Annotated in this window: 50 protein-coding genes; 30 read left to right on the forward strand and 20 right to left on the reverse strand. The window is 55.8% G+C overall.

Translation table 11 applies throughout. From position 1 onward, the window contains the following. Window positions 1-4: 4 nt before the first annotated feature. Both nuoN and AC1RSM_RS01340 read left to right on the forward strand, forming a co-directional pair. Entirely contained in the window at window positions 5-1,483 is a 1,479-nt protein-coding gene (gene nuoN, locus AC1RSM_RS01335) for an NADH-quinone oxidoreductase subunit NuoN (protein WP_492928719.1), read from the forward strand. Window positions 1,484-1,735: 252 nt separating this feature from the next. After that, window positions 1,736-2,029: a DUF2818 family protein gene (locus tag AC1RSM_RS01340; protein ID WP_492931407.1), complete on the forward strand. Its 294-nt coding sequence runs from the start codon at window positions 1,736-1,738 to the stop codon at window positions 2,027-2,029. Window positions 2,030-2,154: 125 nt separating this feature from the next. Here AC1RSM_RS01340 and AC1RSM_RS01345 read toward each other — a convergent pair whose 3' ends face one another. Then, the gene (locus AC1RSM_RS01345; RefSeq protein WP_492928721.1) at window positions 2,155-3,270 is read right to left on the reverse strand and encodes an NAD(P)H-dependent flavin oxidoreductase; all 1,116 of its coding nucleotides are present in this window, start codon (window positions 3,268-3,270) and stop codon (window positions 2,155-2,157) included. Window positions 3,271-3,439: 169 nt separating this feature from the next. On the opposite strand from AC1RSM_RS01345, the gene serB reads away from it, so the two are divergent. Next, entirely contained in the window at window positions 3,440-4,291 is an 852-nt protein-coding gene (gene serB, locus AC1RSM_RS01350) for a phosphoserine phosphatase SerB (RefSeq protein ID WP_492928722.1), read from the forward strand. 198 nt (window positions 4,292-4,489) lie between these two features. Here serB and mfd read toward each other — a convergent pair whose 3' ends face one another. Next, entirely contained in the window at window positions 4,490-7,981 is a 3,492-nt protein-coding gene (mfd, locus tag AC1RSM_RS01355; protein ID WP_492928724.1) for a transcription-repair coupling factor, read from the reverse strand. A 17-nt stretch (window positions 7,982-7,998) separates the two neighbouring features. On the opposite strand from mfd, the gene ispD reads away from it, so the two are divergent. Both ispD and ispF read left to right on the forward strand, forming a co-directional pair. Further along, window positions 7,999-8,700, forward strand: coding sequence for a 2-C-methyl-D-erythritol 4-phosphate cytidylyltransferase (gene ispD, locus AC1RSM_RS01360; protein WP_492928726.1), 702 nt, complete (start codon window positions 7,999-8,001; stop codon window positions 8,698-8,700). Further along, window positions 8,697-9,182, forward strand: a complete 486-nt coding sequence (gene ispF, locus AC1RSM_RS01365; RefSeq protein WP_492928727.1) for a 2-C-methyl-D-erythritol 2,4-cyclodiphosphate synthase — start codon at window positions 8,697-8,699, stop codon at window positions 9,180-9,182. The genes ispD and ispF overlap by 4 nt, the downstream gene beginning before the upstream one ends. A gap of 25 nt (window positions 9,183-9,207) precedes the next feature. Here ispF and AC1RSM_RS01370 read toward each other — a convergent pair whose 3' ends face one another. After that, the gene (locus AC1RSM_RS01370; protein WP_492928730.1) at window positions 9,208-10,491 is read right to left on the reverse strand and encodes a sensor histidine kinase; all 1,284 of its coding nucleotides are present in this window, start codon (window positions 10,489-10,491) and stop codon (window positions 9,208-9,210) included. 161 nt (window positions 10,492-10,652) lie between these two features. Continuing rightward, the gene (gene ompR / locus AC1RSM_RS01375; protein WP_003801024.1) at window positions 10,653-11,387 is read right to left on the reverse strand and encodes an osmolarity response regulator transcription factor OmpR; all 735 of its coding nucleotides are present in this window, start codon (window positions 11,385-11,387) and stop codon (window positions 10,653-10,655) included. Window positions 11,388-11,664: 277 nt separating this feature from the next. On the opposite strand from ompR, the gene tsaB reads away from it, so the two are divergent. Both tsaB and AC1RSM_RS01385 read left to right on the forward strand, forming a co-directional pair. Further along, a complete protein-coding gene (gene tsaB / locus AC1RSM_RS01380) occupies window positions 11,665-12,897 on the forward strand; it encodes a tRNA (adenosine(37)-N6)-threonylcarbamoyltransferase complex dimerization subunit type 1 TsaB (RefSeq protein WP_492928732.1) in 1,233 nt (410 codons plus the stop codon). Beyond that, window positions 12,894-13,802 carry a uracil-DNA glycosylase gene (locus AC1RSM_RS01385; protein ID WP_492928735.1) on the forward strand — a complete coding sequence of 303 codons (909 nt, stop codon included), beginning with the start codon at window positions 12,894-12,896 and terminating at the stop codon, window positions 13,800-13,802. The genes tsaB and AC1RSM_RS01385 overlap by 4 nt, the downstream gene beginning before the upstream one ends. 23 nt (window positions 13,803-13,825) lie before the next feature. On the opposite strand, the gene lplT is transcribed toward AC1RSM_RS01385, so the two are convergent. Further along, window positions 13,826-15,136 (reverse strand): lysophospholipid transporter LplT, encoded by a 1,311-nt coding sequence (lplT, locus tag AC1RSM_RS01390; RefSeq protein ID WP_492928737.1) that lies wholly within the window; start codon window positions 15,134-15,136, stop codon window positions 13,826-13,828. Window positions 15,137-15,636: 500 nt separating this feature from the next. On the opposite strand from lplT, the gene smc reads away from it, so the two are divergent. The 3 genes from smc to ligA are packed head-to-tail and all read left to right on the forward strand — an operon-like array spanning window position 15,637 to window position 22,309. Continuing rightward, window positions 15,637-19,161, forward strand: coding sequence for a chromosome segregation protein SMC (gene smc, locus AC1RSM_RS01395; RefSeq protein ID WP_492928739.1), 3,525 nt, complete (start codon window positions 15,637-15,639; stop codon window positions 19,159-19,161). Window positions 19,162-19,205: 44 nt separating this feature from the next. Next, a complete protein-coding gene (locus tag AC1RSM_RS01400; protein ID WP_492928741.1) occupies window positions 19,206-20,225 on the forward strand; it encodes a cell division protein ZipA C-terminal FtsZ-binding domain-containing protein in 1,020 nt (339 codons plus the stop codon). Further along, window positions 20,222-22,309, forward strand: a complete 2,088-nt coding sequence (ligA, locus tag AC1RSM_RS01405) for an NAD-dependent DNA ligase LigA (RefSeq protein WP_492928743.1) — start codon at window positions 20,222-20,224, stop codon at window positions 22,307-22,309. Before AC1RSM_RS01400 ends, ligA begins: the two co-directional genes overlap by 4 nt. A 213-nt stretch (window positions 22,310-22,522) precedes the next feature. On the opposite strand, the gene AC1RSM_RS01410 is transcribed toward ligA, so the two are convergent. The 4 genes from AC1RSM_RS01410 to msrB are packed head-to-tail and all read right to left on the reverse strand — an operon-like array spanning window position 22,523 to window position 24,537. Continuing rightward, window positions 22,523-23,299 (reverse strand): peptidylprolyl isomerase, encoded by a 777-nt coding sequence (locus AC1RSM_RS01410; protein ID WP_492928745.1) that lies wholly within the window; start codon window positions 23,297-23,299, stop codon window positions 22,523-22,525. A gap of 8 nt (window positions 23,300-23,307) precedes the next feature. Then, window positions 23,308-23,571: a BolA family protein gene (locus AC1RSM_RS01415; RefSeq protein ID WP_492928747.1), complete on the reverse strand. Its 264-nt coding sequence runs from the start codon at window positions 23,569-23,571 to the stop codon at window positions 23,308-23,310. A gap of 7 nt (window positions 23,572-23,578) precedes the next feature. Beyond that, complete coding sequence (locus AC1RSM_RS01420) at window positions 23,579-24,145, reverse strand: septation protein A (RefSeq protein WP_492928749.1); 567 nt, start codon at window positions 24,143-24,145, stop codon at window positions 23,579-23,581. Continuing rightward, entirely contained in the window at window positions 24,142-24,537 is a 396-nt protein-coding gene (msrB, locus tag AC1RSM_RS01425; protein ID WP_492928751.1) for a peptide-methionine (R)-S-oxide reductase MsrB, read from the reverse strand. Before msrB ends, AC1RSM_RS01420 begins: the two co-directional genes overlap by 4 nt. 338 nt (window positions 24,538-24,875) lie before the next feature. Between msrB and AC1RSM_RS01430 the strand changes: the two genes are divergently transcribed. From AC1RSM_RS01430 to AC1RSM_RS01445, 4 genes are all read left to right on the forward strand, one after another. After that, entirely contained in the window at window positions 24,876-26,045 is a 1,170-nt protein-coding gene (locus tag AC1RSM_RS01430) for an ABC transporter substrate-binding protein (protein ID WP_492928752.1), read from the forward strand. A 138-nt stretch (window positions 26,046-26,183) separates the two neighbouring features. Then, a complete protein-coding gene (locus AC1RSM_RS01435) occupies window positions 26,184-27,221 on the forward strand; it encodes a branched-chain amino acid ABC transporter permease (RefSeq protein ID WP_492928754.1) in 1,038 nt (345 codons plus the stop codon). A 5-nt stretch (window positions 27,222-27,226) separates the two neighbouring features. Further along, the gene (locus AC1RSM_RS01440; RefSeq protein WP_492928756.1) at window positions 27,227-29,059 is read left to right on the forward strand and encodes a branched-chain amino acid ABC transporter ATP-binding protein/permease; all 1,833 of its coding nucleotides are present in this window, start codon (window positions 27,227-27,229) and stop codon (window positions 29,057-29,059) included. Then, on the forward strand, window positions 29,056-29,838 hold the full coding sequence (locus AC1RSM_RS01445; RefSeq protein WP_492928757.1) for an ABC transporter ATP-binding protein: 783 nt from the start codon (window positions 29,056-29,058) through the stop codon (window positions 29,836-29,838). Before AC1RSM_RS01440 ends, AC1RSM_RS01445 begins: the two co-directional genes overlap by 4 nt. Here the strand turns inward: AC1RSM_RS01445 and AC1RSM_RS01450 are convergent. From AC1RSM_RS01450 to fdxA, 6 genes are all read right to left on the reverse strand, one after another. Next, on the reverse strand, window positions 29,835-30,476 hold the full coding sequence (locus AC1RSM_RS01450; RefSeq protein WP_492928759.1) for an OmpW/AlkL family protein: 642 nt from the start codon (window positions 30,474-30,476) through the stop codon (window positions 29,835-29,837). The genes AC1RSM_RS01445 and AC1RSM_RS01450 overlap by 4 nt on opposite strands. Before the next feature lie 293 nt (window positions 30,477-30,769). Then, window positions 30,770-31,483 (reverse strand): ATP-binding cassette domain-containing protein, encoded by a 714-nt coding sequence (locus tag AC1RSM_RS01455; protein WP_492928761.1) that lies wholly within the window; start codon window positions 31,481-31,483, stop codon window positions 30,770-30,772. A 223-nt stretch (window positions 31,484-31,706) separates the two neighbouring features. Next, window positions 31,707-32,345 carry an endonuclease III gene (nth, locus tag AC1RSM_RS01460; protein ID WP_492928763.1) on the reverse strand — a complete coding sequence of 213 codons (639 nt, stop codon included), beginning with the start codon at window positions 32,343-32,345 and terminating at the stop codon, window positions 31,707-31,709. Then, window positions 32,342-32,983, reverse strand: coding sequence for an RnfABCDGE type electron transport complex subunit B (locus AC1RSM_RS01465; protein WP_492928765.1), 642 nt, complete (start codon window positions 32,981-32,983; stop codon window positions 32,342-32,344). Before AC1RSM_RS01465 ends, nth begins: the two co-directional genes overlap by 4 nt. A 51-nt stretch (window positions 32,984-33,034) precedes the next feature. Next, a complete protein-coding gene (locus AC1RSM_RS01470) occupies window positions 33,035-34,258 on the reverse strand; it encodes a polyhydroxyalkanoate depolymerase (RefSeq protein ID WP_492928767.1) in 1,224 nt (407 codons plus the stop codon). A 213-nt stretch (window positions 34,259-34,471) separates the two neighbouring features. Continuing rightward, window positions 34,472-34,795, reverse strand: a complete 324-nt coding sequence (gene fdxA / locus AC1RSM_RS01475; RefSeq protein WP_492928769.1) for a ferredoxin FdxA — start codon at window positions 34,793-34,795, stop codon at window positions 34,472-34,474. A 240-nt stretch (window positions 34,796-35,035) separates the two neighbouring features. Between fdxA and pncB the strand changes: the two genes are divergently transcribed. After that, entirely contained in the window at window positions 35,036-36,211 is a 1,176-nt protein-coding gene (gene pncB / locus AC1RSM_RS01480; RefSeq protein ID WP_492928771.1) for a nicotinate phosphoribosyltransferase, read from the forward strand. Between the two features lie 159 nt (window positions 36,212-36,370). Here pncB and AC1RSM_RS01485 read toward each other — a convergent pair whose 3' ends face one another. After that, window positions 36,371-36,889 (reverse strand): flavodoxin family protein, encoded by a 519-nt coding sequence (locus AC1RSM_RS01485; RefSeq protein ID WP_492928773.1) that lies wholly within the window; start codon window positions 36,887-36,889, stop codon window positions 36,371-36,373. Window positions 36,890-36,973: 84 nt separating this feature from the next. On the opposite strand from AC1RSM_RS01485, the gene AC1RSM_RS01490 reads away from it, so the two are divergent. The 4 genes from AC1RSM_RS01490 (at window position 36,974) to accD (ending at window position 42,383) form a co-directional block, all read left to right on the forward strand. Continuing rightward, window positions 36,974-39,262: a RelA/SpoT family protein gene (locus AC1RSM_RS01490; protein WP_492928775.1), complete on the forward strand. Its 2,289-nt coding sequence runs from the start codon at window positions 36,974-36,976 to the stop codon at window positions 39,260-39,262. Window positions 39,263-39,337: 75 nt separating this feature from the next. Then, entirely contained in the window at window positions 39,338-40,537 is a 1,200-nt protein-coding gene (gene trpB / locus AC1RSM_RS01495; RefSeq protein ID WP_492928779.1) for a tryptophan synthase subunit beta, read from the forward strand. 16 nt (window positions 40,538-40,553) lie between these two features. After that, window positions 40,554-41,387: a tryptophan synthase subunit alpha gene (trpA, locus tag AC1RSM_RS01500; protein WP_492928781.1), complete on the forward strand. Its 834-nt coding sequence runs from the start codon at window positions 40,554-40,556 to the stop codon at window positions 41,385-41,387. Between the two features lie 117 nt (window positions 41,388-41,504). After that, a complete protein-coding gene (accD, locus tag AC1RSM_RS01505) occupies window positions 41,505-42,383 on the forward strand; it encodes an acetyl-CoA carboxylase, carboxyltransferase subunit beta (protein WP_492928783.1) in 879 nt (292 codons plus the stop codon). A gap of 553 nt (window positions 42,384-42,936) precedes the next feature. On the opposite strand, the gene AC1RSM_RS01510 is transcribed toward accD, so the two are convergent. Continuing rightward, window positions 42,937-46,248, reverse strand: a complete 3,312-nt coding sequence (locus tag AC1RSM_RS01510) for an Rne/Rng family ribonuclease (protein ID WP_492928784.1) — start codon at window positions 46,246-46,248, stop codon at window positions 42,937-42,939. A gap of 487 nt (window positions 46,249-46,735) precedes the next feature. On the opposite strand from AC1RSM_RS01510, the gene AC1RSM_RS01515 reads away from it, so the two are divergent. Genes AC1RSM_RS01515 through msrQ form a run of 4 tightly spaced genes read left to right on the forward strand, consistent with a single transcriptional unit; the run spans window position 46,736 to window position 49,975 of the window. Next, window positions 46,736-47,698 carry an RluA family pseudouridine synthase gene (locus AC1RSM_RS01515; protein ID WP_492928786.1) on the forward strand — a complete coding sequence of 321 codons (963 nt, stop codon included), beginning with the start codon at window positions 46,736-46,738 and terminating at the stop codon, window positions 47,696-47,698. Between the two features lie 2 nt (window positions 47,699-47,700). After that, complete coding sequence (locus AC1RSM_RS01520) at window positions 47,701-48,354, forward strand: HAD family hydrolase (RefSeq protein WP_492928788.1); 654 nt, start codon at window positions 47,701-47,703, stop codon at window positions 48,352-48,354. A gap of 59 nt (window positions 48,355-48,413) precedes the next feature. Then, on the forward strand, window positions 48,414-49,367 hold the full coding sequence (msrP, locus tag AC1RSM_RS01525) for a protein-methionine-sulfoxide reductase catalytic subunit MsrP (RefSeq protein ID WP_492928790.1): 954 nt from the start codon (window positions 48,414-48,416) through the stop codon (window positions 49,365-49,367). Beyond that, a complete protein-coding gene (gene msrQ / locus AC1RSM_RS01530; RefSeq protein ID WP_492928792.1) occupies window positions 49,367-49,975 on the forward strand; it encodes a protein-methionine-sulfoxide reductase heme-binding subunit MsrQ in 609 nt (202 codons plus the stop codon). Before msrP ends, msrQ begins: the two co-directional genes overlap by 1 nt. A gap of 39 nt (window positions 49,976-50,014) precedes the next feature. On the opposite strand, the gene AC1RSM_RS01535 is transcribed toward msrQ, so the two are convergent. From AC1RSM_RS01535 to AC1RSM_RS01545, 3 genes are read right to left on the reverse strand one after another with little or no spacing between them, the layout of a single operon-like run. Then, window positions 50,015-50,824 (reverse strand): N-acetylmuramoyl-L-alanine amidase, encoded by an 810-nt coding sequence (locus AC1RSM_RS01535; protein WP_492928794.1) that lies wholly within the window; start codon window positions 50,822-50,824, stop codon window positions 50,015-50,017. A gap of 1 nt (window position 50,825) precedes the next feature. Further along, entirely contained in the window at window positions 50,826-51,548 is a 723-nt protein-coding gene (locus AC1RSM_RS01540) for an SAM-dependent methyltransferase (RefSeq protein ID WP_492928796.1), read from the reverse strand. 13 nt (window positions 51,549-51,561) lie between these two features. Further along, entirely contained in the window at window positions 51,562-52,158 is a 597-nt protein-coding gene (locus AC1RSM_RS01545; protein ID WP_492928798.1) for a Maf family nucleotide pyrophosphatase, read from the reverse strand. 320 nt (window positions 52,159-52,478) lie between these two features. On the opposite strand from AC1RSM_RS01545, the gene AC1RSM_RS01550 reads away from it, so the two are divergent. The 7 genes from AC1RSM_RS01550 (at window position 52,479) to acpP (ending at window position 57,542) form a co-directional block, all read left to right on the forward strand. Then, a complete protein-coding gene (locus AC1RSM_RS01550) occupies window positions 52,479-53,000 on the forward strand; it encodes a YceD family protein (protein ID WP_492928801.1) in 522 nt (173 codons plus the stop codon). A gap of 73 nt (window positions 53,001-53,073) precedes the next feature. Further along, window positions 53,074-53,256, forward strand: a complete 183-nt coding sequence (rpmF, locus tag AC1RSM_RS01555; RefSeq protein ID WP_003800968.1) for a 50S ribosomal protein L32 — start codon at window positions 53,074-53,076, stop codon at window positions 53,254-53,256. A 41-nt stretch (window positions 53,257-53,297) separates the two neighbouring features. After that, the gene (plsX, locus tag AC1RSM_RS01560) at window positions 53,298-54,386 is read left to right on the forward strand and encodes a phosphate acyltransferase PlsX (protein ID WP_492928804.1); all 1,089 of its coding nucleotides are present in this window, start codon (window positions 53,298-53,300) and stop codon (window positions 54,384-54,386) included. A 25-nt stretch (window positions 54,387-54,411) separates the two neighbouring features. Further along, a complete protein-coding gene (locus tag AC1RSM_RS01565; protein WP_492928806.1) occupies window positions 54,412-55,389 on the forward strand; it encodes a beta-ketoacyl-ACP synthase III in 978 nt (325 codons plus the stop codon). 46 nt (window positions 55,390-55,435) lie between these two features. After that, window positions 55,436-56,374, forward strand: a complete 939-nt coding sequence (fabD, locus tag AC1RSM_RS01570) for an ACP S-malonyltransferase (RefSeq protein ID WP_492928808.1) — start codon at window positions 55,436-55,438, stop codon at window positions 56,372-56,374. Further along, window positions 56,375-57,118 (forward strand): 3-oxoacyl-ACP reductase FabG, encoded by a 744-nt coding sequence (gene fabG / locus AC1RSM_RS01575; RefSeq protein WP_492928809.1) that lies wholly within the window; start codon window positions 56,375-56,377, stop codon window positions 57,116-57,118. A 184-nt stretch (window positions 57,119-57,302) separates the two neighbouring features. After that, window positions 57,303-57,542, forward strand: a complete 240-nt coding sequence (acpP, locus tag AC1RSM_RS01580; RefSeq protein WP_003800961.1) for an acyl carrier protein — start codon at window positions 57,303-57,305, stop codon at window positions 57,540-57,542. Window positions 57,543-57,671: the final 129 nt, after the last annotated feature.

Genomic DNA, 57,671 nt, shown 5'->3' on the forward strand with positions numbered 1-57,671 from the left:
CACTATGGATACTAACTTTAACTTTTCTCTGGCTCTGCCCGAGATCCTGCTCCTGGTTCTGGCTTCGTGTGTGCTGATTTCTGACGCTTTCAGCACGCACAAACAGCGCCACTCGACTTTTGTTTTTAGCTTGTTGACCCTGGCCGTTGTGGGGGCCAGCGTTGCCTGGCAGTGGTCCCAGGGCGTCAGCGGTGTGTCTTTCGGCGGCTTGTTCGTCGTGGACGAAATGGCGCACTTCTTGAAGTTGATCTCGTGTGTGGCCGTGGCTGCAACCTTGATCTATGGTCGCGAATACGCTGAACAGCGCGACATGATGGAACGTGGTGGCGAACTGTACACCCTGACTCTGATGGCTCTGCTGGGCCAGATGATCATGATTTCGGCCAACAGCATGTTGACCGCTTATCTGGGTGTGGAGCTGATGTCCTTTGCGCTGTATGCATTGGTGGCTTTGCGTCGCGAACACCGTCAGTCCATTGAAGCCGCTTTGAAGTACTTCGTGCTGGGTGCTTTGGCATCGGGTGTCCTGCTGTACGGTATGTCCATGATTTTTGGCGCAACCGGCCATCTGGAATTCCCACGTATTGCTGAAGTCATCGCCAATGGCCAAGCCGAGCGTCTGGCCCTGGTCTTTGGTGTGGTGTTTGTAGTGGCAGGTCTGGCCTTCAAACTGACGGCTGCTCCTTTCCATATGTGGACACCGGACGTTTACCAAGGTGCTCCAACTACCGTCACCCTGATCATCGGTGCAGCGCCCAAGCTGGCTGCTTTTGCCGTGACCATGCGTTTCCTGGTGGAAGGCCTGCACGGCATCGCCGTGGACTGGCAACCCATGCTGTTGATCATGGCTGTGTTGTCGCTGGCTCTGGGTAACCTGACAGCGATCATGCAAAAGAATCTCAAGCGTATGCTTGCGTATTCGACCATCTCGCACATGGGTTTCATCTTCCTGGGCTTGCTGGCTGGCGTGTTCAATGGCGAGACCCACTCTCAAGCCTACGGCGCTTCGCTGTTCTACGTAGTGATCTACGTTCTGACCACACTGAGCACCTTTGGCCTGATCCTGATCATGAGCCGTCGTGGTTTTGAATGTGAAAACATCAATGACCTAAAAGGCCTGAACCGTCGTAATCCCGGTTTGGCTCTGGTTTGGCTGCTGTCCATGTTCTCCCTGGCTGGTATTCCTCCGCTGTCCGGCTTTGCCGCCAAGCTGAGTGTTTTGCAGGCAGTGATCGGTGCAGGTCAAGTGTGGCTGGCCGTGTTTGCTGTGATCATGTCCTTGATCGGTGCGTTCTACTACCTGCGTGTTGTGAAAGTGGTTTACTTTGACGAGCCTGAAGGTGAAGAGCATCCGATCGCTACGGGCTTGCTGACCAAGCTGGTCATGCTGGTTAACGGCGTACTGATTATCGGCCTGGGTCTGTTGCCCGGTGGCTTGATGGATACCTGCATCCGCGTGATTCAGGCTTCCTTGCAGTTTTAAGTAGGTGGCACTATGGACCAAAGCCTTTCCATCTGGGTCTTGATTGTTCTGTCCGCTATTACGGCTAATTTGCCGTTTATCGTGGAAAAGCCCTTGTTGGTTTTGCCTTGGTCCTTGCCGGGTGAGCGTTCGGGTTTGTCGCCATGGTTGCAGCTGATTGTGGGTATTGTTTACCTGGCTGTGCTGGCCGGTCTGGGCCTGGGGGTGTATACGGTTATAGCCTCCAGCTCCGGTCTGAGCTCCTTGCCTGTGATGCTGGGCAAGCTGGTTCTGGGCCTGGCGGTATTAGGGGCAGTATTTTATTTCCCGGCCTGGCGTACTCGCCATCAGAAAGTCTCTAAAGGCTTTTTTGCCCGCTTGCTGGAAGTCTGTGCGTTCTACGGGATTATGGGTGCGTTTGGTTTCGCTTTTGAAGCCAGTATTGGTAACCCGTTCAAGCAGACTTGGGTGTTCTATACCATTACCTTTGCTTTATTTTTGGTGATGGCCTACCCCGGCTTTGTGTATCGGTACTTGATGCGCCACCCCAAAGGCAAGTTCGAATAGTTCCGCCGTATAAAAAAACCTCGCAAACTATCTTGCGAGGTTTTTTTTCGTTCAGATTTTACTGATCTGCTACGGCGTGAAAGCTGTTGTGCGCCTCTGTAGGCAGAGGCAGCGTTCAGAGCCCCTTAGGGCTTGTCTAAGGGGGCATGGGTGGCACCAGCCACCCCCAGGCGTTTACACACACCTTGAGCCTCTTGTGCCAGTACAAGAGTCAGTTGCTCGGCAGGCAGGGCACGACCCAGGGCTGCACTTTGACCACTCCAAAGCGAACTGAAGTCTGTCAGCCCTTTCTTTTCGGCTGCGATCCGTAGCGGGCTCAGAGCTGAGCCGGCATGAGGAAAGACGGGGGCACTGTTGCTTAACGGGCCAATTTCGTCCATCAAACGTGTGCTGATGCTGCGAGCGGGACGGCCGGAGAACAAGTTGGTCAGCGCAGTTCCGTCCGAGCGGCTATTCGCTAAGGCGTCACGGTGCAGGGGGGTAATCTTCGATTCGGGACAGAACAAGTAGGCGGTACCGATTTGTGCAGCGCTGGCTCCTAGCGCCAGGGCAGCAGCAATACCACGGCCATCCGCAATGCCACCCGCCGCAATCACAGGAATAGTGACCGCGTCTGCAATCTGGGGCACCAAAGACATCGTACCTACCTGATTGGGCACTTTAGGGTCTAGAAATACGCCTCGATGGCCACCGGCCTCTAAGCCTTGAGCGATGATGATGTCGGCACCATGTTCCTGCAGCCACACAGCCTCCGCCGTGGTGGTGGCGCTGGACATGATAAGTGCGCCTGTGTTTTTAACGCGCTGCACTAATTCAGGGGAGGGCAGGCCAAAGTGAAAGCTGACTACTTCAGGTTTTAGCTCTTCCATCAGCTCCGCGTGCTGGCTCGAGAAAGGGGCGCGGGAGGCTTTGGGCAGTTCCTGATTCGGGTCCAGGCCATATTCCTGGTAGTAGGGCATCAGTTGTAGACGCCATTCTTGAAGGGCTTCCGGTTCCAGACGCAGATCGTCGTGGCAGAAGAAGTTTAAATTGATGGGCGCCGATACAGCTTGCCTGAACAGCCCGACCTGTTCTCGTATTTGTTCCGGGCTGAGCATTGCGCAGGCCAGTGAGCCCAGACCCCCAGCGCGAGCCACGGCAATGGCCAGCTCGCTGTCTTGGGCACCGGCCATAGGTGATTGCACAATGGGATGTTCGATGTGGAGCAGATCCAGCAAAGTGTTGTTGGGCCAGATGTACATGACGGGTGTCCTTGTCGTTTCTCGATAGCTTTTATCGTATCAGGATGAGTTGAGACTGGAAACTGACGGTGCAGCGTGTTGACCGCAGTGTGTGCGGGCGGTGGCACGCTACAATAATCGTCTTTTGGCACCGTAGCGTGCTGTATTTTCTTGTTTTGTGGACGAACTGATGTCTCATCTCATTCTTCAAGGGCCGCGTCTGGATAGCGCCATCATCGAAAAAATTGCCGCAGTGGTGCAGGCCGATGGAGTGCAGGAGCTCGGTCCCACCGCGGTGCGTTTGCTAGGAGCGGATGCCCAGCAACAGGCTGAAGTTCAAGCCTTGTGTAAAACGGGAGCAATGGATTTTGCCTTTCTGGAACAGATAGACCGTTTGAAAGACATGCGGGTTCTGGCGATGGATATGGATTCCACGCTGATCAATATTGAATGTATTGATGAGATTGCCGATATGGCTGGTCGTAAAGAGCAGGTGGCTACTATTACCGAGGCTGCCATGCGCGGCGAGATCAAGGATTTCACCGAAAGCCTGAACCGCCGTGTGGCCTTTTTGGAAGGCGTGCCTGTCAGCGATCTGACCCGTGTTTATGAAGAGCGGCTGCAGCCTAACTTGGGGGCAGACCGCCTGATTGCCACTGCCCATGCACATGGTGTTAAAACCCTGTTGGTTTCGGGTGGCTTCACTTTCTTTACCGAACGTATGAAAGATCGTTTCAGCCTGAGCTACGCTCATTCCAATACTTTGGAAGTGGTGGATGGCAAGCTGACCGGTAAAGTGCTGGGCGCTATTGTGGACGGCCAAACCAAAGCCCGCTTTTTGCAAGAGCTGGCTGCAGAGTTGGGTGCAGGCCCAGAGCAGTGCATCGCCATTGGGGACGGTGCTAATGACCTGCCCATGATGGCTCAGGCAAAATATTCGGTGGCGTACCGAGCCAAGCCTGTGGTGCAGGAGCAGGCGCGCTTTGCTTTGAATCACTCCCCGCTGGATGCTGTGCTGAATTGGTTCCGACTGGACGTTTGAGGCCTGTGTGCTTTGTGTTCTCGTTTGCCTGCATGGCAATGGCGTAGCAGCTTGCAATTCTAGGGTGTGCCTGGGCCAGTTTATATTTCTTGCCTGACCGGTTTCTTAGGTAAGCACACCCGGTAGCACCTTGAAGTCTGTTCAAAAGAAAAGAGCGCTGTTTGATGACAGCGCTCTTTTTCATTCAGCAAGCCAGTTTTATTTTTCCTTGCGCAAGCTGTTCAAGACATTACGCACGGCCTGAATGCGGTTTTTGACTTCATCGCCTTTGGTAATTTCGACCTTGAGCTTGTCAGGGCCAGCCAGCCGCACCTGCTTGTTCTTTTGAACCAGTTCAATAATGCTCACGGCATCTACATTCGGCTTAGCAGAGAACTGGATGGTGGCCTGTGATTCACTGGCATCAATCTTCACAATACCCAATGGTTCCGCTTTGATACGTAAACGGTGTACGGCCAGCAGGTTCTCGCCAGGCTCGGGCAGCAGGCCGTAGCGGTCGATCAACTCTTCGTGGATATGGATGAGGTCATCTTCCGTACGTGCGTGTGACAGGGCCTTATAGTGCCCCAGCCGGGCATTGACGTCGGGGCAGTAGTAGGACGGCAGCAGGGCGGAGGTATGCAGGTTGACTTCACACTGCAGGGCAAAGGGTGAATCCAGATCCGGCTCTTCACCGGCCTTCAATGCTTTGACGGCCGTATTGAGCATGTCCGCATACATGGAGTAGCCCACTTCCTGAATATCGCCAGACTGAGATTCGCCCAGTACTTCACCAGCGCCCCGAATTTCCAGATCGTGCATGGCCAGGAAAAAGCCTGCACCCAGCTCTTCCATGGCCTGAATGGCTTCCAGCCGCTTTTTGGCATTGTTGGTGATGGCGTCTTCACCTGGGGTGAGCAAATAGGCGTAAGCCTGGTGATGGGAGCGGCCTACACGTCCACGCAATTGGTGCAACTGGGCCAGACCCAGGCGGTCAGCGCGGTGGATCACGATGGTATTGGCGGTTGGAACGTCAATGCCAGTCTCGATAATGGTGGTGCATAAGAGCACGTTGTAGCGTTTCTGGTAAAAGCCTTTCATGACGGCTTCCAGCTCACGCTCGGGCATTTGGCCGTGTGCTACGGCAATACTGGCTTCCGGGACCAACTCTTCCAGACGGGCACGGCGGTTGTGAATCGTCTCGACTTCGTTATGCAGGAAGTAGACCTGACCACCACGCTTGAGCTCGCGCAGCAGCGCCTCGCGTATGGTGCTGCCATCTTCACGGCGAACAAACGTCTTGATAGCCAAACGTTTTTGAGGCGCGGTGGCAATCACCGAGAAGTCCCGAATCCCTTCTAAAGACATGCCCAGTGTGCGTGGGATAGGGGTAGCGGTCAGGGTCAGAATATCCACTTCAGCACGCAACTGCTTCAGGGCTTCTTTCTGACGCACGCCAAAGCGGTGTTCCTCGTCGATAATGACCAGGCCCAGCTGCTTGAAATGCACGTCTGCGGACAGGATCTTGTGCGTTCCAATCACAATATCCACACTGCCATCGCGCAGGCCAGCAATGGCCGCCTGAGTTTCCTTGCTGGACCGAAAGCGGGACAGCTCGGCAACACGGATGGGCCAATCGGCAAAGCGATCAGAGAAAGTCTGGGAGTGTTGCTCAGCCAGCAGGGTAGTGGGGCATAGCAAGGCGACCTGCTTGCCATTGGCAACCGCCAAGAAGGCGGCACGCAGGGCGACTTCAGTCTTACCGAAGCCCACATCGCCACACACCAAACGGTCCATGGGTTGGCCCGAGGTCATATCGTTGACCACGGCTTCAATGGCAGCCGCTTGATCCGGTGTTTCTTCAAAGCCAAAGCCTTCAGAGAAAGCCTGGTAGTCATTCAACGGCAATTTGAATTGGAAGCCTTGACGGGCAGCGCGCTGGGCATACAAAGCTAGCAATTCGGCTGCGCTGTCACGAGCTTGCTTGGCGGCACGTCGGCGGGCCTTGTCCCATTGGCCAGAACCCAGCTGGTGCAAGGGAGCATGCTCGGGATCGGCACCGCTGTAACGAGCGATGACGTGCAATTGCGCCACCGGCACATACAGTGTGCTGCCCTTGGCATATTCCAGATGCAAGAACTCCACCGGACCTTCGCCCAGGTCCATTTCCTTCAACCCGCAGTAGCGACCAATGCCATGTTCGGCATGCACAACGGGGTCGCCCTCGCGTAGCTCTGACAGGTCCCGCACCATGGCTTCCACATCGCTGCTGCGCTCATTTCGGCGGCGGCTGCTCTGTGTACGTGTCTGGGTCGGGTAAAGATCGTTTTCAGTCAGCAGGCTCAGGCTGTCATGGACCAGCGCAAAACCACGAGACAAAGGGGCAACGACCAAGGCAAAGGCCGCATCCGACTCCAGAAAGTCGGCCATGCTATGGCAGTCTGGTGCGGGAGACAGGTCATGCTCACGCAGCATTTGCAGCAGAGTTTCCCGACGGCCTGCTGAGTCGGCACACAATACGGTGCGATTCTTGGGATCCAGCACTTCCTGACGCAGTTGGGCGAGCGGGTCTTTATCCCGTCGGTTGACGGCAACGACAGGCAGGGGCTCAAAGTCCGGGTGAGCGATAGGCTGATTGTCCGCCTGTTCGCTCAGGCTCAAACGGCTAAAGGGTTTGATGCCATTAAAGAACTGCTCATCTGAAAGAAACAGACTTTCCGGAGGCAGGATAGGGCGCTCGCGATCATTTTTCAGGAATGAAAAGCGGCTATGGGTATCACTTTGGAAGCGGCTGATGGCGTTTTGTGCATCGCCGTGGGTAATGACCAGGCTGCCTTCAGGCACGTAATCCATCAAGGTGGCTGTTTCATCAAAAAACAGCGGCAGATAGTATTCGATACCGGCAAAGGCAATGCCATTACCTACATCTTTATAAGGCAGAGCGCGCGAGGGGTCGCCTTCAAAGTATTCCCGGAAGCGGGTGCGAAACTGCGTGCGCGCTTCCTCGTCCATGGGGAACTCACGGCCGGGCAGTAGCTGAATTTCTTTGACGGGATACAGACTGCGTTGGGTATCGATATCAAAGCTGCGTATGCTCTCGATTTCTTTATCGAACAGATCCAGACGGTAAGGCAGCACCGAGCCCATAGGAAACAAGTCAATCAAGCCACCTCGGATACTGAATTCTCCGGGGGCACTGACCTGTGTCATATGGGTATAGTTGGCCAGTGTCAGTTGGGCACGAAGCTGGGCTTCATCCAGCGCATCGCCCTGACGGAAGGAAAAGGTGTAGGCCGCCAAAAAGGACGGTGGTGCCAGGCGATACAGGGCAGTGGTGACCGGTACCGTCAGAACATCGACCTCGTGCATGGTCAAAGCGTGCAGGGTTCGCAGGCGCTCGGAAATTAAATCCTGGTGAGGCGAGAAGCTGTCGTATGGCAGTGTTTCCCAGTCCGGCAGTTGGCGCACTCGCAAGGCGGGGCTGAACAACAGAATTTCCTCGCCCAGTCTTTGGGCGGTCAAGGGATCAGCGCACAGCACCAAAATAGGGGCTTTATGAAGGCGGGCCAAGTCGGCAATCAGGCAGGCATCACCCGAACCCGGAGGCATGGGTTGCGTGTAGCGTTGACCGGGACGCAAGGCAGCCAGCACCTCGGGAGTGCTGGGCAGGGACAGGAAGTGCTGTTTTTCGGTTTCCATCAGGATTGTCATTATAAAATCACCCACCTATGAAGACTACCTTGATTGCAATTGTTCCAGCCGCCGGTATCGGCTCGCGCGCCCTGGATTCTGCCACGAAGGCGCAAGGCTTGCCCAAGCAATACCGTTTGCTGGGCGGGCAGCCCATGTTGCGCCGTTCGGTACAAGCCTTGCTGGCCGATGAGCGCATCAGCCAGGTTCGGGTTGCAGTGGCACCGGGTGATGCCTGGGCTGCAGCGGCGCTGGAGGGCTTGCCGCGTACCATCTGCCTGCCTTGCGGTGGGGAAACGCGGGCAGAAACGGTGCTCAATACGCTGCGCACCTTGGATGAGGATGCGCAGCAGTGGGTGTTGGTTCATGATGCGGCTCGTCCTGGCTTGCCCCCGCAAGCCCTGGGGCGTTTGATAGACGCCTGTCTGCAGGCCCGAAACGGTGGCTTGCTGGCCTTGCCCGTGCCCGATACGGTCAAGCGCGCCACGGCAAGTGAACCTGCCGCTGTGCAGCAGACTATTGATCGGGAAGGTTTGTGGTTGGCACAGACTCCCCAGCTTTTTCCGGCACTGGCTTTATGCCAGGCTTTGCAAGCCGCTAAAGAGCAAGGTTTGGCGATTACTGACGAGGCCAGCGCGATGGAGCTGGCGGGCAGCCAACCCTTATTAATATTGGGTTCGGCACGGAATTTTAAAGTCACCTGGCCCGAAGATTTTGAATTGATGGAGAAATGGTTATGAATATGCCGATTCGCGTAGGACAAGGTTTTGATGTGCATGTGCTGTGCGAAGGCCGGCCCCTGATTTTGGGGGGCGTCACCATTCCCCATACGCATGGTCTGATGGGGCATTCCGATGCGGATGCCTTGCTGCATGCGATTACTGATGCCATTTTGGGCGCGGCGGGTTTGGGGGATATTGGTCGTCATTTTCCAGATACCGATCCGCAGTACAAAGGTGCCGATAGCCGTGTGCTTTTGCGCCATGCTTACGAGCAGGTCCGGGCAGCAGGCTGGCGAGTGGGTAATGTGGATGCCACGATTCATGCCCAGAAGCCTAAAATCGCGCCCCATGCGCCCGCTATGGTAGCCAACATCGAAGCCGATCTGCAGTTGGAACCGGGCAGTGTGAATGTCAAAGGCAAAACCAATGAAGCCATAGGCTTTGTGGGACGCCAGGAAGGGATTGCCGTCACGACGGTTGCCTTGTTGTATCGCGCCTAGCACAGCGCTTGCAAAGCCTCCTGAATCAGGAGGCTTTGCTGTCCTTTTCCCCAGGGGATGCGGCGGCGTTGCGGCCAACCCGGATGCGAGGTAACTGGATACGGGCAGTCAGGCCTTCCGAGGGAGCACTCACCAGCTCGAAGTGGCCGCCTACCTGACCTAATAGACGCTCTACAATCGCCAAACCTAAGCCAGCGCCACTGACGCCGGTACGAGCTGATACGCCACGGGAGAAGGGGCGCAGCAGACGCTGTATATCCCCTTTGGCAATACCTGCACCCTGGTCTTTTACGGCAATGACCAGAATATTGCCGTGCTGATGAGCGGAAAGTTCGATACGTGCACGGTCATCTTCAGGGCTGCGGCCATAGCGGCGCGCATTTTCAATCAGGTTGGAGATGATGCGTTTCAGATCGTGGGCGCTGATGCGAGCATATAGATTGGGCTCGACCGACGCGGTCAAGATGCCGCCCAGCGATTCTGTGTGGGTACGTTCGCGCTCGTAGACGTCATTCAGGACGGCGGAGACGTCAATACCATGCTCAGGCACAGCTGCTGCGGGGCGGGCGTATTCCATGAGCTGACCAATACTGTGGTCAATCTGGGCCAGATCTTCGTCAATGGCAGCACGGGTTTCGTCCGACACCTGACTTAATTCAATTTCCAGACGCATACGCGCCAAAGGTGTGCGCAAGTCATGGGAAATACCGGCCAGCATGATTTCCCGATCTGCTTCAGTCTGACGAATATCGCGCGCCATACGGTTAAAGGCGATATTCATGTCACGGATTTCGGCCGGGCCTTTTTCAGGCAGGGTGCTGGGTGTCTCGCCACGGGCCAGTTGCTGGGCTACTTTAGCCAGCTGTGCCAGGGGGCGGTTCACAAAACGGACACTGACAGCAGCACCGATCAAGGCCAGCAGCAAGGCGGTCGCGCCCCAGCCTAGCCATTCCACACCGGCGGTCAGACTGAGCTGCTCGCGGTCAAAAACCAGCCAATACTGGTCTTCGTTGATATCAAAAGAAACCCAGATGCCCGGTACGCTATTGACCGACCACATGATCAAGGTCTGACTACCGAGGGCGCCGCGTACTTCTGTCGAGACGTGTTGCCAGTAGTTGGAGCGCGGCAGGGGTTCCAGCTCGTCTGTGTTTTCGCGTGGCTGCACGCGCAGACTTTCTTTAGTGGCCAGGTCCAACAAGAGGGCAGGACGCACGGCCGGCGGGGCATAGACCAGCGCTGAACGGGTGATGCTGACGATGGACGCCACTCGCTGAGCCATTTGGGCTGCACGGGGGCCTTCTTCCATACTGAAGAAAACCTGTAGCCAGGCACCCAGGCTGACGAGCATCAAAGCGGCGAGCAATAAAAAAGACCGGCTGAATAAGCCCAGCCGGATACTCGAGTTTTTTGGTGCTCGGCGCTGGGCGGCCACGGCGGGCCGCCCCTCTTGCTGACCGGAAGACAAGGTCAGTTACCGCCGTCGGGCACAAAGACGTAACCCAGACCCCACACCGTTTGAATGAACACGGGTTTGGAGGCATTGGGTTCGATCAGCTTGCGCAAACGCGAAATCTGTACGTCCAGGCTACGGTCAAAGGCTTCGTACTCACGGCCACGCGCCAGCTCCATCAATTTGTCGCGCGACAAAGGAATCTTGGGATGACGGGCAAACACTTTCAGCACAGAGAACTCGCCCGTAGTAATAGGGACGACTTCGTTGTTGCGTGTCAGTGTCCGAGTGGACAGGTTCAGCACATAAGGGCCGAACTCGATGGATTCATTTTCCTGACTAGGTGCGCCGGGGTGTTCCTCGGTACCACGGCGTCGCAAGATTGCGTTGACACGGGCCAGCAGTTCACGTGGGTTAAAGGGTTTGATGAGGTAGTCATCAGCACCCATCTCCAGGCCCACGATACGGTCGATTTCTTCGGCCTTGGCGGTGAGCATGATGATTGGGGTGTTGTCGTGTCCGCCGCGCAACCGGCGACAGATGGACAGACCATCCTCGCCAGGCAGCATCAGATCCAATACCAGCAGATCGAAATGCTCGCGTTGCCAGAGTTTGGCCATTTCTTTACCGTCTTCGGCAACGAAGACGTTGAACCCTTGTTCAGACAAGTAGCGGCGCAATAAATCGCGCAGCCGGGGATCGTCGTCAACGACAAGGATTTTGCGGGTGAGGGGGGGTGTCGGCGTATTCATAGCGAAAATGTAACAGGCATCAGAAAGCGCGTACAGGGGGATGTAGAAAAATATTACACATTAAGTGTTTTGTACGATTTATGCGCCTTGCAGCGGGTTTGGATAGTCTTCGACGAAAATCATATGGTGGCAAACAATCTAGTCGGTGGGTTTGAGCGGGGTCAAAAAAATGTGATGCTCACTATAAAAAACCTCTGGATTCTCCTATGAAGTGGCTTGTGTGATCCCGATCCCAGACAGACGCCTATTTTGCGTCCGCTTAAACTAAAATAGCCCGATGGATGCACATATTCTTGCCCTGGAGACTTCCTCCAACCTCTGTGAACTGACCTTGTTGTCTCGCACCCAAGCGGGTATTGCGCTTGTGGAGCTGAGCCACGAGGGTAGTGGCGATCATGCCGAGCGCCTCTTGCCTATGGCTGACGAACTGCTGCAGCAGGCTGGCCTGGACCGGCATGCCCTGACGGCCATTGCGTTTGGTCAGGGGCCTGGCGGCTTTACCGGCCTGCGGGTGGCCTGTGGCGTGGCACAAGGCATGGCTTTTGCGCTGGACTTGCCCGTCTTGCCGGTTTCGTCCTTGTTGGCAGCGGCTGCCTGCACTACACCTGTTGAAAACACGGCTTATGTGGTCGTTCAGGATGCGCGTATGCAGGAAGTCTATGCTGCCGTCTATGCGTGGGACTCTGAGCAGTCCTGGTCGGTGCTGCAAAGCCCGGTATTGCTTGATGCGGCACAGGTCAGCACCTGGATTGCCCGCTTGCAGGCCGAAGGTTTGATTGGTGCCCAGCAGCAGATTCAGGTTTTGGGAGACGCTTTGGTGCAGTTTCCTGATCTGATTCCTGCCATTCAAGCCCAGGGCTGGGAAGCCGGCCAAGCCTGGCGAGCCACAGGTGCCAGTGTGGCGCGTTTGGCTTTGCACGATCTGGATTGCGGTCGCGGTGTGTCCCCGGATCTGGCGATGCCGCTGTATGTGCGCGAGAAAGTGGCGTACACCATCGAAGAAAGGGAGCAAGGTTTGGGTGGCAATCCTGCTGCCTTGGATCAACCGCTGCAAATCGAAGCCATGCAGGCGGGGCACGTGTCAGCTGTGCTGGACATTGAGCGCCGGGTGGAAAGCCATCCCTGGACGGCAGGCAATTTCACGGATGCCTTGGGCAATCCGGCCTATTACTCCCGCATTATTCACAAGCAAGGCCAGGTGCAAGGCTATGCAGTGTGGTTGCAGACCCCCGATATGATTGAACTTTTGCTGATTGGGGTAGCCCCCGAGCAGCAGCGCCGTGGTCTGGCTCGCCAACTGCTGGATGAAGGGCTGGTCTGGGCGCGTCAGCAAGGTGTGGAGCGGCTGGTTCTTGAGGTGCGCGCCTCCAATGTGGCGGCCATCACCTTGTATAAGAACTACGGTTTCCAGGCTGATGGTCTGCGAAAAAATTACTATCCGCTGAGCGCAGGCCAGCGTGAGGATGCGGTGTTGATGAGTCTGGCTATCGCCGCCAAGGCAGGGGCATGATCGATTTTCAGCCAATCTCCCCTCTGCAACGTGGCTGGCTTTTAGAGCTGGGCTTGGAGCGTGCCTTTCTGGCACGTTTGCCTCAGCCTCAAGTAGCCCCTCAGCCGGTAGCGGCAGCCGAACCTGCTGCTGCGCCAGCGCCCGTTGTAGATCCGCAGCAGGGCGTCACGACCAGCCCCGTGTCCAGGCTGATTTCCGCGTCCGAAGCCGCTAGCGATGCGACATCTGCGCGGGACAAGGCCTTGGCCTTGTTGCGCAAGCCGGGTTCCAGGCCTGTGGTGGCAGCGGTGGAAGAGCCGCTTGTTCAAAAACCTGCGGTGCTGATTCAGCCAGAAAAAACACAGGATATGGCGAGCTTGCTGGAGCAGGTTCAGGCATGCCAGGAATGCGGTTTGCACACAGGCCGATCCCAAGTGGTGTTTGGAACGGATCAGGTACTGGAGCCGGACTGGATGATTATTGGCGAGGCCCCCGGAACTAGCGATGATCGCAGTGGTTTGCCCTTTGATGGCAAAGCGGGATTATTGCTGCAAGCCATGCTTGAAAGCGCTATTCCTGAAGCCTCGGTGTACAAAACCCATCTGGTTAAATGCCGTCCTGTGGGGAGTCGTTCCCCGACACCGGACGAGCTGGCCGCCTGTCGTGCTTTTTTGGATGCGCAGATACGTCTGGTGCAGCCTCGCCGTTTGTTGGCCGTAGGTCATTTGGCAGCTGTGGCGCTGAGTGGCCGAGAGGACGATCTGGAGACCTTGCGCGGTCAAACGCTGGCGTATACCGATAGCCTGGGCCGTAGCTTGCCCTTGGTGGTGACGTATCATCCCGCCTCGCTCTTGCTGCGTCCGCAGCATAAAGCCAATGCCTGGCGGGATTTATCTTTGTTGCGCCAGTTGCAGGGGCAGTCCTAAGACTTCGCCCCTTTCTAAGGCTTTTACTTGGCTGTCAGTGCTTGCCCGTGACCTTCTTGGCCGATGCAGGCTTCCAGCTCCGGATGTGCGCGCAGATTGGCATTTTTCCAGATGATGAACACCGTCATCAGGGACGCCACCATCAAGCCAAAGAACACAATGATGTAGTTGATGGGTAAACGCAGCCAGAGCAATAGGCTGTACAGCGCCAGCATGAACAGGATATTCAGCTGTTCATTGAAGTTTTGCACCGCAATCGAGTGGCCAGCCGAAAGCATGACGTGACCACGGTGCTGAAGCAGGGCATTCATGGGGACCACAAAGAAGCCGGACAAGCCGCCGATACCCATGAGCAGGGTGTAAACCGCCCATTTTTCGTGGACCAAAGGCATTAGCAGGACCACCAATCCCATTCCCACCCCGACCGGCAAGACACTTAAGGATTTCTTCAAGGGAACGCGGGCGGCAAAGACGGCGCCGAACACAGTGCCCAAGGCTGCTACCCCCATCAATACCGAAGCCTGATCCAGCCGGTAGCCCAGGTGTTGAGCCCCCCATTCGATCACAATAAATTGCAGCGTGGCACCTGCACCCCAGAACAAGGTGGTGACGGCCAGCGAAATCTGCCCCAGCTTGTCACGCCACAGAATGTGCACGTAAGAGCGGAATTCTTTCAACAGCAGGATGGGGTTTTTTTGCTGTTCGGGGTAGTTGATGTTGGTGCGCGGAATCAGCAGATTGCACAGGGCAGCCAAGAGATAAATAAAGGAAATCAGCAAGATAGCCACTTCAGCCCGGGTTTGGGCCAAGGGGGCGATCAAGGGGTGCTCTGCCAGGGTGGCGGCGATGGAAGGGCTGATCAAAATACCGCCCAGTACTGTGCCGCCAATAATGGATAGCACGGTCAGGCCTTCAATCCAGCTATTGCCCTTGACCAATTGTTCAGGCTTGAGCATTTCGGTCACGATGCCGTATTTGGCCGGCGAGTAGGCTGCCGCACCGACACCCACCAGGGTGTAGGACACAAAAACCAGAACTAATTGCTGGGAGTCGCTCATGCCAAAGTACTGGTGGCAGAACATCAACATACAGCCAATTAGCTTGATGGCGTTGGTGGCAAACATGACCCGGCCCTTGGGGTACGAGTCGGCAAAAGCCCCAACAAAAGCGGCCAATAGCACGTAGGACAGCGCAAACCACCATTTCATCATGGGGACCATCCAGACAGGTCCATGCAGGTCAGCGATCAGGGCGATGGCGGCAATCAGCAAGGCATTGTCGGCAACTGACGACAATGCCTGGGCGGCCATGACCAGATAAAATCCTTTATTCAAAATACATCCCGAATGCGTGTGTCCCATAAAAGCAGTACGGTCACTGCCGGACACGAATCAAAGCCAAATTTCAGGCAGAACGAGCAGCTTGAGTAGCGCCCGCTACGGTTTTCCTGACAGAGCCTGGGCAGGCGCGAAATTTACGAACAGAGATGGGGAGCAAGAATAACAGGGTCTGCGCGAGCAGTGGTATCAGAAATTCATTGCTACGCTTTGTTGGTCCTGATTTTCTGGCCTGTCTGGCGCCGGGCAAAGCGTTATTGTAATTGCGCTGTTCGATCTGTTTGTCCGGCTTGCCAAGCAGGGTAAACAGGGCTTGACGGCAGCGGGCAGTTTACTGCCTTATCATTCAGGTGCACGGATAGGTTTTCATTTGTTTTTTGGCTGTCTTGGCTGTGCGCGGCAGGTGCTGCGGTATCATACGACTCGCGGTGCCAGGCATATATAGATGCGCCTGCGCGCCTGTTCAAATTAGTCCTTTTTGAGCTGACCTCTACCCTGTGCGTCTAACCCAGATCAAACTCGCTGGTTTCAAATCCTTTGTAGACCCGACAACCATCCCTACCCCAAGTCAATTGGTGGGGGTTGTCGGGCCCAACGGCTGTGGAAAATCCAACATCATCGATGCGGTGCGTTGGGTGCTGGGCGAGAGCAAAGCGTCGGAATTGCGTGGCGAGTCCATGCAAGACGTGATCTTTAACGGTTCTTCACAACGCAAACCGGCAGGCCGGGCCTCAGTAGAGCTGGTTTTTGATAATTCCGAAGGGCGTGCTTCTGGTCAGTGGAGCACCTATGCCGAGATCTCGGTGCGCCGTGTATTAAGCCGGGATGGAACCAGCAGCTATTTTTTGAACAATCAGGCCGTCCGGCGGCGTGACATTCACGATATTTTCCTGGGTACAGGCTTGGGGGCGCGCGGTTACGCCATCATCGGGCAGGGCATGATCAATCGCCTGATTGAAGCCAAACCGGAAGAGCTGCGCGTTTTTCTGGAAGAAGCGGCTGGCGTGTCCCGCTACAAAGAGCGTCGTCGCGAAACGGAAAGCCGTTTGCGCGATACCCGTGAAAATCTGCTGCGCGTAGAAGATATTCAAAGAGAGCTGGATGCGCAGCTGGAGAAACTGCAGGCGCAGGCCGAAGTAGCGCGTCAGTATCGTGATTTGCAGCAGGACGGCGAGCTCAAGCAAAATTTATTGTGGCTGCTGAAAGAGTCCAATGCCCAGGGCGATCAAAAAGCGCGCTTTCTGGCCATTGAACAAGCTCAGACCAAACTGGAAGAATCCATTGCCGGCTTGCGGCATACGGAGTCTGCGCTGGAGTCTCAGCGGCAGGCGCATTTAGAGGCGGGTGACGCCTTGCACGCCGCCCAGGCTCAGTTGTATGAAGCGGGCTCCCAAGTGTCCAGCCTGGAGGCTGAAATCCGCCATGTGCTGGATTCGCGCGGCCGTATGGCCCAGCGTCGTGAGCAGTTGGAACAACAACAGCAGGATTGGGCGGAACAACAGGAACATTGCCAGCAAGAGCTGGAAAATAGCGAGCAACAGCGTGAAGAAGCTGCTGTAAAGCTGGAAGAATTACAGATTCTGCTGGAAGAGGCCCAAGGCAGCTTGCCCGATCTGGAACTCCAGGTGCGCGAGCAGGCCCAGCGTCGTGACGAAATGCGCATGGGTTTGGCCCGTCTGGAGCAAAACCTGGCTTTGGCCGCGCAGTCGCAACGTGATGCGGACCGGCAGATTCAAGGACTGGAGCAGCGCCAGGAACGCTTGAAGCAGGAACTGCGCGAGCTGAACGCGCCCGACCCAGATAATCTGGAGCGTTTGCGGGGTGACTTGAACATGCTGCAAACGCAGCTGGAGCAAGCCCAGGAGCATATGCAGCATCTGGAAGTGCAACTGCCACGCTTGGAAGAAGAGCGTAAAAAGGCGCAAGAGCAGGCCTTGCAGGGTGGGCAGGATATGGCCCGACTGGAAGCGCGCCTCTTGGCCTTGAGTCGCTTGCAGGAAGATGTGGCGCGCAAAGGCACGCTTGAGCCATGGCTGGCCAAGCATGGGCTAGAGAGTATGAAACGCCTCTGGCAAAGTCTGGATGTGGAAAAAGGCTGGGAAACGGCCTTGGAGGCGGTGTTGCGGGAACGCATGACGGCTCTGGAATTGCGCCGTCTGGATATGGCTGCAGCCTTTGCCAGCGATGCGCCGCCGGCCCGTCTCAGCTTTTATCAGCTGCCGGAGCCCGCTTTAGCCGCCAAACCCACTTTAGATTTGCCCTTGCTAAGTTCTGTGCTGCGTCAGCAAGAGGGTGGCCTGCGTAGCCTGTTGGATGACTGGCTGCGCGAGGTTTATGTCTGTGCCGATTTGAAGCAGGCCTTGAGCCTGCGCGAGCAGCTCACCGATCAGATGACGATTGTGGTGCGCGATGGCCATCTGGTGGATCGTCATAGCATCCGTTTTTACGCCCCGGATTCCGAGCAGGCAGGCATGTTGGCGCGCCAGCAGGAAATTGCTCATCTGGAGCGGGAACTGCGGGGTGCTCAGCTTATTGTTGATGAGCTGGGGCACGCCAGTACGCAGTCTGAAATGGCCTTGCAGCAAGTGCGTTCCGGCCTGGTTCCGGCGCGTGCACGCGTGGGCGAATTGACGGCCCGTATGCACGATGTGCAGTTGGAGCACTCCAAGCTGGCGCAACAAGCCCAGCAATCGCAAGAGCGCGGCGGACGGATCAACGAGGAGCTGGAAGAATTGGCGGTGCAGCGCGAAGAGCTGCAAGCCAATCGTGAAGAATTCGAAGCGCGCTTTGAAACGCTGGATGAAGAGCTGGCCGAGCACCAAGGCATTTTTGCTGAAGCGCAGATGGAAGGCGAAAAAGGCGCGGAACTGGCCGAGCAGGCCCGGCGCACCGTGCATGAACGCGAACGTGCCGTGCATGATGCCCAGTTCGCAGAACGTGCTTTGGTGCAGCGTATGGCAGAACTTGAGCGCAATCTGGCCTTGGCTCAGGAGCAAGCTCAGCGCACGGCCGGTCAACTGGAAGGTTTGCAAGGTGAGTTGCTGGAACTGGACGCTTCTGCGGCCCAGGCAGGTTTGCAAGATGCCCTGGAGTTACGGGCCGAGCGAGAGGAGGCTGTGCGGCTGGCCAAAATCCAGCTGGATACTTTGGCTGCCCAATTGCGCGAGCACGAGCAGGCTCGATCTGAAAATCAGAAAAACTTGGGGCCTTTGCGTGAGCAGGTCACCGAATTACAGTTGCAGGAACAAGCCTCGCGTCTGGCGGTCGAACAGTTTGCCGAACAGTTGGACAGTCGCAAGGTGAACCGTTCCGAACTCTGGAGCTTGTTACAGGAAAAGACACCGGAATGGCAACGAGTGGGTTGGTTGCAGTCTGAAGTCCAGCGTATCTCGCGTCAGATTGAAGGGCTGGGGCCGGTTAACCTGGCTGCACTGGAGGAGCTCACGACCGCGCAGGAACGCAAGACTTATCTGGATGCCCAGCATCTGGATTTGACCGAAGCGATCGAGACGCTGGAAGATGCGATTCGCAAGATCGACCGCGAGACGCGTCAGTTGCTGATGGAAACATTCAACATTGTTAATGAGCACTTTGGAGAGCTTTTCCCAAGGTTATTTGGTGGTGGAGAGGCTAAACTGACGATGGTGGGCGATGAAGTGCTGGAAGCGGGTGTACAGGTGATGGCGCAACCGCCGGGCAAGCGAAACAGCACCATTCATTTGCTCTCGGGCGGTGAAAAAGCGTTGACAGCCACCGCCCTGGTTTTTGCTTTCTTTAAATTGAATCCCGCTCCTTTTTGCTTGCTGGACGAAGTGGATGCTCCACTGGATGATGCGAATACCGAACGCTATGCCAATCTGGTGGCCAGCATGAGTGAACAAACCCAGTTTTTATTTATTTCCCACAATAAAATTGCAATGCAAATGGCAAAACAACTGATTGGTGTCACCATGCAAGAGCAGGGGGTGTCCCGAATTGTTGCGGTAGACGTAGACGCTGCCATGCAAATGAGCAGTGTGTAAGCCTGTTTTTTTAATCCGGTAGTGTTGATTCGACGGAACTGACAATGAGTGATTTGCAAATCGCACTGATTTTATTGGGCATTTTGCTCATCTTGCTCGTGGTGGTGTTTAACTGGTGGCAAGACCGCCGTGTACGCCAGCAGATGCAAAGCCAATTCCCGGATGGGGATACTGACCCTTTGATGAGCCAGCTCACCGAGCTGGAACGTCGCGAACCCAGCATGGCGCGGGGCGATGCTACCGCTGCGGATGGTGACCATGATGCCGCAGAGGCTGATTGCACCACCGAAGCCGTGATTGACATCAGCTTTAGCCAACCCGTGGATGCGCAGGATCTGGCCCAAGCCTTGCAAAGTGTGTCGCGCTCCGGCTCCAAACCGGTGCGTTATTTTGCCGAATGTGAAGGGGGTGGACACCGTGCTCGCTTGCGGGCAGGCGAGTCCTACGCCAGCATGCAGATAGCCGTTTTGCTGGCTAATCGTAGTGGCCCCTTGTCGGCCATTGAATGGTCGCAGGTCTGGATGGCGGCTCAATCCTTGGCCCAGCAATTTGACGGCTCGGTAGAAGGCCCTGAACAAGATGATGTGCTGCGTCGCGCAGCCTCCCTGGACAATACGTGTGCTGATCTGGATGCCTTGGTGGGCGTCTCTGTGCGCCTGCCTGGTCCTATGCCAGCTTCCTCAGTCATTCAGATGGTGAAAGACGCGGGTTTCTTGCCCTTTGGGCAGCAATTGGCCTGGTTGGCCGATTCGGGCCAGCCTCGCTTTACCGCCATGTTTGACAGCGCTCACCCCAACGATATTCAATCGGCCAGCATTGAGCGTATTGATCTCTTGCTGGATCTGCCCAATAGCCCGGCCGACGACCATGCCTTTAGCCGCATGGCAACGGTTGCTCGTGACTTGGCCAGCCGCCTGGATGCCGTGGTGCTGGATGATCAAGGCCGACCTTTGCCAGAGAGCACTGATCAAAATATTGATGAACAACTTAGCAATCTGTACGAGCGCCTGGAGCAGGCCGGCTTTACGGCAGGCCAGGAACGTACGGGCAGGATTTTTTCGTGAGTTTGAAGCGAGTACAGCAGTTACATGAAGAACTGGCCCAGCATAACTGGGCCTATTACGTTCAAGATGCGCCCAGCATTTCGGACGCGCAGTATGACGCATTGATGAATGAACTGCTGGCACTGGAAGCCGAGCACCCGGAATGGATTACGCCAGACTCTCCCACGCAACGCGTGGGGGCGGCCCCTTTGGGCGGATTCGATACCGTTCAGCACGCTGTGCCTATGTTGTCCTTGGGCAATGCCTTTGACGACGAAGAGGTCAGTGCCTTTGACAAGCGGGTGGCTGACACCCTGCTGGATGCCGGTGTGATTGGCCTGGATCGCCGGGTAGATTACCTGGCTGAATACAAGTTTGACGGTCTGGCGATCAGTCTGCGCTACGAGCAAGGTTTGCTGGTGCAAGCCTCAACCCGCGGCGATGGCACGACGGGCGAAGATGTCACTAGCAATATCCGCACGATCAAATCTATTCCCCTGCGTTTGCGAGGCGATGCCGCGCAGCTGCCTGCGGTTTTGGAGGTGCGTGGCGAAGTCCTGATGAACCGGGCTGACTTTGAAAGCCTGAATGAAAAGCAGACCAAGCGGGGCGAGAAAGTTTTTGTAAATCCCCGCAACGCAGCTGCCGGCAGCTTGCGTCAGCTGGACCCCAAAATTACGGCTCAGCGACCCTTGCGCTTTTTTGCCTATGGCTGGGGTGAGATCAGCCCGATGCCCGCGGCTAATCAGCCGCAAAATGCCTTGTTTGCGGACTCGGCAAGCGACGCGCTGCCCCGTGATACCCAATCGGGCATGATGGATTGGCTGGAAAGCCTGGGCATGCCCATGAGCCGAGATCGGAAAGTAGTGCAGGGCGTTCAAGGCTTGCTGGATTTCTATGCAGAAACCCAAGAGCGTCGTCCTAATCTGCCCTTCGAGATCGATGGGGTGGTTTACAAGGTCAATGCCTTGGCCGCTCAGCGTGTCCTGGGCTATGTGGCACGTGCCCCGCGTTTTGCCGTGGCACATAAGTTTCCGGCTCAGGAAGAGATGACTCGCGTGGAGAGCATCGAGTTTCAAGTAGGCCGTACAGGGGTGGTCACGCCCGTAGCGCGTTTGAAGCCGGTGTTTGTGGGTGGAGTAACGGTTACGAATGCCACCTTGCACAACGAGGATGAGGTGCGCCGTAAGGATGTGCGCGCAGGCGATACCGTTGTAGTGCGCCGTGCAGGCGACGTCATCCCTGAAGTGGTGGCGGTGGTGCTGGAGCAGCGTCCTGAGGGCAGCAAACCCTTTGAGATGACCAAGGAATGCCCGGCCTGCCATTCAGCGCTGGAGCGTCTGGATGGGGAGTCCGCCTGGCGTTGCACCGGCGGCTTGATTTGCCCGGCGCAGCGCAAGCAGACCCTGATTCATGCGGCCAGCCGCAAAGCCCTGGATATTGAAGGTTTGGGCGAAAAGCTGGTGGATCAGTTAGTGGAAAACGGTTTGGTTCATACCTTGGCTGACATCTTCAAGCTCAAGGTGGAAAAACTGGTGCTCTTGGATCGCATGGGCCGCAAATCTGCTGAAAATTTGATTGAAGCTATCGACAAAGTACGTGAGCCAGCCTTGAATCGCCTGATCTATGCCTTGGGCATCCGTCATGTGGGTGAAACCACGGCACGGGATCTGGCTCAGCACTTTGGCACTTTGCAGGCTTTGGAGCAGGCTGAAGAAGAGGCCTTGCTGCAGGTGAATGAGGTGGGCCCGGTGGTTGCCGCTTCCGTGCGGCACTTCTTTCAAGAGCCACACAATCGTGAAGCCCTGGAGGCTTTGCTGGCAGCCGGGGTCAGACCGCAGCAAGCTCAAGTACGTGCCAATAGCGCAAACCTGCCCTTGGCAGGCAAAACAGTGGTGATCACCGGTACTTTGCCCAGCATGAGCCGTGACGAAGCGACACGCCGCGTGCTGGAAGCAGGCGGCAAGGCCAGTGGGTCGGTATCCAAGAAGACTGCTTTCGTGCTGGCAGGGGCCGAGGCTGGCTCCAAACTGACTAAAGCTCAAGAGCTAGGCGTGACAGTTCTGGATGAGGCTCAGTTTCTGGCACTGTTGGCGGGTGAATAGAAGGCTGGTACACACAGAGTGCTAGCCACGCGTTAATTCTGATATTGGGGCAAATAGCCCGTAGTGATCTGCTGCTGATTTGAGATTTAACTACCGTGTGAATGACACCCTGTGAACTGTCTTCACTAAAAACAAACATGGCGCCCTTGAGGCGCCATGTTTGTTTTTCCTGTCAGCCGCTTCACCTGTAAGGCAAGGCGACCGTCAAAGCCATTACTTGATATTGGCTTCTTTCAGGATCTTTTGCTGGTACTCGGCCAGCTTGCGCTGACGCATCATTTCTTCCAGCTGAGGCTTCACTTCAGCCATCGACGGGAAGGTCACTGGACGGGCATCGTCCACCTGGATGATGTGCCAGCCAAACTGCGACTGTACGGGAGCAGCACCCAGTTCGCCTTTCTTCATCTTCTCTACGGCCTGAGCAAATTCAGGGACGTAGGTGGAGCTTGGAGCCCAACCCAGATCGCCACCTTGTTGGCCACTGCCGGTGTCGATGGAGTCTTTCTTGGCGGCATCCGCAAAGCTGATCTTCTTGGACTTGATCTGAGCCAGCAGGTCTTGGGCAGCTTTCTCGTCTTTCACCAGGATGTGGCGAACCTTGTATTCTTGCTGACCTTCTTCCATCGCCTTGATGGTGTTGTATTCCTTGGTCAGATCAGCTTCGGTAACCGGGTTCTTTTTCAGGTAGTCAGCCATCAAAGCGCGTACCAGAATGCTTTGGCGGGCCAGTTCGGTTTCTTGCTGGACCTGAACGGTCTTGTCGATACCAGCTTTCTCAGCAGCTTGTACAACGGCCAGGCGGTTGACCATTTCCTGTTTGACTTGCTCACGCAGCTCAGGCGAATCTTTAGCGCCTTGCTCGACCAGAACGGCAACGAACTGATCCAGGTCTTTTTGTGTGAGGTTTTTGCCGTTGACGGTAGCAATCGTCTGGGCATAGACGGGAACAGCCATAGCGCAGGTCAGGGCAAATGCAGCGATACGTTTCATGAGCATCCTTAAGCAGTGGTTTTGGCTTGTATAGCCAATGCGTGAATCGGGAAAGGCATTAGATCGTGGACGCGATCATACACAAGTCTGTGTCGTGCCAGTGTTGAAATTCCATCAAATTGTTTCGAGGCAATAATGACTCGAAAGTGGCTGGCACCCCCTTGAGCACCGGCATGGCCTTCGTGCAAATGGGATTCATTGATGATGTCCAGTTCCGTAGGCTCCAGCGCCTGGAGTCGTTCATGGATCAGGGAAGCGAGCGCATCTGTCATAGCGAAATCAAGATTTGGGAGGATTGGAGTTGTCGGAGGAGTCTTGCAGGTAGCGGCCCAGCCACAGAGATTGGGCAACGACAAACACCAGCATCAAGCCCAGCAAACCGAAGGCTTTGAAATTGACCCATTGGGATTCAGTGAAGTGGCCCGAGAAAGCCACGTACAGATTGACCAGGCCCGTGATGATGAAAAACGAGGCCCAGACCAGGTTTAATTTGTCCCAGACATGACCGGGCAGCACCAGATGAGTGCCCATGAATTTCTGCATCAAATTGCGGTGCATCAGGTAGCGTCCGCCCAGCAAGACCAGGGCAAAGATCCAGTACAGCACGGTGGGTTTCCAGCGGATGAAGACATCGTTATGGAAAAACAGCGTGGCACCACCAAAAATGACGATCACCGCCAGATTGATCCAGTGCGAGGTCTCGATGGCTTTGCTGGTGAGCTTTAGCCAGAGTATCTGCAGGACCGAGGCCGCCATGGCCACACCGGTCGCGGTATAGATATCGGAAAAGCGAAACGCCAGAAAGAATAGAACGAGCGGGAATAGATCAAATAAGAGCTTCTTCATGCTTCAGGTTCAAAGGTCAGCGACAAGGAGTTAATGCAGTATCGTAGCCCAGTGGGCGGAGGACCGTCTTCGAACACGTGGCCCAAATGCGCATCGCAGACATTGCACAGCACTTCAGTGCGGCGCATGCCGTGGCTGACATCCAGCTCTTCGCGCACATTATCCGGGTTCAGGGGTTCAAAGTAGCTGGGCCAGCCGCAGCCCGCATCAAACTTGGTGTCCGAGGCAAACAAAGCGGTGCCGCAGCCAACGCAGCGATAAATGCCGGGGGTCGCGGTATCCCAGTAGCGGCCCGTAAAAGCACGTTCCGTGCCTTTCTGACGGGTGACATAGAATTCTTCGGGGCTGAGTTGGGCACGCCATTCAGCCTCGGTTTTGCGTACTTTATCCACGTGTGCTGCCTTTTGAAAAACAGGTAAATGCCTACAGGAGGCGCAATCCTACATAGTAATCGACAATTAGAGTGCGTTTGGTGCAGAGGGTTCCATACCGCCCGGTCCTGGCATGAAATAGCCGGAGAAATAGCGGTTTTTCATAGGGGGAGTGCAGTTAATTAGTGAGCTATCACTTTAGTTAGTGCACTATTTAAACTTTTAATATTTAAGGTAAACACCAATATCTGAAAACCGCGTGACTTGATACGTTTCTGGTATGTGCTGGTGATTATCTGTATTACGATTTTTGGCCGCTAATCCGGCCCACAACAATGAACAAATATTGGGAGAAAAGGATGAACTGCATTTCTACTGGGCGCCTGACGACATTGGCTGCTGCCCTGGCTTTGAGCTTGCCCGTGGCGGTTTCCGCGCAGATCAAAGTTGGCGTGACGGTGGCGGCAACAGGACCGGCGGCTTCGCTGGGCATTCCTGAGCGCAATACAGTCAGCCTGCTGCCTAACGAAGTGGCTGGCCAGAAAATTGAGTACATCGTTCTGGATGATGCAACAGACACCACCGTTGCCGTGCGCAATATGCGCAAGCTCATCACCGATGACAAAGTAGACGTGGTGATCGGTACCTCCGTGACCCCAGGCTCTTTGGCCATGGTGGATGTGGCTGGCGAAACCAAGACTCCCATGATCAGCGTGGCCGCTAACGCCAAAATCGTTGATCCGGTTGAAGGCGCCCGTACCTGGGTGTTCAAAACCCCTCAGAATGACCAGTTGATGGCTGGCGCTCTGGCTGACGCCATGGTCAAGCAAAACGTCAAAACCCTGGGCTTTATTGGCTATAACGACGCCTACGGTGATGGCTGGTTGAACGTGATTACTGAAGCGGCTCAAGCCAAAGGCATTAAAGTGCTGGGCGCCGAGCGCTATGGTCGTAACGACACCAGCGTGACCGGTCAGGTACTGAAGCTGCTGGGCACCAAGCCTGATGCTATTTTGATCGCTGGCTCCGGTACGCCTGTTGCCTTGCCACAGCGTGAACTGAAGGGCCGCGGCTTTGCCGGCATCATTTACCAGACTCACGGTGCGGCCAACAGCGACGTGCTGCGTGTATGTGGCAAAGACTGTAATGACATGATCTTGCCAGCCGGTCCTTTGCTGGTAGCCGAACAACTGCCTGACAGCAGCTCGGTGAAAAAGACCGCTATGGAATACAAAGAAAAGTATGAAGCCAAGTACGGCGAGGGCTCCATCAATACCTTTGGTGGCCATATGTGGGATGCCGGTCTGCTCGTGACCGAAGCGATTCCTGTCGCTCTGAAGTCCGGTGCCAAACCTGGCACGCCGGAATTCCGTGCCGCCTTGCGTGATGCTCTGGAGCAAACCAAGGAACTGGCTGCTTCGCAAGGTGTATTCAATATGTCCGCAAGCGATCACGCAGGCCTGGATAAACGTGCCCACGTGATTGTGAAAGTGGTCGACGGTAAATGGACGTATCAGCCTGATCTGTAATATCTGACAGGCGAAAACCGGCTCAAGAGCCGGTTTTTTCCGAGGCGGGTGCTGGCTGATCCTGGCACCCGTTCCCGCTACAGGCCTGCGGTTCCGTAAGCCCTTTGCTTCTTTTTGTTGTACAGGATGTTGTCCGACATGGATACCACCATTGCTTTAATTTTGTTGCAGGATGGCATATTGAATGGCGCCATCTATGCCTTGCTCGGGCTCGCCCTGGTTCTGGTCTTCTTAGTTACGCGCGTCATTTTTATCCCGCAAGGTGAGTTCGTCACCTTTGGCGCCTTGACCTTGGCGTTTGTGGTCAATGGCCGCATGCCGGGAACCGTTATTTTGTTATTGATTGCAGGCGCACTGGTGTTCCTGCTGGAGTTGCTGTCTGCCTTGCGCAGCCGCAGTCTGGCTGGCATGCCCCGCAAGTTCCTGGTCAATATCCTGATTCCCGTGGCCGTTTACTTTGCCGCCCCGGCAATTGTGAGTTCGCAATTGCCTCTGTGGGTCGCGGTGCTGTTCTCCCTGGCCGTGGTCATCCCTTTAGGTCCCATGGTTTATCGCCTGGTGTATCAGCCCATTGCAGAAGCCAGCGTGCTGGTGCTGCTGATTACGTCGGTGGCCGTGCACTTTGCCCTGACCGGTCTGGGTCTGGTGTTTTTCGGTCCTGAAGGCTGGCGTACCCCTCCGTTCATGGAAGGCGAGATTTCCCTGGGTCCAGTTAGCTGGTCGGCACAGACCTTCTTTGTGATGGGCGCTTGTGTGCTGCTGATCCTGGCTTTGTGGGGCTTTTTCGGCAAAACGTTGTACGGCCGTGCTTTGCGTGCCACAGCGGTGAACCGTCGCGGTGCCCGCCTGGTGGGGATCAGCACCAATATGTCCGGCTCCTTGACCTTCACCTTGGCTGCGGCCATTGGTGCTTTGTCCGGCATGCTGATCGCGCCTGTGACAACCATTTATTACGACACGGGCTTTTTGATTGGCCTTAAAGGCTTTGTGGCTGCCATTTTCGGTGGCTTGATCAGTTATCCCGTCACCTTGCTTGGGGCTTTGTTCCTGGGGGTGCTGGAAGCGTTTTCGTCTTTCTGGGCCAGTGCCTATAAAGAAGTCATTGTATTTACCATGGTGATACCGGTGTTGTTGTGGCGCTCCTTCGGTAGCAAGCACGTGGATGATGAGGAGTAAATCACATGAGACACTTGCTGACGCTACTGTTTATTGCGGTTCTGTTGGTCTTGCCCCAGTTGGGAGCAACGCCCGAGTTCTGGATTACCCAGCTTAACTATATTGGTTTGACCAGCCTGGTCGTTTTGGGCCTGGTCTTGTTGACGGGGGTGGGTGGTTTGACTTCCTTTGGTCAGGCCGCTTTTGTGGGTCTGGGTGCCTATACCACGGCCTACCTGACGGCTCGTCTGGGCTGGTCCCCCTGGTTCAATCTGTTGATTGGCATGGCTGTGACCATGATGGTGGCCTACATCCTGGGCGCGATCACACTGCGCCTGTCCGGTCACTTCCTGCCCCTGTGTACCTTGGCCTGGGGGCTGGCTTTGTATTACCTGTTCGGCAACCTGGAGTTCCTGGGTCAGTACGACGGTATTTCCGGTATCGCACCGCTGGAGTTCTTTGGTATTTCCTTGTCCTCGGGCCGGGATATTTATTACCTGATCTGGGCCTTCGCTTTACTGGCTATGTGGGGAACGCGCAACCTGCTCAACTCCCGTCCCGGTCGTGCTATTCGTGCCTTGAAACACGGTAGCGGCATGGCGGAATCCTTTGGCGTGAACATGGCCAACTACAAGGTCATTGTGTTCGTTTACGCTGCTTTGCTGGCTTGTGTATCCGGTTGGCTCTACGCGCACTACCAGCGCGCCGTCTCGCCCAGCCCCTTCGGTTTGAACTACGGTATTGAATACCTGTTCATGGCCGTGTTGGGTGGTGCAGGCAGTGTGTGGGGGGCCGTGTTGGGTTCGGCCCTGGTGCTGAGCCTGAAAGACCAGCTGCAAAACTGGTTGCCCAAGCTGCTCAATACCGACATCAACTTCGAGTTGATTGTGTTCGGCATCTTGATGGTCTTGATCCTGCAGTACGCGCGTGATGGCTTGTGGCCTATTTTGCAAAAAGCCTGGGAAATGGTGTTTGGCGCTAAGAAGCGCAATCAGGCGCCGCCTCCTCAAGCGCAGGCCTTGCCTCAGCGTGAGCGTCCCCAGGCTGGCTCGCTGGTGCTGGAAGTGAACAAGATCCGCAAGGAGTTCGGCGGTCTGGTGGCGGTCAATGACATCAGCTTTACTTTGAATGCCGGTCAGATCATGGGCTTGATTGGCCCTAACGGCGCGGGCAAGAGCACGACGTTCAACTTGATTACTGGCGTACTGGGAGCCACCAGCGGACAGGTCAGTTTCCTGGGTCAGCGTATTGATGGCAAACCCGCACGCGAGATTTCTCGCTTGGGCGTTGGCCGCACCTTCCAGCACGTTCAATTGCTGCCCACCATGACGGTTCTGGAAAACGTGGCATTGGGCGCTCACCTGCGTCGCAATGTAGGTGTCTTGTCTGCCGTCCTGCATACCGAGCGCCGTAGCGAAGCCGAACTGCTGCATGAAGCCGCTGTTCAGCTGGAGCGCGTGGGCTTGGGTGAATACCTGTACGAAGAGGCCGGCAACCTGGCTTTGGGCCAACAGCGTATTTTGGAAATTGCCCGTGCCCTGGCTTCTGATCCGCTGCTCTTGTTGCTGGACGAGCCCGCTGCGGGCCTGCGCTACAAAGAAAAGCAGGAGCTGGCCAAGGTGCTGGATCAACTGCGTCGTGAAGGCATGAGTATCTTGCTGGTTGAACACGACATGGACTTTGTCATGAATTTGACGGACAAGCTGGTTGTCATGGATTTTGGCACCAAGCTGGCCGAAGGTTTGCCCAAGGAAATTCAGGAAAATCCAGCTGTGCTGGAAGCCTACCTGGGTGGTATTGATGACGACCTGGATCTGGATCAGGTCAATGAGCCCGCCTCGGCAGGAGCAGCGCTATGAGTTCAGCACAATCGCAAGACATCATTTTGAAAGTGGACAATCTGGCAGCTCAGTACGGCAAAGTCAGTGCCGTAATGGGCGCCAGCCTGGACGTTCGTGCCGGAAGCATCGTGACCGTGATCGGTGCCAACGGCGCGGGCAAGTCCACCTTGCTTAACGCCATGATGGGCTCTTTGCCCAGCGTGGGCCGCAGCACAGGTTCGGTGAAGTACGAAGGTCAGGAAATCAGCCATTGGGAAGTAGAGCGTCGTGTAGCCGCTGGTATTTCCCTGGTGCCAGAGCGTCGCGAGCTATTTGGCAGCATGACGGTGGAAGACAATCTGCTTTTGGGCGGCTTTCGTTTGTACCGCGCCCGTCATCCTGGCTGGCGTGACACCATGGATAAGGTCTACACCTTGTTTCCGCGCTTGAAAGAGCGTCGTACGCAGCTGGCGGGAACTTTGTCAGGTGGTGAGCGGCAGATGCTGGCCGTGGGCCGTGCCTTGATGGCGCAACCCAAGGTGCTGATGCTGGATGAGCCCAGCTTGGGTCTGGCACCGCGCGTGGTGCGCGAGATCTTCATGATCATCGCCCGACTGCGCAGCACCGGTGTGGCCATCTTGCTGGTCGAGCAAAATGCTCGTGCCGCTTTGCAAGTGGCTGACTACGGTTATGTTCTGGAGACGGGCGATGTAGTGCTGCAAGGCCCCGCGTCAGACCTAGCTCATAACCCCCGAGTGATAGAAAGCTATCTGGGCTTGGGGCAGGGCAAACGCGAGCAGGAAGAAGCGACTGCTTAGAAGCGGTAGCCGATCCCGATGGTGGCAACCACGGGGTCGAGCTTGGCTTTACCAATCGACTGGCCGTTCAGCTTCACGTCTGGACGGATGCTGATGTAGCGTACGTCAGCGTTCAGGAACCAGTTGTTGTCCAGTTTGTAATCCACGCCGACCTGAGCTGCAAAACCCCAGCTGTTTTTCAGTTTCAGGTCCGAACCTGCCAGAGCACCGCGCGATTCGGTATCAAAGAACATAGTGTAGTTCACACCCACGCCCACATAGGGTTGGAAATCGCTGTCAGGCAGGAAGTGGTATTGCAGGCTCAGGGTAGGGGGCAAGTGCTTAGTCTTGCCGATACGGCCCAGATTGCTGTCAATATTGTGCTGGAAGGGGAAGGCACCCAACAGCTCCACACCAATGTTGCGAGTCGCCATATAGGTCAGGGAAAAGCTGGGGCGGGCATTATTGCCCACGTCCAGATCAACGGTGCCGTCAGCGACCGAGCCGTTATTGGATTTGGGGGCCACCCAGGTCACACCACCTTTGAGCAAGAAATCACCCGTTTCGTGTGTTTGGCCTTGGGGGGCGTACAGAACAGTGGCCAGTCCGACGGCCAGCAAGGACAAGTGCAGACCAGGAAACAATTGGCGGGTTTTCATAGTAGCTCCGTAGGGATGTGTAAAGCCTACAGAGTGCATGAGCGTGCTGGCGCTGGATTTGATCCAAAACAAGCTTCAGAAGTAGTTGGCCGCCTGACCTTGTTGCAGATCAAGTAAGCCGAACTCATCGCCTGTTGTTTTCGCCCAAGTGTCTTTTTTCTGCATCACCCGCTACGCGCTCAAAAATAGAAAGCCCTAGGTTTTGGCGGGGTATTTAGCAAAGCTGTTTCTGGTGACGCTGGGTTTGATCGGTTGAAGGGCTGGACAAGTGTCAAACAAACTTGCCACCGTCCTTAGACGCCCAGCAAGGCGTGCAGCGCCCCATATTTGTGATCAAGCTCACTGCCAGGAAAACGCTGAATAATTTGCCCTTGCTCCAGAACATGAAAGTGATCGCTGAATTCAGCAGAGAACTGTGGGCATTGCTCGGCCAGAATAATGGCGTAGCCTTCGCTGCGCAGGGTGCAAATCAGCTTGGCCAGTGTTTGTGCCTGGACCGGAGCCAAGCCTTCCGACACTTTATCCAAAAGCAGCAAATGAACTCCTGTGCGTAGCAAGCGCGCTATTGCCAGCATCTTTTGCTCGCCAGTGGATAGATGAGCGGCCATATGGTGGCGGCGTTGTTCCAGGCCTGGCAGTAATTCGTAGATTTGAACCAGGGACATGCCCCCGCCCAGGGTGGTACCGATGGCAGGCGGCAGCAAGAGGTTTTCCTCGCAGCTCAAACCAGTGAAGATGCTTTGCTCGTAGGGGCTGTAGCCCACGCCCAGGTCCGCCAGCTGATGCTGGTTGAGATGAATCGCTTCAGTCCCTTGGATGCGGATGGAGCCGCGGCGGCTATCGGTCAGTCCCACAATGGCACGTAGCATCGCGCTACGCCCCGCCCGATGACGACTTAATACGGTGCAGATTTCGCCTTGAGCGACCTGTAAATTCAAACCACGCAAGAGCGGAAACTCTCGGTGCCAGGCGTAAAGATTCTCAATGTCCAGGGCAGCCCGTGTCATGAGAACGCTCCTTGTCGTGAGTCGTCAATATGGGCCTGGAGCTGGGCTGGTGGCGTGTGTTCCGCACCGCAAGCGTGTTGCCACCCGCTAACTCTAGGCAGAGTCCTTCATGCGTTTCAGTATGGAAGGGCGGACGACGCAAAACTATGCGGGTTTGTCATAGGATGGACCGGTTTAATGCGGTGTTTAGTAAACAAATGTTGTTAAACCAGCCTAGTGTTACTTAAGTGTTAACAGTTTTAGGTTTGAAGTCACACAAGTCTGAAATACCGCACTGAGGGCACTTGGGTTTTCGGGCTACGCAGATATAGCGGCCATGCAAAATCAGCCAGTGATGCGCATCCAGCAAAAAGGGTTTCGGGATGAGCCGTTCCAGCTTCTTTTCCACTTCAACCACGTTCTTGCCCGGTGCAATGCCAGTGCGATTGGAGACGCGGAAAATATGTGTATCAACAGCAATCGTGGGCAAGCCAAAAGCGGTATTGAGCACAACGTTGGCCGTTTTACGACCTACGCCAGGTAGTGCCTCTAGGGCGTCGCGATCACAGGGGACTTTGCCTTGATGCAGGTCCAGCAGCATTTGGCAGGTCTTGATGACATTGGCTGCCTTGGTTTTGTAGAGGCCAATGGTTTTAATGGCTTCGCGCAAACCTTCCTCACCCATAGCCAAAATGCCTTCAGGTGTGCCGTGTTCAGGGAAAAAGCGGGCGGTGGCCAGATTCACAGATCGGTCCGTCGCTTGGGCTGACAAAATCACCGCAATGAGCAGTTGGAACGTGTCTGCGTATTCCAGCTCGGTTGTAGGTTTTGGGTTGGCCGCCTGAAAACGGCTGAAAATCTCGTAGCGTTTGGCGGCATTCATGGCGTAGTTTCGTTTGCAGTCTTGCTGGCGCGTCGGGCGCGGGCGCGCGCCAAGGCAGAGGCGATGGAGGCCTCTCGTTTATCGGCTTGGTCAGCGGTGTTGGCCAAAACGGGTTTATTCGCCAAAGTCCGAGCGGCCAGATCCGAGCTTTCTTGGTGGCGAGCCAGCAGACGGTCGCGACGTTGTTCGGTATCCAGACGGGCCTGAAAGGCCTGCTCGCTGTTCCATTCGTCTGTGGGCACCATGCTGATGCAGTCAACCGGACAGGGCGGCACACAGAGCTCACAGCCGGTACAGCGGTCAGCCAGCACGGTATGCATCAGCTTGTTGGCGCCAATAATGGCATCGACCGGACAGGCCTGAATGCACAGCGTGCAGCCAATACAGTGTTCTTCAATAATCACGGCCCGGCTGGGGCCGGTGAATTCGCCACAGGAGGGGTCCAGGGGCAGGACGTCACGGCCCAGTAGCTCGGCTAAAGCCTGCACGCCTTCCGGGCCGCCTGGCGGGCAGCGATTAATAGCCTCGCCTTCCAAGGCAATTGCTTGGGCGTAGGGAAGACAGGCGTCGTAACCACAGCGGGTGCACTGGGTTTGGGGGAGCAGGGCGTCAATGCGCCGTATTAAGGTGTCTGGCATGAATACAAAAACGGGGCCATCTGGCCCCGTCAGAAGCGGCGATAGCCAAAATCAGTTGTGCTGACGGATGAAGTCCTTGATTTTAGGACAGATCAGCGTGCGCCAGCGGCTTCCCGAGAAAATCCCGTAATGACCACAGTTGGGCGCCGTAAATTCCTGTTTGAGTTCAGGGGCGATTTTCGAACAAAGGCTTTGGGCTGAGTGTGTCTGACCTTGGCCAGAAATATCATCCAGCTCGCCCTCGATGGTGAACAGGGCGACCCCATCAATATCCTGGGGGCGGACCTGCTCGCCGTGTACGTGCCATTGGCCTTTAGGCAGTCGGTGCTCTTGGAACACAATGCGGATCGTGTCCAGGTAGAACTCGGCGGGCATGTCCAGCACGGCATTGTATTCATCGTAGAAACGGCGATGTGCCTGGGCATCGTCATCATCGCCTTTGATCAGATGCTGATAAAAGTCGTAGTGCGAGCTGACGTGCCGGTCCGGATTCATGGCAACAAACCCTGCATGCTGCAAAAAACCGGGATAGACGCGACGATGCGCACCTGGGTATTTGGTGGGTACACGATGGATCAGATTGTTTTCAAACCAGGAGTACGACTTGGTGGTTGCCAGCAGGTTGACTTCGGTGGGCGACTGGCGCGTGTCAATGGGGCCGCCCATCATGATCATGCTGCGTGGCATCACTGGCGAACGGCGGGTCGCCATCAGGGAAACGGCCGCCAGGACGGGCACGGTAGGCTGGCAAACAGACATGACGTGCACGTTCGAGCCCAAGGTCTGGATGAATTCCTGTACGTACAACACGTAATCATCCAGATGGAAGGGGCCGGCTGAACGCGGCACCATGCGGGCGTCTACCCAGTCTGTGACGTATACCGAGTGGTCCGGTAGCAAGGCACGTACCGTTTCGCGCAGCAAGGTGGCGTGGTGGCCCGATAAAGGGGCGACCAGCAAAATAATCGGGTCTTGCGCCGCTTGGGGGTGGTCGCGTTCGAAGTGGATCAATCGGCAAAAGGGCTTGTCCAGATGGACGGTTTCGCGCACCTGCACCGTTTGCCCGTCTATCTGGGTCTCGTTCAGCCCCCAGGCCGGTTTTTCATAATCTTTGCCGATACGGTGTACCAGTTCAGAGGCTGCCGCCAGTTGGCGCGACAGGGGCGTATAGGCCAGTGGACTGTAGGGGTTGGAGAACCATTGAGAGCTGGTGCCTGTAAAGGCCGCCAAAGGGGCCAGAAAGGACCGCTGAAGTTCGTGCAGATCGTAAAGCATAGTGTGCGCCTTGGTGTTGCCTAGTTTGATACAGAGGAATGTATATGCTTATTTCCTGTGGGAAACAATACGACGTTTGCTGTTCCTCTGGTCTTGGGATTTTCCCTTGCTGCGCTGCGGCAAGTTTTTTTATCAAAAGGCGAGATTGGGCGCAAGGGTGGCTGTTAAGAAAAAACAGCCACCGGCGGTGGCGTGTCTAGGGCAGGGCAGTGTTTAACGCTCCAGGTACTGTAGTTTGTTCTCCACACCGTTCCAGTCGTCGGCATCTTCCAGCGGTTTCTTAGAGCGGTTGATGCTGCCAAAAATGGGGCTGAGCTCAGCATTCAGTTCAATGAAGGGGACCTGGTCCTGCGGGACGTCTTCTTCGGCAAAAATGGCATTGGCCGGGCATTCGGGAATACAGACGGCGCAATCGATGCATTCGTCCGGGTCAATCACCAGAAAGTTCGGGCCTTCACGAAAACAGTCGACGGGGCACACATCCACACAATCGGTGAATTTGCACTTGATACAGTTTTCGGTGACGACGTGGGTCATTTCAGTAACACTCCTGCGGTATCGGTAAGGCGTTTGGCCCCGGCAAACCGGCCTGGGGCTGGTGCGCGATAACGCACAGGGCCTGAACGATAAAAATGGGATTTAAATCTAATCTTGGGATTTTAACGAATATTCAGCTTCTTGCTTATTGAGATGGCGCAATAGCTGTCCGGCTAGATAGCTGTTCGCAAGAACTGGCGCGCATGCTATGGTTGCGCAATCAAAATCGGTAGGTTTGCGATGATCATCACCTCTTTGCTTGATACGGATCTGTACAAGTTTTCCATGATGCAGGTCGTTTTGCATCATTTCCCCGCTGCGCACGTGGAGTATCGCTACAAATGCCGTACCCCCCACATTAATTTGGCCCAGTACCTGGACGAGATCCGGGCGGAAATTCATGCTTTGTGCCAGTTGCGTTTTTCGGACGCCGAACTGGATTATTTGCGTAGCCTGCGATTCATCAAAAGCGATTTTGTAGATTTTCTGGGATTGTTCCATCTGCCCGAGCGCTGCATCCAGGTGCAGCCCAGCGATGTTCCCGGCGAAATTGAAATTCTGGTCCAAGGCCCATGGCTGCACACCATTTTGTTCGAGATCCCGGTGCTGGCCATCGTGAACGAGGTGTACTTTCGCAACGAGCGTCCGCAGCCGCCGTGGGAAGAAGGGCGTGAACGCCTGCAGTCCAAAATGCGCCTGGTGGTGGATGATCCCGCCTTAAGTGACTTCCGTGTAGCGGATTACGGCACGCGCCGCCGTTTTTCCAAGCAGTGGCACGAAGAAGTTGTCACAACCATGATCCAGCAGATGCAGCCTCATTTTGCGGGCACCAGCAATGTCTGGCTGGCCATGAAGTATGGTGTCACGCCGCTGGGAACGATGGGTCACGAGTATTTGCAGGCCTGTCAGGCTCTGGGGCCTCGTTTGCGTGACTCACAGATTTTTGCGCTGGAAGTGTGGGCCAAAGAGTATCGCGGTGATCTGGGCATTGCTTTGTCCGATGTGTATGGCATGGATGCCTTCCTGCGCGACTTTGATATGTACTTTTGCAAGCTGTTCGATGGCGCGCGTCATGATTCCGGCGATCCCTTTATTTGGGGCGAACGCTTGCTGGCGCACTATCAGGCCAATCGTACGGACCCGCGTACCAAAACTCTGGTGTTCTCTGATGGCCTGACCATTCCTAAAGCCATTGAGTTGGCTCTGCGCTTTGCAGGTCGTTGCAAAGTGTCTTTTGGTATTGGCACTAATCTGACGAACGATCTGGGCCATGAGCCTTTGCAGATTGTCATGAAAATGGTGCGTTGTAATGGTCAGCCCGTGGCGAAAGTGTCGGATGCTCCGGAAAAGACCATGTGCGATGACCCGGCCTATCTGGCGTATTTGCGGCAGGTTTTTCAGTTGCCTCCGGCTTGACGATTTGGTCTTCGCTGCTGGTCTGGTTGAGTATCAGCCTGGGCTAGCAGTCCTTAGGGCTATCGCCTGATAAAGCTGTCAAGCCATGTCGCTATAAAACTTAAAAGCTACAGAGCGATCAAGCACATTCAAAGCCCTTTGTTAAATCAAAGGGTTTTTTTATAGGCACAGCAAGGCCGCCAGATGGCCTCCGGCTTCACGGGCCTGTTCAATGTGGTCTGCATGAAGTGTCTTGGGAGCCAGAATGGTCTCCGGCGTTTGCGCTTGAAAATTGAAAATGCTGGTGGGAATGGCCAGTTCCAGTCGCCATCCGATGCAGATTCGCTCCAGTTGCCGTTGGGCTCCTTGCCCGTCGCTGCCCGCACTGATCAAGGCTGTATAGGGACGTCCATTGAGTTGATCCAGAACCGCGTAGTAGTGGCGGTCCAGGCACTCTTTCATGGCCCCGCTCAAACTGCCCAAGTTCTCGGGGGCGCAGAATAAGTACGCTTCCGAGTCCAGCAGATCACAGGCCTGTACCTGATCACAGTGCAAGCGTTTGATACAGACGCGTTCTTGCTCACCCAGCTCCTGAAGTACGTGCAAAGCACCCAGTTCCGCTTGCTCGGCCAATTGCTGGGCAGCGCCGGTACGAGAGTGCCAGATGATCAGAAGCTGGCGGCATGTGTTCAGACTCATAAGCTCTTACTCGCGGTGATAGACTAGCGTCTACAGTATAGAGAGCTACTCCAGCGCTGAGTGGCCACATCGACGTAAACCACCATGAATCACACAGCTTCTCCCCCTACGGCCGAGTCGGCCTTCAATCCCGAATGGTTTGCGCAAGCCAGCCAAGGACTGGATGAAGCAGGGCGTACGCTATTGCAGGCAGCGGCCGATTGGACGGGGCCTATTTTGCAGGATCTGACCGGGAGCACCGGCGAACCCTTGAACAGCCATTGCGCCCAAGTGGCGATCATTTTGGCTGGCTTGGGCGTGGATGCGCAAACCCGTGCCAGTGCCTTGCTGGCCGTCACCCCATCTCCGGGGCCGGAAATCAAACAAGACCCGGTGCAAAAAGCCTTTGGTGCCGAGGTCATGACCTTGGTGCGCGGCTCTCGTGCTTTGTATCGTTTGGGTTCGATTACAGGTCGAGCCAAAGAGGAAGCGGGCGGGGGCGATCAAAAAGAGATGAAGCGCAAAATGCTGCTGGCGATGGCTGCGGACTTGCGCATTGTGATGATGCGCTTGGCGTCACGCCTACAGTCGCTGCGCTGGTACAGACAGTCCAAAACCGTGTGCCCGGTGGAATTCGCACGGGAAACTCTGGAGCTGTACACGCCGCTGGCCAATCGGTTGGGGATTTGGCAGGTCAAATGGGAAATGGAAGATCTGGCGTTTCGCTTCCTGAACCCCGAGGTCTATAAAGACATTGCCAGCCGATTGGAAGACAAGCGGGTAGAGCGTGAAACCCTGATCAGTCAGGTGCGTGACCAATTATTGGCGGCGCTCAAACGCGAGCACATTCTGGCCGAGGTCTCTGGCCGCCCCAAGCATATCTTCAGTATCTGGAACAAGATGCGGAATAAGCATCTGGACTTCGAGCAGCTGTTTGATCTGCGCGCCTTGCGCGTCATTGTTGACGATGAACGCAGCTGCTATCACACGCTGGCGGTGGTGCATTCGTTGTGGACGCCGGTGTCTGAGGAGTTTGATGATTACATCTCCCGGCCCAAACCTAACGGCTATCGTTCCCTGCATACCGTTATTGCGGATGCTCAAGGGCGCTGCTTTGAAATCCAGATTCGCACGCGGGACATGCACCAGTTTGCGGAGTACGGGATGGCCGCCCACTGGCGCTATAAAGAGGCCGGGGCGCAAGGCGGTCAGCAAACAGCCGATGGCGAGGACGACAGGAAAATTGCCTGGATGCGTCAGCTGCTGGCCTGGGATAGGGAGGCATCTACCTCCAATGCCAGTGAACTGCCTGCGCAGGCAGAAAAAGAAGTCAGCACTGAGCCTGCGGCCGAGGTTGCACCAGCTAAAAAACCGGCTCCTGCTCGGCCTTTGAAGGCGCAGGAAGATGAACATATATATGTTTTGACGCCACAGGCCCGAGTAATCGAGCTGCCTGTGGGGGCGACGCCGGTGGACTTTGCTTATTATTTGCATACCGATCTGGGGCACCGCTGCCGGGGCGCCAGGGTGGATGGCCACATGGTGCCTTTGTCTACGCGCTTGTCGACAGGGCAGACGGTGGAAATTGTGGCGGCTAAATCCGGCGGACCTTCGCGGGACTGGCTGAATATTCAGCTAGGCTTTCTGGCCAGCCCCCGTTCGCGTTCTAAGGTGCGGGCCTGGTTTAATGCCATTGAATTGCAGCAACGCATCTCCCAAGGCCAGGGCATGGTCGAAAAAGAGCTGCAACGATTGGGCCGCACGGCGGTGAATCTGGAGCAAATGGCCCAGCAGCTGGGTTTTGCCAAGGCTGACGACTTGTATATTGCCGTTGCCAAGGACGAATTCAGCCTGCGTCAGGTCGATGCCTTGTTCCGCGAGGATACCCAGGAAGAAGAACCGGTTCAGCGTGTTTTTGACGCGGCGCGGGAAAGCGTCTCGAAAACCGGGAAAAGCGGCGTGCTGGTGGTGGGGGTGGATTCGCTGATGACTCAGCTGGCCCGCTGCTGCCGTCCGGCCCCACCCGATGCTATTGCGGGTTTTGTGACTCGGGGGCGGGGTGTGTCGATCCACCGGGCCGATTGCAAGTCCTATCATGAACTGGCCGAGCGCCAGCCTGAAAGGGCTATTAGTGTGGATTGGGGCGATACAGGGGATACTCAGTATCCGGTGGACCTGGCGATCGAGGCTCAAGAGCACCCCAGCTTGTTGCGCGATCTGTCCGAGGTTTTTGCCCGCCTGCGTTTGAATGTGACGGGTATTAATACTTTGAGCCGTCGTTCTTTGACGCGCATGATCTTCACCATTGAAGTGCGTGATGGTGAGCAAATTCAAAAGGCCTTAGCGGCCTTGAACGAGTTATCGGGCGTCAGTGCCCGCCGCTATTCGTCCTGAACTGCTAAAATCAGTAAACCTAAACCTCGCGGGCGTTGTGCCCGCGATTGTTCTTGTCAATCAAGAGAGCGAGCTTTGAAAACCTATACCTTGCCCGACCCGGATGGACATTTTGGTCAGTTTGGTGGTTCGTTTGTCGCTGAAACGCTGGTCCACGCCCTGGACGAGTTAAAAGCAGCCTACGAACAGTATCGGAACGATCCTGAGTTTCTGCGCGAGTTTCATTATGAACTCAAGCATTTTGTCGGTCGTCCCAGCCCCGTATACCATGCCCGTCGATGGTCGGAGCAACTAGGTGGAGCTCAAATCTGGTTCAAGCGCGAAGATCTGAATCACACTGGCGCACACAAGATCAATAATTGTATCGGTCAGATTTTGCTGGCTCGCCGTATGGGCAAGCCACGCATTATTGCGGAAACCGGCGCTGGCCAGCACGGAGTGGCAACGGCAACCGTCGCTGCCCGTTACGGCCTGGAATGTGTGGTGTACATGGGTAGCGAGGACGTGCGTCGTCAGGCCTCCAACGTGTACCGCATGAAATTGCTGGGTGCCACTGTTGTGCCCGTGGAGTCCGGTTCGCGCACCTTGAAAGATGCGCTGAACGAAGCCATGCGCGATTGGGTTACCAATGTCAGCAACACCTTCTACATCATTGGTACGGTGGCCGGCCCTCATCCTTATCCGATGATGGTGCGTGACTTCCAGTGTGTGATTGGTGACGAGTGCGTGGAGCAAATGCCTCAGGATGCGGGCCGTCAGCCTGATTACGTGCTGGCTTCGGTAGGCGGTGGCTCTAATGCCATGGGCATTTTCTACCCTTACATCGAACATAAAGATGTCGAGCTGATTGGTGTTGAAGCCGCCGGACGTGGTCTGGATACGTTGGCGCATTCGGCATCCCTGAACAAGGGTTTGGTGGGCGTGCTACACGGCAACCGCACCTATGTTCTGCAGGACGATGATGGCAACGTCATGCCGACGCACTCGGTCTCTGCTGGTTTGGACTACCCTGGTGTTGGCCCTGAGCATGCTTGGCTGAAAGATTGCGGACGTGCTCAGTACGCCACCTGCACGGACGAGGACGCACTGAAAGCGTTCCACGACTGCTGCCGTATCGAAGGCATTATGCCGGCGCTGGAGTCCTCGCACGCCTTGGCCCATGCCGCTCGCATCGCTCCGACTTTGCCCAAGGATAAAATTATCCTGGTCAGCTTGTCCGGCCGTGGCGATAAAGACATGCACACGGTCGCCGAATACGGCGGCTTGACTCTGTAAGCAATCGGGAACTGATATGTCGAGTAATGTGCGTCTGAAAAAGACGTTTGAAGGTTTGAACGGGCGTTGCGCTCTGGTGCCTTATGTTACGGCTGGCGATCCTTCGGTGCCTGCAACCGTGGCCTTGATGCATGCCATGCGTCAGGCTGGGGCGGATGTCATTGAATTGGGTGTGCCGTTTTCCGATCCTACGGCCGACGGTCCGGTTATTCAGCAAGCCGCTGAACGGGCTATCAGCCGTGGGGTAGGTCTGCGCAAAGTGCTGGAGATCGTCCAGCAGTTTCGCTTGATCGACACAGACACACCGGTGGTATTGATGGGCTATGCCAATCCTATCGAGCGCATCGGTCAGGCCGAGTTTGCCGTAATGGCCGGCCAGGCCGGGGTGGACGGCGTATTGACGGTGGATTACCCGCCCGAAGAGTCCGAAGATTTCACCCGTTTGCTGACTGAGCAGGGCGTAGATACTATTTTCCTGCTCTCGCCCACCTCCACGGACGAGCGCATTGCCAAAGTGGCTGCTCTGGCCCAGGGCTATGTGTATTATGTGTCCCTGAAAGGGGTGACAGGATCGGCCCAAATCGATGTGGCTGATGTGGAACACCACTTGCAGCGTATTCGCCAGCACGTCAAAATCCCGGTCGGAGTCGGTTTCGGGATTCGTGATGCGCAAAGCGCTAAAGCCATTGCCCGTAGCGCCGATGCGGTAGTGATCGGCTCCAAGCTGATCCAGACCATGGAGCAAGCGGTGCAAGAGAACGCCGGCAAGGACCAAAAAGATATTGATGCTGCCGCGATTGCTGCTGCCAGCCAATGGCTCGCACAGATTCGTCAGGCATTGGATAATTAGCCTAAAAACCTATTCCGCGTATAGAATCGTCTGCCTGTTCCATGAGAACAGGCGCTTTTTTTCAGAATAAAGAGATCAGTGGGCTTCATGCCGGCTGACTGCAAACAGGATCTCACAATGAGCTGGATCGAGAAAATACTCCCGCCACGAATTAACCGTAACCCCGAAAGCAGCCGCCGCGTTCCCGAAGGGCTGTGGGTGAAATGTCCGTCGTGTGAGTCAGTGCTCTACAAGGAAGATCTTCAGGCGACCTTGAATGTCTGCCCCAAGTGCAGCCATCACATGCGTATTGGCGCACGTGGCCGGATCAAATCCTTGCTGGACCCGGAAGGCCAGGTCGAGATTGGTTCCAACACCCGTCCTATGGACCCTTTGAAGTTTCGTGATTCGCGTAAATACACCGAGCGCGTTTCCGAGGCGACCAAGCAAACGGGCGAATCCGAAGCCATGGTGGTGATGAGCGGCACAATTTTGTCTGTGCCTGCGGTCGTTGCCTGCTTCGAGTTTGAATACATGGGCGGCTCCATGGGCTCAGTCGTGGGCGAGCGCTTCACGCGTGGTGTTCAGGCTGCCATTGCCAATCGCAGCCCCTTTATCTGCGTGGCGGCGTCGGGTGGCGCACGTATGCAGGAAAGCTTGTTCTCCCTGATGCAGATGGCCAAGACCACCGCCATTCTGGCTGAGTTGTCCGAAGCCGGTTTGCCCTTCATCAGTATCCTGACCGACCCTACCATGGGTGGCGTCTCCGCCAGTTTCGCCTTTATGGGCGATGTGGTGATTGCAGAGCCTAACGCCTTGATTGGTTTTGCGGGTCCGCGTGTGATCGAACAGACCGTGCGTGAAAAACTGCCTGAGGGCTTCCAGCGTGCTGAATTCCTCTTGGAAAAAGGCGCCATTGATATGGTGATTGACCGCCGTGAACTGCAGCGTGAGCTGGCCGAGCTTTTGGCTTTGCTGACTCGCCAACCCGCAGAGGCCGTATCGCGTCATCCTTGATGCCGTGCAGGCTTATGGATAAGAAAACGCCACCTGGAAGCAGGTGGCGTTTTTTGTTGGGCGTTCGAAGGATGAGAGGCTAGGGGTAACTGCAGCATTTGGGTAAATGCCTTACGCACATGTGTAGCGCACAAGGTAAAAGAGGGCTGATATCGATTTAGAAATACTTAGGCCTGGGGAGCGTAGATTACGCACCCGGACGCAAAATCGGATTCAAGCGTGTACTGATTGCGATTAGGCCTTTGGCCAGGATCAGGGTGTGGAGAGGATGGAGAGACTGAGCTTAGACTGGAGCCATAGCCATAGCCACCACCATCTCCATCGCTAAAGTCTTGGGCTCAGTCATAGCCACAAACCAGAGCCGAGGCTCAGGTCGAAACCGACACCGAAACTGAAGCCGAAGCCGGAAATGAAGCCTGAGCCTGAGCCGAAACACGCCTAAAGATCCAGGAACGATTTGGCGCATCTAAGACGTCGGGCCCCAATTCTCTTGGCTTGGAACGAGCAGACATAAAAAACGCCGCCTATGAAGGCGGCGTTTTGGGTCTAACACTTACTCTGTTTCGACCTGTTGCAGCGGTTCGCTGCTTTCAGTCTGAGCAACACGTTTGCGTGGGCGACCCAGGCGGACGGGAGCAGGCTGGTAATCGTCCTGTACTGCCGAACGGGCTGTTTCCACCAGTTCGATGCCCGCAGCGCTCAGCACGGCGTCCAAAGGAGCGGCGGCGGGTGCCTTGGTTTCAGCAACAGGTGCAACCGCTTCCTTAGTTTCAACCACTTCAACAGCGGTTTCAACAGCAGCAGGAGTAACAGGCTCAAGGGCAGGCACTGTTTCGGCAGCAGGAGCTGCAGTTTCAACAGCAGCTGCGGCTTGTTCCTTGACAGCCTCTTCAGCCGCGACTTCCGTCTTGGCAGGCTCAGCAGCGACTTCTGGAGTAACTTCAGAAGCCACTTCTTGAGCAACTTCAGCAGCAGGTGTTTCCGAAGCAGGGGCTTCCTGAACGGCTTCAACTGGTTCTTGAGGGGCTTGTTCCTGAACAGCAACGGTTTCAACAGCAGCTGGCTCTTGTTGAGTGCTGACCACTTCTTCGGCCTGCTTCACAACATCAGCTTCGCTGGTCTTGGTTTCTACTGCTTGTACTTCAACGGCAGGAGTGGCTTCAACCGCAACTTGGGTTTCGGCTTGCTCCAGCACGGGAGCAACAGGAGCAGCTTGCTCTTGGGCTGGCTGAGCAACAGCGGCGACTTCAACCGTGTCTGCTTGCTGTGCAGGAGCTTGCTCTTGCACGGCTGCAGGTGTTGGAGTGGCGTCTGTTTTCTCTTGAGCGACTTCCTTCAGGGCAGGAGTGGCTTCCTGGGCGACAGGAGCCTCTACGGCAGCTTTGGCTGGCTCAGCCTGGGCTGGAGCTGCTTGAGCGGCTGCGGCCTGTTCCTGGGCGTCCAGAGCGGCTGGGTTGAAGCTAGGCGTTTCGTGAGCAATGTAGGCAGTGTTATTGCTGTCTTCGTTGCTTTCTTCGTTCTCGGCAACAGCATTGCTATCGTTGCTGCGACGACCACGACGGCTGCGACGACGACGGCGCTTGCGTTCTGGGTCCATGGAGCCGTTTTCACCGTTCTCGTCGGTTTCGGCATCCAGATTGTCGCTGGTATCAGCGTTATCAGCGTCGGCAAGCTGCTCAGCACGGTTTTGTGCTTCTTGCTTGCTGGCGGCGACAGCTGCAACGGCGGCCACACTGGCGACAGCGGCAGCTTGCTCAACGGGAGCATCCGTGCCGTTGATGTCTTTGTTCAGCTCGGGGTTCTCTGTGCTGCCTTCTTCACGACGCTGGCGGCCACGTCCACGGCGATTGCGTGGGTTGCGGCTGTTGCTACCTTCTTCTGTGCTAGCGGGAGCGGCGTTTGCGCTTTGCGGCGTTTCCAAAGCGGACTCGCTTGCTGCCGATGCGTTGCGACGGCGACCACGCGTGTTGGTGCTGCTGGTAGCCTCAGCGCTGGCTTTTTCTTCCTGCGCGGCTTCTGGACGGTTGGCCTGACGGCGACCTCGTCCACCTTGACCACGGCCACTGTTGGACTGGCCTGGACGGCCTTGGCGACGACCCGAAGCCGATTTGCTGCTATCGGACTTGGCGGTTTCGGCCACGGGTTCGGCAGGGGTGCCCGACAACCAGTTCAGCAAACGCTTGAGCAAACCGGGTTTGTTGTCGTTGGCGGCAGCGCTGGCGGCTGCTGCGGCCGCAGCAGGTTTGCTCATAGGAGCAGGCTGGGCGGGTGTGGTGCTCTTGACCAGAGCTTCTGGACGAGGCTTGATTTCGTGGCTACGGTGCGGCACCAGGCTGTCTTGCTGCTCGGGCTGTTGAACCAGCTCGTAGCTGCTGCGCAGTTCGTCCAGACGAGGGTCGTCGTGGCGCAGGCGCTCGATAATGTGGTGCGGGGTTTCCAGATTCTTGTTCGGAATCAGGATCAGGGCAATGTTCAGACGCGATTCAATCTTGGTGATATCGGCGCGTTTTTCGTTCAGCAGGAAGGTGGCCACATCCACAGGCACTTGAGCGTGCAGGGCGGCAGTGCCTTCTTTCATGGCTTCTTCTTGCAGCAGACGCAGTACGTGCAGGGCGCTGGATTCGGCATCGCGAATCACGCCTGTGCCGGTGCATCGTGGGCAAGTAATGTGAGAGCCTTCATTCAGGGCAGGGCGCAGACGCTGACGGGACAATTCCATCAGGCCGAAGCGGGAAATCTTGCCCATCTGGACGCGAGCGCGGTCCAGGTGCAGCGCATCGCGCAAGCGTTGTTCGACAGCACGCTGATTCTTGCTGTCTTCCATATCGATGAAGTCGATGACAATCAGGCCACCCAAGTCACGCAAGCGCAACTGACGGGCAACTTCGTCTGCCGCTTCCTGGTTGGTACGCAGGGCGGTTTCTTCGATGTCGGCGCCACGTGTAGAGCGGGCCGAGTTCACATCGATGGCGACCAAGGCCTCGGTGTGGTCAATAACGACCGCGCCACCCGAAGGCAACTGAACCGTACGCGAGTAGGCTGTTTCGATCTGGTGTTCGATCTGAAAGCGCGAGAACAGGGGAATGTCATCGCGGTACATTTTGACGCGATGCAAGTTGTCGGGCATGACCACGCTCATGAAAGCGGCGGCTTGCTCGTGAATTTCGTCTGTATCGATCAGGATTTCGCCAATATCGGGCGAGAAATAATCGCGAATAGCCCGGATGACCAGACTGGATTCCAGATAAATCAGGATAGGTGCAGCATTGTCGCGGGCAGCGCCATCAATGGCGGTCCACAGCTGCATCAGGTAGTTCAAGTCCCACTGCAGTTCTTCGACGCTGCGGCCGATACCTGCAGTGCGGGCGATGATGCTCATGCCCTGAGGGATGTCCAACTGGTCCATGGCCTCGCGCAGTTCCTGGCGGTCTTCGCCTTCAACGCGACGCGATACACCACCCCCGCGAGGGTTGTTGGGCATCAGAACCAGATAACGGCCAGCCAGGGAGACAAATGTGGTCAGGGCGGCGCCCTTGTTGCCACGTTCTTCTTTTTCAACCTGGATGATCAGTTCCTGACCTTCGGTCAGGGCGTCCTGGATGCGGGCCGTACGTACGTCTACGCCTTCTTTGAAGTAGCTGCGAGCCACTTCTTTAAAGGGCAGAAAACCGTGACGCTCTTCACCATAACTGACAAAGCAGGCTTCCAGACCTGGTTCGATGCGGGTGATGACCCCTTTGTAAATATTGCCCTTGCGCTGTTCGCGCCCGGCTGTTTCGATGTCGAGGTCAATGAGTTTTTGACCGTCAACAATGGCGACGCGTAGTTCTTCTTGATGCGTCGCATTGAACAACATGCGTTTCATGAGTGTGGATCTCCGTTGTCATGGCGCACCGATTATCGGCGCACGACCACGGGTCACAGGGTGTGTAGCGCTATAGCTGCATCAGTTTGGAGCAGGCAGGCAAAACGGCCTACCGGCTTATAGTCTGGGAGGCACGAGTCGCGCCAAAGCGCGAAGTTCAATCAGCAGGGGGGTCAGGTTCACGTTATGTGTTTGACGAATATAAAATTGCTGGGGGAACGGCAGCCGCATAAATCATGCGACTGGTGCAAAAGAGCGGGACAATCTGTGCAGGAATTCAGCGCCGCACGCGGGAGGAAAACATCTCTTGGAAAGCGGGCCTTCTTGCCACACGACTTTCGCTATTTCGGACTCACCCCGGCGACCTTATGACCCGGAAGCTGGAACTCAAGGATACAATTATCAGTCCTTGGTTATCCAACGGAGACGCACCCTTTGCATCTCTACGCTGAAACCAGTCTCAGCTTCCATAGGCTGAAGCGATTATATGCCCCTTTTTGTTATGTGCAAACCTCATGAATCACAAAGATCAGCCCCTCAAGTGCGAATACTGCGCATTGATGAAACCCGGGCTGGACAGCGTATAGACAATTTCTTGTTACGCGAATGTAAAGGGGTGCCAAAAAGCCACATTTACAAAGCTATTCGCGGTGGACAGGTGCGGGTCAATAAAGGCCGCATCAGCAGTGATTACCGTCTTCAGGACGGTGACATGGTACGAATTCCGCCATTGCGTCTGCCGGAACCGGAGCAGGCCCGCCATGTACCGGCCGCTGTTTTCCCCGTGGTGTACGAGGACGAGCACCTGATGGTGATCGACAAACCAGCGGGTGTTGCCGTGCACGGTGGCAGCGGGGTGTCTTTCGGGGTGATCGAGCAACTGCGCGCTGCGCGTCCCCAAGAACCTTTTCTGGAACTGGCGCACCGTCTGGATCGCGACACCTCTGGCTTGCTGATTATTGCTAAACGTCGTGCAGCCCTGATAGGCCTGCACGATATGTTCCGTGAAATTCGTGCTCGCAAGTTTTATTGGGCGCTGGTGCAGGGTGATTGGGTGAATGATCGCCAGCACATTCGCTTTCCGCTGCTGCGCTGGTTAACGGAAAGTGGCGAGCGCCGCGTGAAGGTTGACCCAACGGGTAAGCCTGCTCACACCATTATCACCATGCAGCGCCGCTTTGGCCGCTTCAGTCTTGTGCAGGCGGAGCTGAAAACTGGCCGTACCCACCAAATCCGGGTTCACCTTGCGCATTCCGGCTTCCCGATTGTGGGCGACGACAAGTATGGTGACGATGCCATACGCGAGCAGTTTGCCCGTCAGGGTTTCAAACGCATGTTCCTGCATTCGGGACGTCTGGAGTTCGACCACCCGGTGACCGGTCAGCCGCTGGTTCTGGACGCCCCACTTCCTGCCGCCTGCCAGACCCTTCTAGATCGTTTGGAGAAGTAGTTATGACGCCTTATGCCGCCGTTTTGTTTGACTGGGACGGCACAGTTATGGATTCGACGTACTCAATTGCCAGTTCTATTCAGTTGGCCAGTGCGGATCTGCAGTTGCCTGTGCCTTCGATTCAACAAGCTAGCTGGGTGATTGGTCTGTCGTTGGAAAGCGCTTTGTATCGTGCGGTTCCCGATTTGACGGCCGAGCAAATGCCGGAGTTCCTGGAGCGTTACCGCTATCACTTCATGCAGCGCGATCCGCACATCAAATTATTTGACGGGATTTTGCCCTTTCTGGGTGAACTTCGTGGCCGCCAGATTGCCTTAGGTGTGGCGACTGGTAAAAGCCGCCAAGGTCTGGACCGGGTCTTGCAGCAGGTCAATCTGAGCACTTTTTTTGATGCAACCCGCTGTGCAGACGAAACCCGTAGCAAACCAGACCCGGAAATGCTGCATCAGTTGTTGAATGAACTGATGCTGGAGCCCGAGCAGGTGTTGATGGTGGGCGACACGGTTCATGATATCCATATGGCGAGCAATGCCGGTATGGATAGTGTGGCCGTCACCTATGGTGCCCATGACCCGCAAACACTGGCCAAGGCCGAGCCCACCGTCATGGTCGATAATGTGGCGCAAATGCGCGACTGGGTTTTAGAACGTATCTGATTTCAGGCAAGCGGCTAGCATCGCCATCTTGCCCGGCTGGCACAAGACAGGAGATGGAGATGTTCAAATTACGCTCGCCCGCTATACGACCTTCTGAAATTACGGATGAATCCGTCTGGCGCAATCGCCGTCGGCTGATTTTGCAGGCTCCCGGTGCGCTGGCCTTGGCGGCCAGCTTGCCGGGGCTGGCGCAAGCTGTACCTGCCGGGCAGCCTTTGCAGGCCAGCCCCTCCCAGCGCTGGCGACTGGATGATGATCTGACCAGCGAGTCTGACATCACCTCCTACAATAATTTCTATGAATTTGGTACGGGCAAAGAAGACCCTGCCCGTAATTCTGGTGCATTCAAGACAGAGCCCTGGACCTTGCAGATCGACGGTCTGGTGCACAAGCCTCTGACTCTGGATATGGATCAGATCCTGAAGCTGGCTCCCTTGGAAGAACGTATCTACCGGCTGCGCTGCGTTGAGGCCTGGTCCATGGTGGTTCCCTGGGTGGGCTATTCCCTGTCTGCTTTATTGCAACAGGCCGAGCCATTAGGGAGCGCCCGCTTCGTGCGCTTTGAGACAGCCGCAGACCCAGAAACCATGCCGGGTCTTCGATCCCGCATTCTGGACTGGCCATATGTAGAAGCGCTGCGGCTGGACGAGGCCATGCACCCGCTGACTCTGTTGGCAACGGGGCTGTATGGCAAGGCCCTACCCACTCAGAACGGTGCGCCGGTGCGTTTGATCGTGCCATGGAAATACGGTTTCAAATCGGCCAAGTCCTTGGTCCGCATCACCTTGACAGACAGCATGCCTCAGTCCAGTTGGATGCGGGTAGCGCCACATGAATACGGGTTTTACGCCAATGTGAACCCGCAAGTGCCTCATCCGCGCTGGAGTCAGGCCACAGAACGAGTCATAGGTTCAGGTTTTTTTGCGACCAAGAAACCAACACTGCCTTTTAATGGCTACGCCGATGATGTAGCCAGTTTGTACGCTGATATGGATTTAAGGCGCTATTACTAATGGCTACCTGGAAAGCTGCGCAGCTGGATCGACTCAAGCCTTTGGTGTTTCTCTTAGGCTTGTTTCCCTTGGGGCGCTGGGTCTGGCTGGGGTTCAATAATGGCTTAAGTGCCAACCCGGCCGAGTTTTTAACCCGCTCCAGCGGGATTTGGGCTCTGGTGCTCTTGCTGCTGACCCTGGCGTTAAGTCCGTTGCGACGCCTGTTGGCTCAGGCCGCTCTGGTTCGGTGGCGACGCATGTTGGGCCTGTTTACCTTCTTTTATGCGGCCTTGCATACTTTGGCCTGGGCGTGGTGGGATCGCTCCGGCAGTTGGCAGTCCATGTGGCAGGACATAGTCCAGCGGCCGCTGATAGCCATTGGTGTTTTTGCTGTGCTGATCTTGCTCTTGTTGACGCTGACCTCTACACAGGGATGGCAAAAGCGTCTTGGGCGCGCTTGGAGCCGTTTGCATCGCACGGTGTATCTAGCCGCCGGGCTGTCCCTTCTGCACTTTTATCTGATTCGCGCAGGTAAAAATGATGTGGTGGAGGTGTATGTCTACGGGGCGGTCTTATTGATTTTGCTTGTGCTGAGACGGTGGCCAGCTAAGCATGTAGAACATAGTTAAAAGGGTAATAAGCGTGCCGCTTATTACCCTTTTTTGATATCAATCCAGGCTTTGCAAAATAGCGGCAGTTTCTGCATCCAGTACGCCGTTGTAACGGGCTGGGCGATAGTGCATTTGGAAGGCGGCCAGCACGTTTTGTGTGGCCTTGTCGAAAATGCCACTGTCCGGGGTTTCATAGCCTGCTTTACGCAATAAGGCTTGCACCTGGGATGCGGAAGGTAAAGGGCGCGTTGCGTACTGAGCTTGAAGCGCACGTGCTTGCGGCTCTTTGTACCAACGGCCTATGCCGGCCTGAGCCAGTTCCTTCCAGGGGAAATGAGGGCCTGGGTCCAGCTTGCGCTGAGGGGCGACATCGCTATGTCCAATAATATTGCGTGGCGAGACACCATGTCGCTGGGCCAGATCTTTCACCAATACTTTTAGTGCTTCAATCTGTGCGGCGCTATAAGGGGCCCAGCGTCCATCAGCCAGGCGGCCCATATTGACTATTTCGATACCAATCGAGCCGGTGTTCAGATCCGTGAAACCGTACCAGGAGCCCAGGCCTGCATGCCAGGCGCGGCGCTCTTCGGGAACCAGGCGGTAAACAGTAGGGCGCCGCTCGTCGCTGACCAGATAGTGGGCGCTGACATCGCGCTGCGTCAGCACTTTCAGTGATGTTGCATGGTCGCCAGCGGTGTAGTGCATGACCAGATAGCGGACCCGGCTGTTTTGGCCTTGCGCGCTATAGCTGTCATCCAGCTTATAGGGGCCGCTGCTGCCACAGGCTGCTAATAGCGCTGTCAGGCTAAGGACGCCAATCTGAAAACCGCGCTTTACGGCGGGGCTGAAAAACGACAGGGGTTTCATCTTAGCGGCCAGCCAGAAACAGAAAAATGCACGGGGTTTTGTCCAGGGAAGGGGCTTGGCGTTCACGCCATTGCTCGATGGTGGCAGTCTGGATTAATTCGCGTGAACCGGTTAGGTCGCGCGCTAGGCAAAGGCGGGTCATGGGTTTCAAAGCTTGCAGCAAGGTGCTGTACATCGCCTGATTGCGATAGGGTGTTTCGATCAGGATTTGGGTTTGTTTCAGCGTTTGCGATTGGCTTTCCCACTGTTTGAGCTGTTTGGCGCGGGCGTTGGCATCCACGGGGGCATAGCCATGAAACACAAATTGCTGGCCGTCCAGACCGCTGGCCATCAGGCTAAGCAAGATGGAAGAGGGGCCTACGTGTGGGCGCACCGGGATTTTCATCTCGTGGGCCATTGCCACCACCAGCGCGCCGGGATCAGCCACTGCCGGGCAGCCAGCCTCGGACACCAGGCCAATTGCCTGGCCTTGCAAGGCGGGTTTCAGCCATTCACGCATTTCGCCGGGCTTGTTGCCGCGTTTATCCAGGGTGTGAATGGTGATTTCCTGCAGAGGCACAACCGGCTCAATCAGCTTCAGGAAGGCGCGGGCTGTTTTGGCATTCTCAGCAATAAAAACGGTGAGTTCGCGTGTCAGGGCGCGAACATCAGCAGGCAGCCAGCCACTGACCGGGCTCTCGCTCAGTCCAACGGGAATCAGGTGCAAGGGGGCGGCTTGGGGCATGAGTGAATAGGTCCTAAACAGAAAGAGTCAGAGGGTTGGGGCGCAAGGGGTTCAGGCCAAAGTGGCGCAGCATGGTGCACAGCTCGATTAAGGGCAAGCCAATAATGGCCGTGGGATCGTCCGAGCGCATGGATTCCATCAAGGCAATGCCCAGGCTTTCGGCTTTGGCACTGCCTGCGGTGTCATATGGTTTTTCTTCCAGCAGATAGTGTTCAATTTCTTCATCGCTTAACTTGCGAAAACGACAATTGGTAACAATATCGCTGCACAGAAATTCCTGTCCGTTTGTGACGCATAAAGCGCTATGGAAATCGATGTGCTGGCCACTTAATTGACGCAGTTGTCGCTGTGCTCCCGCATGATCGCCAGGCTTGCCAATGGCGTCTTGCCCGGAGGTGGCCACTTGATCCGAGCCAATGACCAGCGCGCCTGGGTTGAGCTGGCTAATGCGGGCGGCTTTCTCACGCGCCAGACGCAGGCTCAGCGGAGCCGGAGCCTCCCCCGGAAGCGGGGTTTCATCAATGTCAGGAGATTGACAGGTGAAAGGCAAGCCTAAACGCGCTAACATAGCGCGGCGATAGACTGAGCTTGATGCAAGGATGAGACGCATAGTGTGTTTTAGCTGTGCTTTGGTTTGACTGCCTTGTGCTTAGCACGGTATTATCTAATGTTTTCTTCGTTATTGAAATGGTTTGGCTTACCTTGCACTTTTGTGCGGCCGGGCAACAAACCACTATTTGAACGAATCGGTTTGGCATTGCGGTGCTTTTATTAGTACTCCAGTCGCTTACCGGCTTTGTTTCAATAGGTTCAATGGCGTGGGGCAGCAAAACCAAAGCGGTAGAGCATTTGCGCGATACCAAGCAGTAAAAACAAACAAGCAGCATCAAGACCTAAGTTACACCGTGGCTTGATGCCTAAAACCTACACATGACGACACAGTATATCGACACCTTGAATCTAGCTCGTGCCCCCCAGAAAATGGCGGGTCAGGTGCGGGTGGGCGACCTGTCTCGTCTGGTATCCGATTTGCCCGATCAAGGCGATTTAAGCGTTGAATGGAGCGTATCGGGCCGGGAAGATTCCGCCCGGCGCCGCTTTGTGCATGTGCAGGCCAAAGGTAGTGTCATTTTGGAATGCCAGCGCTGCGTAAAGCCCTTCGAGTGGCCCATCGATATTTCTAACGAAGTACAGATTGTGGCAACCGAGGCTGAGCTGGAACTGGATGATGACGATACAGAAGGTCCTGATCGCATCTTGTGTGAAGGCCAGATGGATGTCCTGGGACTGGTCGAGGACGAACTGATTCTCAGCGTGCCTTATGTGCCGCGCCATGAGGTTTGCCCCGACGCTCAGTCGCTGTCCATGGAAGCCAAATCGGACGACCTGGATGAATCTGCTTTCGAGCGGCCATCCCCGTTTGCCGTCTTGGGCTCGCTCAAGAAGTCTTGATTGTTTGTTACTAATTCGTTAATTTTTCGGGCTGCACCCATTTATTCGGGGTTGTCCATCTACAGGAGTCATCATGGCTGTTCAGCAGAATAAAAAGAGCCCGTCCCGGCGTAACATGCGTCGTTCGCACGACGCGCTTACTGGTCCTTCGACGGCTATCGAGCCAACGACTGGCGAATTGCACCTGCGTCACCACATCAGCCCCAACGGCATCTATCGTGGCCGTAAAGTGCTGAAAACAAAGAACGACGAGTAATAGTTTCTTTGTCGTTGCAAGCAACATAGGTTGCATGCTTGATGTCTAACAAAAAAATACGTATTGCCATCGATTGCATGGGCGGCGATATCGGTTTATCCGTCACTGTCCCTGCAGCGCTGCTTTTTGCCAAGCGCTATCCGGATGTGCACTGCTTATTGGTTGGCGAGCCTCAGGCCATCGAGCAAACATTGCGTGCGCAAGGGAATGTCGATACCTCCTGGTACGACATTCTTCCTGCATCCGAAGTTGTCACCATGGCCGATTCGGTCGAGGTGGCTTTGCGCCGCAAAAAAGACTCCTCCATGCGAGTGGCTGCCCAGTCCGTCAAGGACGGGATAGCTGATGCCTGCATTTCTGCGGGCAACACAGGCGCATGGATGGCAATTTCGCGCTACGTACTCAAAACTTTGGATGGGATTGATCGCCCAGCCATTGCCACGTCCATCCCTAATCAAAAGGGCGGGGCCACGATCATGCTGGACCTGGGTGCCAATGTGGATTGCTCCGCAGAACACCTGTTGCAGTTTGCCATTATGGGATCTGCGCTGGCCAGTATTGTGGACCGTCACGAGCGTCCTACGGTGGGCTTGCTCAATATTGGGGAAGAGGTCATCAAAGGCAACGAGGTCGTCAAAAAGGCGGCTGAGTTGTTGCGCTCCAGCGGACTGAACTTCTACGGCAACGTAGAAGGTGACGATATCTGCAAAGGTACTGTCAATGTCGTGGTGTGCGATGGGTTCGTCGGCAATGTGGTTCTGAAGTCCATGGAAGGGCTGGCCAAAATGGTCGGCAGTATGCTGCGCGACGAATTTACCCGTGACCCCTTGAGCAAAGTATCCGCTTTGTTGGCCCGTCCGGTCTTGAATCGTTTCCGCGATAGGGTGGATAATCGCCGTCATAACGGTGCAGCCCTTTTGGGTTTACGCGGTATTGTTATCAAGAGTCATGGTTCTGCCGATGCCTATGCTTTCGGTTATGCTTTGCAGCGGGCCCGCGGTGCGGTGCTCAACGGTCTGCTTAGCGGCACCAGCCAGGCAGTCGAACGCATTATGCAAAGCGTAAGCTTGCAGGATGCTCAAGGCGGCGAACCAGATACACGCCATACTTCAGAGCCCTCGTCCTCATAAGAACGGGCTTGATCGGGAACATAAAATGACGATATTTGCCAAGATTATCGGTACAGGCGGCTACCTGCCTCCTCGGATTGTGTCTAACGATGATCTAGCGCTTGAGCTGGCTCAAAAGGGTATCGAAACCTCCGATCAGTGGATTGTTGAGCGTACCGGTATCCACCAGCGTCATCTTGCCGATCCTGGTGTTCGTACCAGTCATTTGGCAACTCAGGCTGCGCGTCAGGCACTGGAAGATGCGGGCATTACTGCCCAGGATCTGGACCTGATCGTGGTGGCCACTTCCACCCCCGATTACGTTTTTCCCAGCACCGCCTGTCTGGTACAGGCCGAACTGGGCAACAAAGGTGCTGCCGCTTACGACGTGCAAGCAGTATGCAGCGGCTTTGTTTATGCTCTGACCACCGCCGATGCCATGATCAAAGCGGGCCGTGCACGCCATGCCCTGGTCATCGGTGCTGAAGTGTTCTCCAGCATTCTGGACTGGAACGATCGCTCTACCTGCGTGCTGTTTGGTGACGGTGCCGGTGCGGTTGTTCTGAAAGCTAGCGACGAACCCGGCATTCTGGCCGCCCAGCTCAATGCGGACGGCAGTCAAATGGGTATCTTGTGTGCGGCAGGCAATGTCTCGCACGGGCAGGTCGTGGGCGATCCTTTCCTGCGTATGGATGGTCAGGCGGTATTCAAACTGGCCGTCACCTCTCTGGCCGCTTCGGCCCATCAAGTCTGCGAACAGGCTGGCGTTTCCTTGGCCGATATCAATTGGCTGGTCCCGCATCAGGCCAATGTTCGTATCATCAATTTTCTAGGTCGTAAGCTGGGTATCCCCTCCGAGAAGGTGGTTATCACGGTTGATCAACATGCCAACACCTCGGCAGCCAGTGTGCCTCTTGCCCTGAATGCTGCTCGTCGGGATGGTCGCATCCGCGCCGGAGACCTGGCGTTGTTGCAGGGCGTGGGTGGCGGCTTTACTTGGGGCTCGGTACTGGTCCGCTGCTAAGTAGCGCGATCCGGATTACCGCCTCCTCTCTTTGGGTTTTTCTACCATGAAAATTGCGTTTGTCTTTCCAGGGCAAGGCTCGCAGTCCGTGGGCATGCTTGATGCCTGGTCCGAGTCAGCTGTTGTGCAGCAAGCCATTGAACAAGCCAGCCAAGCGCTGGGTCAGGATTTGGCTCAGTTGATGGCTCAAGGCCCGGCTGATGCACTGAACCTTACAACGAATACTCAACCTGTCATGCTGGCAAGCGCCGTGGCCATGTACCAAGCCTGGATTCAGGCGGGTGGGCCCGTTCCTGCTGTCATGGCGGGCCATAGCCTGGGTGAATACTCGGCCTTGACCGCTGCCGGTGCCTTGAGTCTGGAGCAGGCTGTACCGCTGGTGCGTGCACGTGCTGATGCCATGCAGGCTGCTGTGCCGGTTGGTGTGGGCACCATGGCGGCTGTACTGGGCCTGGATGACGATCAGGTGCGTGATGTGTGTGCTCGCGCCTCTGAAGGTCAGCAGATTGTTCAGGCTGTGAACTACAATGCGCCCGCTCAGGTCGTGATTGCCGGAAATGTAGAAGCTGTAGATCGTGCTTGTGCCTTGGCTAAAGAAGCCGGTGCCAAACGCGCTCTGGTGCTGCCTGTGTCGGCTCCCTTCCACTCCAGCCTGCTGGAACCGGCTGCTGCCGTTCTGGCCCAGGCTCTGGCCTCGGTGGATGTGAAATCGCCCGCGATCTCCGTTATCAATAACGTAGACGTGCAAGCGCCTACTGACCCTGAACAGATCAAAGACGCCCTGGTTCGCCAGGCATGGCATCCCGTGCGCTGGGTAGAGACCATTCAGGCCATGAAAGCTCAGGGTGTCACACATGTGGTTGAATGTGGTCCCGGCAAAGTGCTGACGGGTCTGATCAAGCGCATTGATCGTGACCTGATTGCCTTGTCGATCAGTGACCCTGCCTCTTTGCAGGCAACACTTGAAGCCCTTGAGGGAGCGTAAATGCAAGATTTGGATCTTAGTGGCAAAACTGCCCTGGTCACTGGCGCATCGCGCGGTATTGGTCAGGCTATTGCAAAAGAATTGATGGCGCGTGGTGCCAAGGTTGTGGGTACCGCAACCTCTGAGACCGGTGCACAGGCGATCTCCGCCGTGCTGGATCAGAACGGCAGCTACGGCCAAGTATTGAACGTGGACGACCCACAAGCTTGCGAAGCCTTGATTTCGGCGCTGAGCAAAGAAGACGGCGGTCCGCACATTTTGGTTAATAATGCTGGGATTACCCGCGATAATCTGGCCATGCGCTTAAAGGACGAGGACTGGGATGCCGTTATCCAGACCAACCTGAGCGCTGTGTTTCGCTTGTCGCGTGCGGTGATCCGCCCCATGATGAAAGCCCGTTGGGGCCGTATCATCAGCATTACTTCCGTAGTGGGCGAGAGCGGTAACCCTGGTCAGGCCAACTACGCAGCGGCCAAAGCCGGTGTGGCGGGCATGAGCCGTGCCTTGGCGCGCGAGCTGGGTAGCCGTAATATCACCGTTAACTGCGTCGCTCCCGGCTTCATTGATACCGACATGACTCGGTCCTTGACGCCTGAGCAGTCAGCTGCGATTTTGTCGCAAATCCCCCTGGGACGCCTTGGCGCTGCCGAGGATATCGCTAACGCGGTAGCCTTCCTGGCCGGGTCGCAAGCGCAATATATTACGGGCAGTACCATCCATGTGAATGGTGGTATGCACATGTAAGGCTTGGCATCGCGCCCGGCTGAGGTAAAATTGCGGGATTATTTGGGGCCTATTGCTTGAGCCGGCGTTGCAAGAATGACGTTGGGCCTCATACAAGAACGCCGTTTTTTGTCATGGCTTATCCCTCTTAGTAGTATGGATTGGCTATAATTTGCGGGAATTTTTCCCAACTTGGAGAATCTGCATGGAAAGCATCGAACAGCGCGTCAAGAAGATCGTCGCTGAGCAACTTGGCGTTAACGAAGCCGAGATCAAAAACGAATCTTCTTTTCTCGACGACCTCGGTGCCGACTCGCTCGACATGGTCGAGCTCGTGATGGCGCTCGAAGACGAATTCGAAACCGAAATACCAGACGAAGAAGCTGAGAAAATCACGACGGTCCAGCAAGCTGTGGACTACATCAATTCTCACAGCAAGCAGTAAGTTCAATTAAGAGGGTGGGCGGCATTGTGCACGCCCTCGCTCCAGAGCGGTTTCCAGAGAGTAGCTTGTGCCCTGCGGCTTTCGCTTGCAAGACGCAGTTATTCCCTTTAAACCGCTTTTTTTGTGTTT

The sequence above is a fragment of the Alcaligenes sp. GW821-FHT11D07 genome (assembly GCF_058808495.1).

Coding starts and splice junctions, on each gene's coding strand:
- AC1RSM_RS01465 (WP_492928765.1), bottom strand. CDS start 32,983: ATGCCAGACACCTTAATACGGCGCATTGACGCCCTGCTCCCCCAAACC.
- AC1RSM_RS01400 (WP_492928741.1), top strand. CDS start 19,206: ATGAGTGATTTGCAAATCGCACTGATTTTATTGGGCATTTTGCTCATC.
- AC1RSM_RS01455 (WP_492928761.1), bottom strand. CDS start 31,483: ATGACACGGGCTGCCCTGGACATTGAGAATCTTTACGCCTGGCACCGA.
- tsaB (WP_492928732.1), top strand. CDS start 11,665: ATGGATGCACATATTCTTGCCCTGGAGACTTCCTCCAACCTCTGTGAA.
- AC1RSM_RS01520 (WP_492928788.1), top strand. CDS start 47,701: ATGACGCCTTATGCCGCCGTTTTGTTTGACTGGGACGGCACAGTTATG.
- AC1RSM_RS01540 (WP_492928796.1), bottom strand. CDS start 51,548: ATGCCCCAAGCCGCCCCCTTGCACCTGATTCCCGTTGGACTGAGCGAG.
- AC1RSM_RS01515 (WP_492928786.1), top strand. CDS start 46,736: ATGCCCCTTTTTGTTATGTGCAAACCTCATGAATCACAAAGATCAGCC.
- AC1RSM_RS01450 (WP_492928759.1), bottom strand. CDS start 30,476: ATGAAAACCCGCCAATTGTTTCCTGGTCTGCACTTGTCCTTGCTGGCC.
- AC1RSM_RS01545 (WP_492928798.1), bottom strand. CDS start 52,158: ATGCGTCTCATCCTTGCATCAAGCTCAGTCTATCGCCGCGCTATGTTA.
- AC1RSM_RS01485 (WP_492928773.1), bottom strand. CDS start 36,889: ATGAGTCTGAACACATGCCGCCAGCTTCTGATCATCTGGCACTCTCGT.
- AC1RSM_RS01430 (WP_492928752.1), top strand. CDS start 24,876: ATGAACTGCATTTCTACTGGGCGCCTGACGACATTGGCTGCTGCCCTG.
- AC1RSM_RS01490 (WP_492928775.1), top strand. CDS start 36,974: ATGAATCACACAGCTTCTCCCCCTACGGCCGAGTCGGCCTTCAATCCC.
- fdxA (WP_492928769.1), bottom strand. CDS start 34,795: ATGACCCACGTCGTCACCGAAAACTGTATCAAGTGCAAATTCACCGAT.
- acpP (WP_003800961.1), top strand. CDS start 57,303: ATGGAAAGCATCGAACAGCGCGTCAAGAAGATCGTCGCTGAGCAACTT.
- AC1RSM_RS01340 (WP_492931407.1), top strand. CDS start 1,736: ATGCTGGGCAAGCTGGTTCTGGGCCTGGCGGTATTAGGGGCAGTATTT.
- ompR (WP_003801024.1), bottom strand. CDS start 11,387: ATGAATACGCCGACACCCCCCCTCACCCGCAAAATCCTTGTCGTTGAC.
- AC1RSM_RS01435 (WP_492928754.1), top strand. CDS start 26,184: ATGGATACCACCATTGCTTTAATTTTGTTGCAGGATGGCATATTGAAT.
- pncB (WP_492928771.1), top strand. CDS start 35,036: ATGATCATCACCTCTTTGCTTGATACGGATCTGTACAAGTTTTCCATG.
- AC1RSM_RS01470 (WP_492928767.1), bottom strand. CDS start 34,258: ATGCTTTACGATCTGCACGAACTTCAGCGGTCCTTTCTGGCCCCTTTG.
- rpmF (WP_003800968.1), top strand. CDS start 53,074: ATGGCTGTTCAGCAGAATAAAAAGAGCCCGTCCCGGCGTAACATGCGT.
- msrP (WP_492928790.1), top strand. CDS start 48,414: ATGTTCAAATTACGCTCGCCCGCTATACGACCTTCTGAAATTACGGAT.
- AC1RSM_RS01385 (WP_492928735.1), top strand. CDS start 12,894: ATGATCGATTTTCAGCCAATCTCCCCTCTGCAACGTGGCTGGCTTTTA.
- AC1RSM_RS01410 (WP_492928745.1), bottom strand. CDS start 23,299: ATGAAACGTATCGCTGCATTTGCCCTGACCTGCGCTATGGCTGTTCCC.
- fabD (WP_492928808.1), top strand. CDS start 55,436: ATGAAAATTGCGTTTGTCTTTCCAGGGCAAGGCTCGCAGTCCGTGGGC.
- accD (WP_492928783.1), top strand. CDS start 41,505: ATGAGCTGGATCGAGAAAATACTCCCGCCACGAATTAACCGTAACCCC.
- AC1RSM_RS01445 (WP_492928757.1), top strand. CDS start 29,056: ATGAGTTCAGCACAATCGCAAGACATCATTTTGAAAGTGGACAATCTG.
- AC1RSM_RS01510 (WP_492928784.1), bottom strand. CDS start 46,248: ATGAAACGCATGTTGTTCAATGCGACGCATCAAGAAGAACTACGCGTC.
- serB (WP_492928722.1), top strand. CDS start 3,440: ATGTCTCATCTCATTCTTCAAGGGCCGCGTCTGGATAGCGCCATCATC.
- ispF (WP_492928727.1), top strand. CDS start 8,697: ATGAATATGCCGATTCGCGTAGGACAAGGTTTTGATGTGCATGTGCTG.
- AC1RSM_RS01345 (WP_492928721.1), bottom strand. CDS start 3,270: ATGTACATCTGGCCCAACAACACTTTGCTGGATCTGCTCCACATCGAA.
- nuoN (WP_492928719.1), top strand. CDS start 5: ATGGATACTAACTTTAACTTTTCTCTGGCTCTGCCCGAGATCCTGCTC.
- plsX (WP_492928804.1), top strand. CDS start 53,298: ATGTCTAACAAAAAAATACGTATTGCCATCGATTGCATGGGCGGCGAT.
- fabG (WP_492928809.1), top strand. CDS start 56,375: ATGCAAGATTTGGATCTTAGTGGCAAAACTGCCCTGGTCACTGGCGCA.
- trpA (WP_492928781.1), top strand. CDS start 40,554: ATGTCGAGTAATGTGCGTCTGAAAAAGACGTTTGAAGGTTTGAACGGG.
- mfd (WP_492928724.1), bottom strand. CDS start 7,981: ATGACAATCCTGATGGAAACCGAAAAACAGCACTTCCTGTCCCTGCCC.
- AC1RSM_RS01370 (WP_492928730.1), bottom strand. CDS start 10,491: ATGGAAGAAGGCCCCCGTGCAGCCCAAATGGCTCAGCGAGTGGCGTCC.
- AC1RSM_RS01535 (WP_492928794.1), bottom strand. CDS start 50,824: ATGAAACCCCTGTCGTTTTTCAGCCCCGCCGTAAAGCGCGGTTTTCAG.
- AC1RSM_RS01565 (WP_492928806.1), top strand. CDS start 54,412: ATGACGATATTTGCCAAGATTATCGGTACAGGCGGCTACCTGCCTCCT.
- msrQ (WP_492928792.1), top strand. CDS start 49,367: ATGGCTACCTGGAAAGCTGCGCAGCTGGATCGACTCAAGCCTTTGGTG.
- AC1RSM_RS01420 (WP_492928749.1), bottom strand. CDS start 24,145: ATGAAGAAGCTCTTATTTGATCTATTCCCGCTCGTTCTATTCTTTCTG.
- AC1RSM_RS01550 (WP_492928801.1), top strand. CDS start 52,479: ATGACGACACAGTATATCGACACCTTGAATCTAGCTCGTGCCCCCCAG.
- AC1RSM_RS01415 (WP_492928747.1), bottom strand. CDS start 23,571: ATGACAGATGCGCTCGCTTCCCTGATCCATGAACGACTCCAGGCGCTG.
- AC1RSM_RS01440 (WP_492928756.1), top strand. CDS start 27,227: ATGAGACACTTGCTGACGCTACTGTTTATTGCGGTTCTGTTGGTCTTG.
- nth (WP_492928763.1), bottom strand. CDS start 32,345: ATGAATGCCGCCAAACGCTACGAGATTTTCAGCCGTTTTCAGGCGGCC.
- ispD (WP_492928726.1), top strand. CDS start 7,999: ATGAAGACTACCTTGATTGCAATTGTTCCAGCCGCCGGTATCGGCTCG.